The organism is Roseovarius litorisediminis (genome assembly GCF_900172295.1).
Taxonomy (GTDB): domain Bacteria; phylum Pseudomonadota; class Alphaproteobacteria; order Rhodobacterales; family Rhodobacteraceae; genus Roseovarius; species Roseovarius litorisediminis.
Genome location: NZ_FWFL01000007.1, coordinates 170,097 through 215,354 on the forward strand (window position 1 = coordinate 170,097; position 45,258 = coordinate 215,354).

General features: G+C 56.5%; 49 protein-coding genes, 3 tRNA genes and 1 pseudogene (1 of these 53 cut by a window edge). 21 read left to right on the forward strand and 32 right to left on the reverse strand.

The genetic code is table 11. The annotated features are described in order from the left end of the window. From PEL8287_RS14350 to PEL8287_RS14385, 8 genes are all read right to left on the reverse strand, one after another. On the reverse strand, positions 1–1,540 hold the 5' portion of the coding sequence (locus PEL8287_RS14350; RefSeq protein ID WP_085893117.1) for a sodium:solute symporter family protein. Its footprint begins 245 nt before the window's first position; only the first 1,540 of its 1,785 coding nucleotides appear in the window; its start codon is at positions 1,538–1,540; the stop codon falls past the left edge of the window. A gap of 15 nt (positions 1,541–1,555) precedes the next feature. Beyond that, complete coding sequence (locus PEL8287_RS14355; protein WP_085893118.1) at positions 1,556–1,816, reverse strand: DUF4212 domain-containing protein; 261 nt, start codon at positions 1,814–1,816, stop codon at positions 1,556–1,558. A gap of 64 nt (positions 1,817–1,880) precedes the next feature. Beyond that, positions 1,881–2,567 carry an adenylate kinase gene (locus PEL8287_RS14360; RefSeq protein WP_085893119.1) on the reverse strand — a complete coding sequence of 229 codons (687 nt, stop codon included), beginning with the start codon at positions 2,565–2,567 and terminating at the stop codon, positions 1,881–1,883. Positions 2,568–2,589: 22 nt separating this feature from the next. After that, entirely contained in the window at positions 2,590–4,560 is a 1,971-nt protein-coding gene (acs, locus tag PEL8287_RS14365) for an acetate--CoA ligase (protein WP_085893120.1), read from the reverse strand. Positions 4,561–5,122: 562 nt separating this feature from the next. Next, positions 5,123–5,902 (reverse strand): IclR family transcriptional regulator, encoded by a 780-nt coding sequence (locus tag PEL8287_RS14370; RefSeq protein ID WP_085893121.1) that lies wholly within the window; start codon positions 5,900–5,902, stop codon positions 5,123–5,125. A gap of 14 nt (positions 5,903–5,916) precedes the next feature. Next, positions 5,917–7,275, reverse strand: coding sequence for a TRAP transporter large permease (locus PEL8287_RS14375; RefSeq protein ID WP_085893122.1), 1,359 nt, complete (start codon positions 7,273–7,275; stop codon positions 5,917–5,919). Next, positions 7,275–7,943: a TRAP transporter small permease gene (locus PEL8287_RS14380; protein ID WP_085893123.1), complete on the reverse strand. Its 669-nt coding sequence runs from the start codon at positions 7,941–7,943 to the stop codon at positions 7,275–7,277. Before PEL8287_RS14380 ends, PEL8287_RS14375 begins: the two co-directional genes overlap by 1 nt. Before the next feature lie 104 nt (positions 7,944–8,047). Then, positions 8,048–9,280, reverse strand: coding sequence for a TRAP transporter substrate-binding protein (locus PEL8287_RS14385; RefSeq protein WP_085893124.1), 1,233 nt, complete (start codon positions 9,278–9,280; stop codon positions 8,048–8,050). A gap of 109 nt (positions 9,281–9,389) precedes the next feature. On the opposite strand from PEL8287_RS14385, the gene PEL8287_RS14390 reads away from it, so the two are divergent. After that, positions 9,390–10,982, forward strand: a complete 1,593-nt coding sequence (locus tag PEL8287_RS14390) for a GMC family oxidoreductase (protein ID WP_085893125.1) — start codon at positions 9,390–9,392, stop codon at positions 10,980–10,982. A 355-nt stretch (positions 10,983–11,337) separates the two neighbouring features. Here PEL8287_RS14390 and PEL8287_RS14395 read toward each other — a convergent pair. The 9 genes from PEL8287_RS14395 to PEL8287_RS14435 form a co-directional block, all read right to left on the reverse strand. Then, positions 11,338–11,412, reverse strand: a tRNA-Phe gene (locus PEL8287_RS14395). A gap of 78 nt (positions 11,413–11,490) precedes the next feature. After that, positions 11,491–11,673, reverse strand: coding sequence for a DNA gyrase inhibitor YacG (locus PEL8287_RS14400; RefSeq protein ID WP_085893126.1), 183 nt, complete (start codon positions 11,671–11,673; stop codon positions 11,491–11,493). Further along, a complete protein-coding gene (locus tag PEL8287_RS14405) occupies positions 11,670–12,695 on the reverse strand; it encodes a ribonuclease E/G (RefSeq protein WP_085893127.1) in 1,026 nt (341 codons plus the stop codon). Before PEL8287_RS14405 ends, PEL8287_RS14400 begins: the two co-directional genes overlap by 4 nt. After that, the gene (locus PEL8287_RS14410; protein WP_085893128.1) at positions 12,692–13,270 is read right to left on the reverse strand and encodes a Maf family protein; all 579 of its coding nucleotides are present in this window, start codon (positions 13,268–13,270) and stop codon (positions 12,692–12,694) included. The genes PEL8287_RS14405 and PEL8287_RS14410 overlap by 4 nt, the downstream gene beginning before the upstream one ends. Positions 13,271–13,284: 14 nt before the next feature. After that, on the reverse strand, positions 13,285–13,503 hold the full coding sequence (gene infA, locus PEL8287_RS14415; RefSeq protein WP_007205486.1) for a translation initiation factor IF-1: 219 nt from the start codon (positions 13,501–13,503) through the stop codon (positions 13,285–13,287). Positions 13,504–13,586: 83 nt separating this feature from the next. Then, positions 13,587–14,471 carry a carbon-nitrogen hydrolase family protein gene (locus PEL8287_RS14420; RefSeq protein WP_085893129.1) on the reverse strand — a complete coding sequence of 295 codons (885 nt, stop codon included), beginning with the start codon at positions 14,469–14,471 and terminating at the stop codon, positions 13,587–13,589. A gap of 445 nt (positions 14,472–14,916) precedes the next feature. After that, complete coding sequence (gene lysM / locus PEL8287_RS14425) at positions 14,917–15,333, reverse strand: peptidoglycan-binding protein LysM (RefSeq protein WP_085893130.1); 417 nt, start codon at positions 15,331–15,333, stop codon at positions 14,917–14,919. A gap of 72 nt (positions 15,334–15,405) precedes the next feature. Then, the gene (locus PEL8287_RS14430) at positions 15,406–17,202 is read right to left on the reverse strand and encodes an ABC transporter transmembrane domain-containing protein (RefSeq protein WP_085893131.1); all 1,797 of its coding nucleotides are present in this window, start codon (positions 17,200–17,202) and stop codon (positions 15,406–15,408) included. A 337-nt stretch (positions 17,203–17,539) separates the two neighbouring features. Next, positions 17,540–17,613 (reverse strand) — tRNA-Gly (locus PEL8287_RS14435). A 324-nt stretch (positions 17,614–17,937) separates the two neighbouring features. Here PEL8287_RS14435 and PEL8287_RS14440 point away from each other — a divergent pair. The 6 genes from PEL8287_RS14440 to PEL8287_RS14465 are packed head-to-tail and all read left to right on the forward strand — an operon-like array spanning position 17,938 to position 23,879. Continuing rightward, entirely contained in the window at positions 17,938–20,817 is a 2,880-nt protein-coding gene (locus PEL8287_RS14440; protein ID WP_085893132.1) for a monovalent cation/H+ antiporter subunit A, read from the forward strand. 1 nt (position 20,818) lies between these two features. Continuing rightward, positions 20,819–21,175 carry a Na+/H+ antiporter subunit C gene (locus PEL8287_RS14445; protein ID WP_085893133.1) on the forward strand — a complete coding sequence of 119 codons (357 nt, stop codon included), beginning with the start codon at positions 20,819–20,821 and terminating at the stop codon, positions 21,173–21,175. After that, the gene (locus PEL8287_RS14450) at positions 21,172–22,713 is read left to right on the forward strand and encodes a monovalent cation/H+ antiporter subunit D (protein WP_085893134.1); all 1,542 of its coding nucleotides are present in this window, start codon (positions 21,172–21,174) and stop codon (positions 22,711–22,713) included. Before PEL8287_RS14445 ends, PEL8287_RS14450 begins: the two co-directional genes overlap by 4 nt. 1 nt (position 22,714) lies before the next feature. Then, positions 22,715–23,215 (forward strand): Na+/H+ antiporter subunit E, encoded by a 501-nt coding sequence (locus PEL8287_RS14455; RefSeq protein WP_085893135.1) that lies wholly within the window; start codon positions 22,715–22,717, stop codon positions 23,213–23,215. Continuing rightward, positions 23,212–23,499 carry a K+/H+ antiporter subunit F gene (locus PEL8287_RS14460; RefSeq protein ID WP_085893136.1) on the forward strand — a complete coding sequence of 96 codons (288 nt, stop codon included), beginning with the start codon at positions 23,212–23,214 and terminating at the stop codon, positions 23,497–23,499. Before PEL8287_RS14455 ends, PEL8287_RS14460 begins: the two co-directional genes overlap by 4 nt. Next, the gene (locus PEL8287_RS14465; protein ID WP_085893137.1) at positions 23,496–23,879 is read left to right on the forward strand and encodes a Na+/H+ antiporter subunit G; all 384 of its coding nucleotides are present in this window, start codon (positions 23,496–23,498) and stop codon (positions 23,877–23,879) included. Before PEL8287_RS14460 ends, PEL8287_RS14465 begins: the two co-directional genes overlap by 4 nt. A 285-nt stretch (positions 23,880–24,164) precedes the next feature. Here the strand turns inward: PEL8287_RS14465 and PEL8287_RS14470 are convergent, their stop codons facing one another. Beyond that, complete coding sequence (locus tag PEL8287_RS14470; RefSeq protein ID WP_085893138.1) at positions 24,165–24,722, reverse strand: TetR/AcrR family transcriptional regulator; 558 nt, start codon at positions 24,720–24,722, stop codon at positions 24,165–24,167. Between the two features lie 172 nt (positions 24,723–24,894). Here PEL8287_RS14470 and PEL8287_RS14475 point away from each other — a divergent pair, with 172 nt between their 5' ends. From PEL8287_RS14475 to PEL8287_RS14495, 5 genes are all read left to right on the forward strand, one after another. After that, on the forward strand, positions 24,895–25,503 hold the full coding sequence (locus PEL8287_RS14475) for an SDR family NAD(P)-dependent oxidoreductase (protein ID WP_085893139.1): 609 nt from the start codon (positions 24,895–24,897) through the stop codon (positions 25,501–25,503). Positions 25,504–25,539: 36 nt separating this feature from the next. Continuing rightward, positions 25,540–26,433, forward strand: coding sequence for an alpha/beta fold hydrolase (locus PEL8287_RS14480; protein ID WP_085893140.1), 894 nt, complete (start codon positions 25,540–25,542; stop codon positions 26,431–26,433). 124 nt (positions 26,434–26,557) lie between these two features. After that, positions 26,558–27,145 carry an imidazoleglycerol-phosphate dehydratase HisB gene (gene hisB, locus PEL8287_RS14485; RefSeq protein WP_085893141.1) on the forward strand — a complete coding sequence of 196 codons (588 nt, stop codon included), beginning with the start codon at positions 26,558–26,560 and terminating at the stop codon, positions 27,143–27,145. A 5-nt stretch (positions 27,146–27,150) separates the two neighbouring features. Continuing rightward, the gene (gene hisH, locus PEL8287_RS14490) at positions 27,151–27,789 is read left to right on the forward strand and encodes an imidazole glycerol phosphate synthase subunit HisH (RefSeq protein WP_085893142.1); all 639 of its coding nucleotides are present in this window, start codon (positions 27,151–27,153) and stop codon (positions 27,787–27,789) included. Continuing rightward, the gene (locus PEL8287_RS14495; protein WP_085893143.1) at positions 27,790–28,734 is read left to right on the forward strand and encodes a glutaminase; all 945 of its coding nucleotides are present in this window, start codon (positions 27,790–27,792) and stop codon (positions 28,732–28,734) included. Between the two features lie 43 nt (positions 28,735–28,777). Here PEL8287_RS14495 and PEL8287_RS14500 read toward each other — a convergent pair whose 3' ends face one another. Both PEL8287_RS14500 and PEL8287_RS14505 read right to left on the reverse strand, forming a co-directional pair. Beyond that, complete coding sequence (locus tag PEL8287_RS14500; RefSeq protein WP_235862309.1) at positions 28,778–29,170, reverse strand: DUF2147 domain-containing protein; 393 nt, start codon at positions 29,168–29,170, stop codon at positions 28,778–28,780. 191 nt (positions 29,171–29,361) lie between these two features. Continuing rightward, entirely contained in the window at positions 29,362–29,751 is a 390-nt protein-coding gene (locus tag PEL8287_RS14505) for a DUF2147 domain-containing protein (protein WP_085893144.1), read from the reverse strand. A 143-nt stretch (positions 29,752–29,894) separates the two neighbouring features. On the opposite strand from PEL8287_RS14505, the gene hisA reads away from it, so the two are divergent. Continuing rightward, complete coding sequence (gene hisA, locus PEL8287_RS14510; RefSeq protein WP_085893145.1) at positions 29,895–30,623, forward strand: 1-(5-phosphoribosyl)-5-[(5-phosphoribosylamino)methylideneamino]imidazole-4-carboxamide isomerase; 729 nt, start codon at positions 29,895–29,897, stop codon at positions 30,621–30,623. Positions 30,624–30,674: 51 nt separating this feature from the next. Here hisA and PEL8287_RS14515 read toward each other — a convergent pair whose 3' ends face one another. Continuing rightward, complete coding sequence (locus PEL8287_RS14515; protein ID WP_085893146.1) at positions 30,675–31,130, reverse strand: DUF302 domain-containing protein; 456 nt, start codon at positions 31,128–31,130, stop codon at positions 30,675–30,677. 101 nt (positions 31,131–31,231) lie between these two features. Between PEL8287_RS14515 and hisF the strand changes: the two genes are divergently transcribed. From hisF to PEL8287_RS14535, 4 genes are read left to right on the forward strand one after another with little or no spacing between them, the layout of a single operon-like run. Continuing rightward, positions 31,232–31,996, forward strand: coding sequence for an imidazole glycerol phosphate synthase subunit HisF (gene hisF / locus PEL8287_RS14520; RefSeq protein ID WP_085893147.1), 765 nt, complete (start codon positions 31,232–31,234; stop codon positions 31,994–31,996). Continuing rightward, a complete protein-coding gene (locus PEL8287_RS14525; RefSeq protein WP_085893148.1) occupies positions 31,993–32,307 on the forward strand; it encodes a phosphoribosyl-ATP diphosphatase in 315 nt (104 codons plus the stop codon). The genes hisF and PEL8287_RS14525 overlap by 4 nt, the downstream gene beginning before the upstream one ends. A 2-nt stretch (positions 32,308–32,309) precedes the next feature. Further along, entirely contained in the window at positions 32,310–32,609 is a 300-nt protein-coding gene (locus PEL8287_RS14530) for a Dabb family protein (protein WP_085893149.1), read from the forward strand. A 52-nt stretch (positions 32,610–32,661) separates the two neighbouring features. Beyond that, positions 32,662–33,231 (forward strand): hypothetical protein, encoded by a 570-nt coding sequence (locus tag PEL8287_RS14535; RefSeq protein ID WP_085893150.1) that lies wholly within the window; start codon positions 32,662–32,664, stop codon positions 33,229–33,231. Positions 33,232–33,334: 103 nt separating this feature from the next. On the opposite strand, the gene PEL8287_RS14540 is transcribed toward PEL8287_RS14535, so the two are convergent. Beyond that, positions 33,335–33,808 (reverse strand): CoA-binding protein, encoded by a 474-nt coding sequence (locus PEL8287_RS14540; protein WP_085893151.1) that lies wholly within the window; start codon positions 33,806–33,808, stop codon positions 33,335–33,337. Positions 33,809–33,942: 134 nt separating this feature from the next. On the opposite strand from PEL8287_RS14540, the gene PEL8287_RS14545 reads away from it, so the two are divergent. Continuing rightward, entirely contained in the window at positions 33,943–34,383 is a 441-nt protein-coding gene (locus tag PEL8287_RS14545; RefSeq protein WP_217807685.1) for a YqfO family protein, read from the forward strand. Between the two features lie 195 nt (positions 34,384–34,578). Here the strand turns inward: PEL8287_RS14545 and PEL8287_RS14550 are convergent, their stop codons facing one another. Next, a complete protein-coding gene (locus PEL8287_RS14550) occupies positions 34,579–34,908 on the reverse strand; it encodes a hypothetical protein (protein WP_085893152.1) in 330 nt (109 codons plus the stop codon). Positions 34,909–35,078: 170 nt separating this feature from the next. On the opposite strand from PEL8287_RS14550, the gene PEL8287_RS14555 reads away from it, so the two are divergent. Beyond that, on the forward strand, positions 35,079–35,966 hold the full coding sequence (locus tag PEL8287_RS14555) for a hypothetical protein (RefSeq protein WP_085893153.1): 888 nt from the start codon (positions 35,079–35,081) through the stop codon (positions 35,964–35,966). A gap of 36 nt (positions 35,967–36,002) precedes the next feature. On the opposite strand, the gene rlmB is transcribed toward PEL8287_RS14555, so the two are convergent. Continuing rightward, entirely contained in the window at positions 36,003–36,779 is a 777-nt protein-coding gene (gene rlmB, locus PEL8287_RS14560) for a 23S rRNA (guanosine(2251)-2'-O)-methyltransferase RlmB (RefSeq protein ID WP_085893154.1), read from the reverse strand. A gap of 135 nt (positions 36,780–36,914) precedes the next feature. Between rlmB and PEL8287_RS20065 the strand changes: the two genes are divergently transcribed. Continuing rightward, positions 36,915–36,998 (forward strand) — tRNA-Tyr (locus tag PEL8287_RS20065). Positions 36,999–37,184: 186 nt separating this feature from the next. On the opposite strand, the gene PEL8287_RS20355 is transcribed toward PEL8287_RS20065, so the two are convergent. The 5 genes and pseudogenes from PEL8287_RS20355 to PEL8287_RS14585 all read right to left on the reverse strand — a co-directional run bounded on the left by PEL8287_RS20355 (position 37,185) and on the right by PEL8287_RS14585 (position 40,426). Then, the gene (locus PEL8287_RS20355) at positions 37,185–38,252 is read right to left on the reverse strand and encodes a recombinase family protein (RefSeq protein ID WP_176228657.1); all 1,068 of its coding nucleotides are present in this window, start codon (positions 38,250–38,252) and stop codon (positions 37,185–37,187) included. Between the two features lie 205 nt (positions 38,253–38,457). Next, a pseudogene (locus tag PEL8287_RS20360) lies at positions 38,458–38,874 on the reverse strand (recombinase family protein); the annotation flags it as partial. Beyond that, a complete protein-coding gene (locus tag PEL8287_RS14575; RefSeq protein ID WP_085893157.1) occupies positions 38,871–39,326 on the reverse strand; it encodes a DUF2924 domain-containing protein in 456 nt (151 codons plus the stop codon). The gene PEL8287_RS14575 and the pseudogene PEL8287_RS20360, both read right to left, overlap by 4 nt. Next, positions 39,323–39,607: a DUF3489 domain-containing protein gene (locus PEL8287_RS14580; RefSeq protein ID WP_217807686.1), complete on the reverse strand. Its 285-nt coding sequence runs from the start codon at positions 39,605–39,607 to the stop codon at positions 39,323–39,325. Before PEL8287_RS14580 ends, PEL8287_RS14575 begins: the two co-directional genes overlap by 4 nt. A 186-nt stretch (positions 39,608–39,793) precedes the next feature. Beyond that, positions 39,794–40,426: a tyrosine-type recombinase/integrase gene (locus tag PEL8287_RS14585; protein WP_085893176.1), complete on the reverse strand. Its 633-nt coding sequence runs from the start codon at positions 40,424–40,426 to the stop codon at positions 39,794–39,796. Positions 40,427–40,469: 43 nt separating this feature from the next. On the opposite strand from PEL8287_RS14585, the gene PEL8287_RS20070 reads away from it, so the two are divergent. Next, positions 40,470–40,640, forward strand: a complete 171-nt coding sequence (locus PEL8287_RS20070) for a hypothetical protein (protein ID WP_176228658.1) — start codon at positions 40,470–40,472, stop codon at positions 40,638–40,640. A gap of 166 nt (positions 40,641–40,806) precedes the next feature. On the opposite strand, the gene gtdA is transcribed toward PEL8287_RS20070, so the two are convergent. From gtdA to PEL8287_RS14600, 3 genes are all read right to left on the reverse strand, one after another. Then, positions 40,807–41,856, reverse strand: coding sequence for a gentisate 1,2-dioxygenase (gene gtdA, locus PEL8287_RS14590; RefSeq protein WP_085893159.1), 1,050 nt, complete (start codon positions 41,854–41,856; stop codon positions 40,807–40,809). A gap of 354 nt (positions 41,857–42,210) precedes the next feature. Next, a complete protein-coding gene (locus tag PEL8287_RS14595; protein WP_176228659.1) occupies positions 42,211–43,278 on the reverse strand; it encodes a BamA/TamA family outer membrane protein in 1,068 nt (355 codons plus the stop codon). 356 nt (positions 43,279–43,634) lie between these two features. Then, positions 43,635–44,816, reverse strand: a complete 1,182-nt coding sequence (locus PEL8287_RS14600; protein WP_085893161.1) for a hypothetical protein — start codon at positions 44,814–44,816, stop codon at positions 43,635–43,637. Between the last annotated feature and the right edge of the window lie 442 nt (positions 44,817–45,258).

Genomic DNA, 45,258 nt, shown 5'->3' on the forward strand with positions numbered 1-45,258 from the left:
CGGTCAGACCGGCCAGCATGCCTGCCACGGCTCCGTGATTGTTGATCTTCTTCGAGAAGATCCCCATCATCAGCGCCGGGAAAATCGACGCCGCCGCCAGACCAAAGGCCAAGGCCACAGTTTGCGCCGCAAAGCCCGGAGGGTTGAGGCCCAGATAGGTGGCCACGACAATCGCGATACCCATGGCAACACGGGCCGACAACAGCTCGCCTTTTTCGCTGATGTTGGGGTTGAATTGCCCCTTGATCAGGTCATGGCTGACCGCCGACGAAATCGCAAGCAGCAGGCCGGCAGCGGTTGAAAGCGCCGCCGCAAGACCACCCGCCGCAACCAGACCGATGACCCAGCTTGGAAGGTTGGCAATCTCGGGGTTGGCGAGTACCAGGATATCGCGGTTAAAGTTGGTCAGCTCATTGCCGGTCCAGCCGTTTTCAGCCGCTTTTGCCTGCATCGCTTCGGATTTATCATTGTAGTATTGAATATATCCGTCGCCGTTCTTGTCTTCCCAGCCCAACAAGCCCGTTTTCTGCCAGGTGGCCATCCAGTCATATCTGGCTTCGTTTTCGATCTGTTCAACCGATACGGCCTGTGCGTCTGTACCATTTGGCCACATGAGTTCAGTGATGTTCAGACGCGCCATGGCACCAACTGCCGGTGCTGTCAGATAGAGCAATGCAATGAACACCAGTGCCCAACCGGCAGACCAACGTGCATCGGCCACTTTAGGAACGGTGAAAAAGCGCATGATGACATGGGGCAGACCAGCCGTACCAATCATCAGGCTAAGCGTGAACAGAACCATGTTCAGCGTATCAGCGTGATGCGCGGTGTATTCGGCAAAACCCAGTTCAGCAACAATCGCATCCAGCTTGGCCAACAGGGGCTGGCCGCTGGCGACGTGATCCCCAAACAGGCCAAGGGCCGGGATAGGATTACCCGTCAGTTGCAACGAAATAAAGATCGCCGGAATGGTGTAGGCCATGATCAGCACGCAGTATTGTGCCACCTGCGTATAAGTCACGCCTTTCATCCCGCCCAGAACAGCATAGGCAAACACCACACACGCGCCGATCAACAGGCCAGACGTGTTTGAGATTTCCAGGAACCGGCCAAAGGCCACGCCGACGCCAGTCATCTGGCCGATCACATATGTGGTCGAGGCCACGATCAGACAGATCACCGCCACCAGACGCGCAGTGGGGCTATAGAAACGATCACCAATAAACTCGGATACGGTAAACTTACCGAACTTGCGCAGGTAAGGGGCCAGCAATAGAGCCAGCAGAACATAACCGCCGGTCCAGCCCATCAGGAAGGACGAGTTGTCATAGCCGGTAAAGGCAATCAGGCCCGCCATCGAGATGAACGAAGCCGCCGACATCCAGTCAGCCGCCGTTGCCATACCGTTGGTGACGGGGTGAACGCCACGGCCCGCCGCGTAAAATTCTGATGTTGAACCCGCACGGGCCCAAATCGCGATGCCGATGTAAAGCGCAAAAGACGCGCCCACAAACAGCAGGTTAATTGTAAACTGATCCATTTGGTCAGGCCCCCGTTATTCTTCGCCGACGCCGTGTTCGGCATCAAGTTTGTTCATGCGCCAGGCGTAAAAGAAGATCAGGCCAAGAAAGACCAGGATCGACCCCTGTTGCGCAAACCAAAAGCCAAGGTCAGTTCCGCCTACCGCGATACCCGAAAGCATTGGGCGCAGCAGAATGCCAAAGCCAAAAGAAACCAGAGCCCAGATTACCAGGCTCCAGAGGATTAGCCGCACATTGGCCTTCCAATATGCATTGTTTTCAGAGTTGTCGGACACGTCCCGTCCTCCCTTTTCAGGTTTCCTCACCCCGATGCAGGACCATCCTGCACCGGCCTTTTCCTTATGCGCTTGCCTTGGCGACAATCGCATTCAGCTGGGTACCGATGGCGCCAATGTCGTCCATCGCATCAACGCGCCGAAGAACACGTTTGAAATCGTAGTAAGCAATCAGCGGCGCGGTTTGGGCGTGATAGGCTTTCAGCCGCTCTGCCACGGTTTCTGCATTGTCATCGGCGCGGCGCTTCATCTCGGTACCTCCGCACTGGTCACAGGCGCCTGCCTTGGCAGGGGTCTTGTAGGTGTCGTGATAGCCTTCACCGCAGCCCGCACATGTATACCGGCCCGAGATCCTTTCGATCATTGCGTCATCTTGCACCTCAAGCGAAACAACTGCATCCAGAGACAGCCCCTTGTCAGCCAGCAGGCCATCCAGCGCCTCGGCCTGAGCAACCGTGCGTGGAAACCCGTCAAAGATAACTCCTGCCGCCGCATCGGGCTGATCCAGGCGGTCATTGACGATGGCAATGACAATGTCATCGCTGACCAGACCGCCAGCCTTCATAACCTCGTCCGCCGCCTTGCCCGCTGATGTGCCACGGGCCACGGCTTCGCGCAGCAAATCACCGGTCGATAGCTGCACCAGCCCGTGACCATCAGTCAGCATGCGGGCCTGAGTACCCTTACCCGCCCCCGGAGGACCAAGCAGAATTAGGTTTGGCGCTTTTTGCGCTGAATTCAATCCACTCATATCCTGATCTCCTTTTCTGGTGTCACTTTGCGTGAACACTGTTGGCAATCAGGTCGTCCACGACAGCCGGTTCAGCCAGCGTCGATGTATCACCAAGGCTACCGGTGTCGTTTTCGGCAATCTTGCGCAGGATACGGCGCATGATCTTACCCGAGCGGGTTTTCGGGAGGCCCGGCGCCCATTGGATCACGTCCGGCTTGGCAATCGGGCCAATCTCGGTACGGACCCATGTTTCAAGCTCTTTGCGCAGCTCTTCCGTGGCCTCGACCCCTTCCATCAGAGTGACGTAGGCATAGATGCCCTGCCCCTTGATATCGTGCGGATACCCCACCACGGCGGCCTCGCTGACAGCGGCATGGGCGACCAGTGCGCTTTCGACCTCGGCCGTGCCCATCCGGTGACCGGATACGTTGATCACGTCATCAACGCGGCCGGTGATCCAGTAATAGCCATCCTCGTCACGGCGGCAGCCGTCACCGGTGAAATAATAACCTTTGAACATCTCGAAATAGGTCTGCACAAACCGCTCGTGATCGCCCCAGACGGTGCGCATCTGACCCGGCCAGCTATCCTTGATCGCCAGCACGCCTTCGGTTGCGCCAACCAGTTCATTTCCCTTGTCGTCCAGAATGATCGGCTGCACGCCAAAAAACGGCTTGGTGGCCGAACCGGGTTTTGTTGGGATGGCACCGGGTAGTGGCGCAATCAGAATGCCGCCGGTTTCAGTCTGCCACCAGGTGTCAACGATCGGGCATTTTCCTTTGCCGACATTCTCGTTGTACCAGGTCCACGCCTCGGGGTTGATCGGCTCGCCGACCGAGCCCAGAATGCGCAGACTGCTCAGGTCACTGCCTTCAACCGGCGCGGTGCCCTTGCCCATCAGCGCGCGAATGGCAGTGGGCGCTGTGTAAAACTGGGTAACTTTGTGCTTTTCGCAAACCTGCCAGAACCGTCCCGCATCGGGGTAGGTTGGCACGCCCTCGAACATCACGGTGGTGGCGCCATTGGCCAGCGGGCCATAGACGATATAGCTGTGGCCGGTGACCCAGCCGACATCGGCGGTGCACCAGTAAATATCACCCTCTTGATAGTCGAAAACATATTGATGCGTCATCGCGGCATAGGTCAGATAGCCACCGCTGGTATGTACAACACCTTTGGGCTGCCCCGTGGAGCCCGAGGTATAAAGAATGAACAGCGGATCTTCGGCGCTCATTTCTTCAGCCGGGCAATCGGCGGTTACAGTTTTGCGGATATCTTCGAAATGTACATCGCGCTTGTCGTCCCAGGTTGTCTGCTCGCCTGTGCGCTTGACTACCAGCAGCTTCACATGATCATCGCAACGGCGCAGCGCCTGATCACAGTTGGTTTTCAGATGGGTCACGCGGCCGCCGCGTGGCGCCCCGTCAGCCGTGATGACAACCTTGGCGTCAGATCCGTTGATCCGGTCTGCCAATGCATCCGCCGAAAACCCCGCGAATACGATCGAATGAATGGCGCCGATCCGCGCACAGGCCAGCATCGCATATGCAGCCGCCGGGATCATCGGCAGATAGATCACGACCCGGTCGCCTTTACCTATACCCAGTTCTTTCAGCACATTGGCAAACACCGACACTTCTTCATGCAACTGCTTGTAGGTAATATGCTGTGCTGCGTCCTCGGGCGAATCCGGCTCCCAGATGATCGCGGTCTGGTCACCACGGGTTGCCAGATGCCGGTCGATACAATTGGCCGCAACGTTCAGCGTACCCTCTTCGAACCACTTGATCGAAACATTGCCATAAGCAAACGAAGTATTCTTGACGGTATTGAATGGCTTGATCCAATCCAGACGCAGGGCTTGCTCACCCCAAAAACCATCGGGGTCTTCAACAGATTTACTGTATAGCGCCTCGTATCCGTCCGCATCGACATGCGCACTTGCAGCAATTAGATCAGATGGAGGGTAAATTGTTTTTGCTACTGCAGCATCCGCTGAATGATCAGCCATATCGGTTCTCCTCATACATTACGAAAAAATTCGATGCGCGCCCTTGAAAAGCGCCTCCTGTATCCCTTCGTATACAATAGGGAAATTTTTGTAAAAAAATACTATCCATCTTTTATCAATAACTTTTTTTGTGAATACAGTTACGGTAATGCAGGGCATTTTTGTAATATAATTTACAAATCGGAATTATCTCTTGAAATTCAAAGGCCCGCATCACTCATGAAAACCTCTGGCGCTCATCAATGCCGCAACGCAGCGCCTGAAACTGAATTCCAATTAACAAATATCTGATGAGAGCCCGCCACCTGCCTGTTCGGGTCGACAAAAAGAAGATCCAAGCGACTCGGCATTTTACCTAGGGTAGATTTTCAATTCGACCGGATCCTCAGGCTTGGCGCGGATCTCAAGACGCCAGCAGCGACCCGTCATGCATTTCAGAACCCATTGACGGAAATCGGCTGGTTCAGCCGTGACAATGCCAGATGGCCTTTTGCGCCCCAGTGTCGAGATGCCAAATTTCAGGAAGAGCGATAGATATTTTCAAAAGACCTTATGGCAAAGATCAGTTTTGGTTCATCTGCGACAGGCTCTCCGCCGCTTTTTTCAGAACAGGCAGAAAGCCCAAAAGACCAGTAATGCTCTGGCGCTGCAGCGGCGCGTGCGCCGCCAGCGTGGCGATCAGACGTTGCTGAATGTCAACGATGGGCACGGCGACCGCCACCATTCCCTCCATGAATTCCTGGTCGTCCGTGGAATATCCCCGCTCACGGATTTCCTGTAAATCCCGGCGCAACTGCTCAGGCTGGGTTTTCGTCTGACCGGTGTGTTTTTCCAGCTCACGCGCTGACAGGAAGGCCTCTAGCGTAGCGGGCCTTAAGGTTGACAGATACATTTTGCCGCTGGCCGTGCAGTGAAACGGAACCTGTGTACCAATCGGCAACTGGATCCGTAGGGGCCACTTGGTTTCAACACGGTCAAGATAGGTCATGCCTTCGCGATCCGGGGTGGCGATGTTGCAGGTTTCACCGATCTCCTCGGCAACCCCTTTCAGGATCGCGAGCCGGGCTGTTCTTAAATGCACCGACGACATTGTATTCACCGCCATTTCGCGCATGCGCGGCCCCGGCCCGTAGGATCTCCCATCCAGATCGCGCTGCAGAAAACCTTCAGCCTCGGCCGTTTGCAACAGTCGATGGATCGTAGGTTTTGGTAAACCCAGCTTTTCACCCAGAACCGAGGGTTTCACGGCAACCCCCAGACGGGCCACCTCTTCCATGATCAGCAGTAACCTCAGGTTTGTAGGCAGCTGCTGGCCTTTATGGGCTGGTCCGTCTGCGGGCATTATTACTTCGTCGTCTATCTGTTAGGAAGCAAGATCAAAGCAAGGTCCGGCACAAGAGCCACTAAAACCCAGACGCTGATCAGCGCTGCAAGGTATGGCACCGTATAGCGAAGCAGGCGGAAATAGGGAACTCCCGTTACCCCCGATGCGACATATAAGTTCAGGCCATAGGGCGGTGTGATAAACCCAATCGAGGCCCCCACCAGGAAAATCACTGAAAAGTGGATCGCATCAATCCCGACCGAGGCCGCAATTGGCGCCAGGATAGGTGCAAGGATAATCGTAACCGGCAGACTTTCCAAAATCATGCCCGCGAAGAAAACGATGACCATCGACGTAAATAGAACTGCATAGTAGCCCCCCATTCCCGTTACGAAATCACCAATGATCTGTTGCGCCCCCAGGGCCGAAAGCACTTGCTGCATGGCAATGGACACCGCAATCAGCGGCGCCAGAATCCCCGTGATCTGGGCAGACCGCACTACGATGCCGGGGATTTGGGCTATGGTAAAGCCACCGACCACGAACATCTCGGTAAAGCCCTTTTCGGTGACCGGCGTGTCGTCGTCAGACTTTAGTATCTTGTTAATCGGATAGCAGATCAGCCCGACGATGATACAAAACCCAACAGTCACGCCTGCCGCCTCGGTGGGTGAGAATTTTCCGGTGTAGATGCCCCAAAGCACCAGACCAATGGCAAAGAAACCCAGCCAGGCCCCAAAAGCCGTTTTAAGCACCCGGTTCAGTTGCAGCGGAATCAGGTGGCCCCAGCCATTCAGGCGACAGATGATCCAGCAGGCAAATTGCATGCCAACCACCATCAGGGTGCCTGGCAGAATGCCTGCCACAAACAGATCCGAAATTGGCAGGTTCATCAGGAAACCGTAAACGATAAAAATGATCGACGGCGGAATGATGATACCGACGGTACCGCCCGCGGCAGCAGTGGCCGCCGAGAACCGCTCGTCATAGCCACCTTTGACCATCTCAGGGTGTAGCATAGAACCGATAGTGGCCGTCGTGGCCGAGTTCGAGCCCGAGATGGCAGCGAAAAGCCCGCAAGCCCCAAGGGCCGCCATGGCGAGACCGCCACGTAGCCAGCCCAGACAGGCATAGGCGAAATCCGACAGCCGCTTGGCAATGCCGGACATGTTGATCAGGTCGCCGGTAAGGATGAACAACGGCATAGCCAGCAGCGCAAATCCTTTGTTGAAAGTGTTCATCAACTCGGACCCGGTGTTATCAAAGGTCAGTCCCAGAACCGCGCTGCACCCGATGGTCCAGTAGAAAATGACCAAAAGCACCGGTGTGCCCAGCATGAACAAAAAGGTCACCCCGATTGAGATGAGCGTGATCAGGTTGCCATCGGTCATTATACATCCCCCCCGATAACAGATTGCTGGATCAACGGAGCCCCGGTGCGGAAATTGCGAATATCCTCAAGATAGTTCTCAAGTACGCGGGCTGCCATCAGGACAAACGAGATCGGCACGGTGATGATAAACCACCACTGCAGCACGTCGTCGGTACCCAGAACAATCTGAAAGTTTGCCGCCGAATTGGCGGTGACACGCGCCGTCGTGGTTACCGCGATAACGCAGAAGCCGAACCAAAGAAACGCATCCAGTGTAAGGGTGGCCATCTGCATGACACGCGGCATGTTCGAACGGAATTCGTTGAAACTCAGGTGAGTGCGCAGTTTGACGTTATAGGAACAGCCAAACCAGACCATAACCATAAACAAGAGGGGCGGAATGGTCGATGACCAGGGTGGTTGCCCGTTCAGCACAAACCGCTGGACAACGCCGGAAAAAATGATCCAGGCGATGATAAGGTAGGAATAGACGATAATGAACCGCTCAAGGTGGCGGTCCAGAAAAGGGAGGGCGCGAAAGAGTGCCAGTATGCCCAAAGCACTAATCAGTATCAGCACCCCAAAGAACAGATAGCCCCCGTCGGTATTAAAGGCCAATTTCATCTCGAATGAATCGTTGGTCAGTATGGAAGCAGCGGCATCGCCTGCTTCGGTCCAGATCGACATTCTGGCTCCCCCTTTTGATGGATGGCCTCTGCCACGTTATCGGGCAGATGGTACCATCGGGCCGACCTGTTCAAACAGACCGGCCCGAACTGCTTGGCTTGGGTTTATGCTTTCCACCAGCGGCGGGGTTCGACATTTTCCGGCTTCATGTCAGCAGGAACCTGACGCGCGATGTCATAGATTTCCTGATAAGTGTCGATACCACCGGCCCATTTGTTCAGGCGTTCGCGCCAGTCGGTCCAGAGATCCGGCTGGAATTCCGGCGAACACATTTCTTCGGCCATCTTGATCTGGTCATCAGCAAGGAAGGCGTTGCGCACGTTGTTCTCGGCAAAAATCGTGCCCGGCAACTGCGGGTCCGAATGGCCGACGGTTTTGACAAGCGCTGCCTCGTTGGCGGCCTGCACATGCGTCTGCGCCCAATACGACGATTCCAGAACGGCATCCTGCAACTCGCCTGACAGGCTATCAAAGACGCCAGCGTTCATCGAGGTATGTTCGGTCCCGCAGAAGAACTTCAGATCAACCGATTGGCTGACCACCGGCGACATGTTGGCATAAGCCACGGCCGAGGCCCATGTCTCAGCACCGTCAATCAGGCCCTGCTTCAGACCATCAAGAGTTTCCTCCCAGGCCACTGGCACCGGGTTAAGGTTGAGAGCCTGCATCGCGATACGCCCAAGCTGTGTGCCGGTGACGCGGTTTTTGGTGCCAAACAACTCTTCAATCTTGGTTACGGTAGGCTTGTCTTCCCAGCCGAGACCCAGTTGGATACCGCGCAATTCGCAGTGACTGAAAAGGAATTTCAGCCCGTGACGTTTTTCCAGCGGATCGCGCAGAATGCGCTGCGATTCCGGGCTGTAGAGGAAGTGGTATTGCGATGCCCGGCCTGGGAACATGTATGCGTAATCCAGCACGTTGAGATAAGGCGCGCCCCCGGCAGAGTTCTGGGTCGATGCGGCGTAGATATCGACGATACCCTGCTGGGCTTTTTCAACGCAGGACGTTTGACCACAGATCTGGTTGTCACCGACAAACTCGATTCGAATCTCGCCATCCGTGCGCGATTCAAGATCACGGGCAAATTCCAGAGCGCCCGCGCGTTCAATCAAAAGGTTGCGCGCGTTAAAGCCGGCTGCACCAAATTTCAGCGTGTGCTTGGCCTCTTTGGCAAATCGTTTTTCATAAGTCGATTCTGCCGCATTTGCCAGGTTTGCAAGGCTCATCGCCCCCCCGAAAGTGCCGGCCGCCATGAGCGTCGAGCTCATACCATACTGGCCCGCAAGCCTGAAAAGATCCCGCCGTGAAATGCGGCCCAGATTATTCTCGATACCCATGTTATTCCTCCCTAGGGTCAATTATTGAGACTTTTTGTTTCAAAAAATGCTAGTATAGTTCTTTCATTCTGGCTAGACTTTTTTTCATCAACACACGGAGGGATGTATTTTGGAGGCTGATTTTGTCGTAATCGGTGCGGGCTCGTCCGGCTGTGTGATTGCCAACCGGCTAAGTGCCAAGCCCGGCAATCGGGTCATCCTGCTTGAGGCGGGTGGCAAAGATACAAACCCATGGATTCACATCCCGGTCGGGTATTTTAAAACCATCCACAATCCCAAAGTCGATTGGTGTTATAAGACCGAGCCTGACCCCGGCCTGAACGGACGCTCCATTGAATGGCCCCGCGGCAAGGTTCTGGGTGGCTCTTCATCCCTGAACGGGCTGCTTTACGTTCGTGGACAGTCGCAGGATTATGACCGCTGGCGTCAGATGGGCAATGTTGGCTGGGGGTGGGACGATGTCCTGCCTCTATTCAAGCGCGCAGAAAACAACGAACGCGGCGCTGACGAATTTCACGGCGATCAAGGGCCTTTGTCGGTGTCGAACATGCGCATTCAAAGACCGATCACCGATGCCTGGGTCGCCGCTGCCCAGGCTGCAGGGTATCCGTTCAACCCCGACTACAATGGCGCGACACAGGAAGGCGTCGGTTTCTTTCAGCTTACATCCCGCAAAGGCCGACGGTGCAGTGCGGCAGTGGCCTATCTCAATCCAGTCAAAAACCGAACAAACCTGCAGATTATAACTCATGCTCAGGTCGACAAGATTGATATCCAAGACAAGCGCGCCACAGGTGTGTCCTACAGAGACCGCGCCGGAAACGTTCAGACAATTACCGCCCGTCGCGAGATCATTTTGTGCGGCGGTGCCATCAACTCGCCCCAGCTGCTGATGTTGTCGGGGATTGGTGAGGCCGAACAACTACAGCATCACGGTATCAAGGTGGAACACGACCTGCCCGGCGTTGGCAAGGCAATGCAGGATCACCTGCAGGCGCGACTTGTCTACAAATGCAACGAACCCACCCTGAACGATGAAGTCAGCACGCTGATGGGACAGGCGAAAATCGGTCTGAAGTACGTGTTGTTCCGCTCAGGGCCAATGACCATGGCCGCCAGTTTGGCCACGGGCTTTCTCAAGACGCGTAGTGATCTGGAAACACCGGATATTCAGTTTCATGTCCAGCCTCTGTCTGCGGAAAACCCTGGCAAGGGCGCCGATAAATTTTCGGCATTCACCATGTCAGTATGTCAATTGCGGCCCGAAAGCCGTGGAGAAATACGGCTGGCCAGTGGTGATCCCAGGGCCTACCCCAAGATCATACCGAATTACCTGTCGACCGAAACCGACTGCCGCACGCTTGTTGCCGGGGTCAACATCGCGCGTAAAATTGCCCGGCATGCACCGCTGACTTCAAAAATTTCGCAAGAGTATCGCCCACATGCCGATCTGGATATGAATGATTACGATGCCACACTGAACTGGACACGCGGCAATACAGCGTCGATTTACCATCCGACCGGCACCTGCAAGATGGGAAAAGGGGCCGATGCCGTGGTGGACGACAAGTTATGCGTCCACGGCATCCAGGGCCTGCGCGTTGCTGATTGCTCTATCATGCCCGAAATTGTGTCCGGAAATACCAACGCCCCGGCCATCATGATCGGGGAAAAGGCCAGCGACCTTTGCCTTGGCGCCTGAACTGTTTGCGGAAACATCTGCCTGCTGACAGTCCGGTCTTGCAGATATTTTAAGGGATCAAATCACCCTGCCCGCCTTCGGCAAGGCGTCCCCTTCAAGCCTGCGTACCTTCGAAGAAGGTTCCGTTGCAACTCGAAATGCTTCGATATCCGCTGTTTGCCGCCACAACATTCAAAATGGTTTGTCCAACGTGATTCCGCAAAACCCTATTTTTCGGTGATCTTGGTTTCGGACGTGTTGGATTGCACAGGCGACTTGTTCGGCCGGGTGACACCCAAGTGACACCCGTCAAAAACCGCCGTACACCGACAGCGAAAGCACGACGCAACTAACTTATTGATATTTGTTATTTAAGTGGTGCCCGGGGGCGGAATCGAACCACCGACACGAGGATTTTCAATCCACTGCTCTACCCCTGAGCTACCCGGGCACGGGGAACGCTGACGCGTTCGGGTTCCGGCGTTCTAGGCGAGGGCGAAGGGGGTGTCCAGAGGGTTTGGTAAAATTTTCAATGTGGTTTCACCGACGCCTGCTCGACCGCTTCGATCGCGGCCTCGATATCCTCGGGGTCACGGGAGGGAACGGCATAGGTACCATCCAGCCATTTGCCCAAATCAATGTCGGCGCAGCGTTTGGAACAAAAGGGCCGAAACCTTGTATCAGCATCTCTTTCACAGATTGGACAGGTCACGTTGGCACCTCACTCAGAGCAATTCGGTCGCGTTTACGTTGCAATTCAAAATGCCCCAGAGGGGTCCAGCCGACAAGGGCGGTTTCCACCTGGTCGGTGCGAAAAGCAGCCCGCAAGGTCGTTTCAAACTGACGGCGATCTTTTTTTCCCATGGGGGCCAGATCCAGCGTGATCTGCCCGCCAATACCCCGCAGGCGCAGCTGGCGGGGTAGTTCCCGCGCTGCAGCAAGGTTCGCTTTGAGGCCAGCTGCGGCTGAGGCATCCCCGCCAGTGTTGACGTCAACCGCCGTAAGCGCTCGTGTTGGTTCGATATAAACAGAGGCACCACCGGACAGTTCAACACGTGCACCGCGCAAGTCGTCGATTTGATCCAGGATACCAAGCTCGGAAAAAGACCCGGGATCAGTGATCACCTCGGCAGGTGCTACCCATTCGCGCCAGGCCAGCGCATGCGGACTGTCACCTTCGGTCAGTGTTTCGGCGCCAGCACCGGTAGCATCTGCCATGATTGCCTGAGCAAGACCATGCATTGCACGAATATCTTCCGTGATCTCAACGGCATCCGCGGTCTCGCACGAGGATCGCAGAATCAGTCCCATCTCAGTGCCACCCATTTCGGCATGCGCAATCTCAAGAAGCGAGTCGCGCAATTTTTCATCCTTGATGGTGCGCGAAATATTAAGCCCCGGCGCGGAAGGGGTAACAATGGCATATCGGCTTTTGAAAAGAAGTTTTGACGTAACCGGCAGCGCTTTACCCGGTTCGGCGTATCCGGTTACTTGCACCAAAATAGGTTGGCCGGGCGACAAACCTTTGATTTGCCTTAAGAACGCGGATCCATCAGGGGTCTGCAAAAACATCCCCCCCTGCCCTTTGACGGGGCGATCTGCAATAGCGCGATAGATAGCGCCGGGACGGGGTTGATCGGTATCAAGCAAAAGATCTTGCAGACGGCCGTCAGCCAGCAGGGCTGCGGCTTCGAATCCATTAACGTGATCCAGAACGATGGTGCGGCCTTTCATCGATGCTCCTTGTAAATCGGGTAACCTGCGGCCCTGAGCAAACCGGCTGTCTCGGCGAGTGGCAAACCGACGACCGCTGTAAAAGACCCTTGTATCCAAGGGATTAGCGCGCCCGCGGGACCTTGAATACCGTATCCGCCAGCTTTTCCCTGCCAGTCGCCGGTAGCCAGATAAGCGTTCAGGTCTTCGTCGGACAGGCGCTTCATCTTAACGTTTGTCACAACGTCCTGCTCCCACAGGTTCGCTCCACGGCGTATGGCAACAGCAGTGATCACACGGTGGCGCCGCCCCGATAGTGACAAAAGAAATTCAGCCGCGTCACCGGCATTGTCGGGCTTACCCAAAATTCGGCGACCAAGGGCCACAGTGGTATCGGCCGACAGTACGATGTCATTGGCATCAGCTTGTACCGCCCACGCTTTTTCCCGCGCCATCCGGACGCAATAGGGGCGGGGCAATTCGGCCTTCAGGGGGGTCTCATCTATATCGGGCGGGCGGATGTCATCCGCCACAACCCCGATCTGCGCCAGCAGTTCCCGCCGACGCGGACTGCCCGATCCGAGGATCAAACGCATTTGATATCAATCGCTTACTTAAAGCGATAGTTGATCCGACCCTTGGTCAGATCATAAGGTGTCATCTCAACCTGCACCTTGTCGCCAGCCAGAACACGGATGCGATTCTTGCGCATCTTGCCTGCCGTATGTGCGATGATCTCATGGCCGTTTTCCAGCTCGACCCTGAATGTCGCGTTCGGCAGGAGTTCCTTCACGACACCGGGAAATTCGAGCAATTCTTCCTTGGCCATGGTCTCTCCTTTGTTAGTTTTTCCGCCCTTTCGCGGAACGAGGCCTTAAATGGGCCTATTCCGCGTTTTTTTCAAGGGGATAATCACCCAAGCCGCTGAGGTGTGACATGCGCGTCGCGGCCCGGTTGCTCGTCCCAGTGGGTGCGGCCTAGAACCCGACCGTCCACGCGCACATGGGCAACGGCAGAAAGATCAACAGTGGCGTAGGTCCAGCCGGGGACGTTAAGCGCGCCTTGAGATATCACTCCGGTATCGGGAAAGCCGGTATCGGGTGGGCCGAAGATGCCGCCCATGCCGGTGTTGGCCTCAACCACATCGTTCCATGGCGCAGGCCCGACGAGCGAGGCCATAACAGCCACGCACTGATTTTCCAACGCCCGTGCCATCGCCCCGATACGGACCCGCCAATAGCCAGAAAGCGTCTCGGTACACGAAGGGGAAAGGATCAGGTCGGCATCGGTCAAGGCCCTGCCCAGCAAGGGAAATTCGGAATCGTAGCATATCAAAGTGGCGATATTTCCAAGGCTGGTCTCAAAGACGCGCAAGGGCCCGCCCGGGGCCATGTTCATCGGCTCGCGTTCGTAGCGGGTCATGATCTGTTTGTCCTGAATGCCGCGCCCGCCGGTGGGGGAAAACAGGGTTGATCGGTTGACCGGACGGTCGCTTATGGTGGCGTCAAATACAGGGGCCGAGGCCGACAGGATATGCACGCCGAATTTGGCCGCCAGATCGGCGTGCAGGTCGTCGGCGTCGGGCATTTGGTCGGACACCGCCTGCAGTGACTGCTCAAGATCCCCGGCCACGTCGGCCCCGGACAGCATTGCCAGCTCCATCGCCCCATACTCAGGAAAGACCAGCAGCTCGGCACCCTGCCCTGCCGCATCGGCCACCCATGTCGTAATTTTTGTCGCATAATCAGCCCAGTTTGTTAACGGATCGAGCGGATAGGCAGCAGTGGCGATTTTCATCAGAACCTCCCGGCAGGTTGGCGTGTAAAGGCGTTTCGAAATAAACTTGAGGCACAAGTTTTTTCGAAGCGCCTGTAACATCAATAGGTTACATGCGCTTCGAGACAACCCATGATTCAGGTTCATCGTGAAACGCTTTATTTCTCCAGGATTTGTACACAGTTTTCATAAGGTCACCAGTTCCCGCGAGTGCTTTGGGTGAAAATTATTAATGCCCCACGCCACAGACTGGTGCGGTCTGCGCAAAGTCCGCTGGCTGAAAGTAGCACGATGCGCGATCGGTTTACGCAAACAATCAGCCACCACAAACGCCCGCAGCGTTGCTGGCTATGCACGCAGCCCCTGCCCCAAGGCACCGGCCAGGGGCCGATAACGAGACAAAAAGCGCGCGCCCAAAGGCGCGCACCGTTCTTGGACACCCCGCTTACCAAAGGGCAATCCAACCTTATTGCGGGATGCGCAACACCTGACCGGGATAGATTTTATCGGGGTGGCTAAGCATCGGCTTGTTGGCCTCGAAAATCTCTTCGTAACGTGCGCCATTGCCCAGAGTTTTCTTAGCGATGGCCCAAAGCGTGTCGCCCTTCTGTACCTCGTGGAACACCGGATCGCTGCCACCCGCACTATCCTCGACTGCCGCGACACCTTCAATGTTGCCCACCGCCAGAATCACCTTTTCCTTGGCTTCCTGACTGGCCGCTGTGCCCGTCACCTTGACGACATCGCCGTCGACTTCGATCTCAAGCCCTTCAGCATCCAGACCCAGACCCGCGACCTCTTTTTTCAAGGCGTCGGCATCAGGGGTGTCGTCGATCCCGAAAAGCGATTTCCCCGACGTCTTCATGAAATTCCACAGTCCCATATCATGCCTCCATAGCAATTTGATGGGCACATTCTTTACCTGGTGCGCGGACCCGGCAAAGGGGAAACAATTTCAGGCGGCCTCACCATCGGTGAATTGCAGCCGGGCAAGGCGGGCATAAAGGCCATCCTCGACCACCAGACTGTCATGGGTCCCCTGCGCCACGACACGCCCCTGATCCATCACCACGATCCGGTCGGCCTTTTTCACCGTCGCAAGACGGTGCGCCACGATGATGGTGGTGCGGTTGCGGGCCATGGCATCGACAGCACGCTGCACGGCGCGTTCGCTTTCGGCGTCCAAGGCCGATGTCGCCTCGTCCAGCAGCAGAACGGGCGCGTTGCGCAGGATGGCGCGGGCAATGGCGATACGTTGCTTTTGTCCGCCCGACAGCATCACGCCGCGCTCGCCCACATAAGAGTTATAGCCCTCGGGCAGAGCGGTGATGAAATCATGCGCGGCAGCGGCGCGTGCAGCCTCTTCAACCTCGGCGTCCGAGGCATCCAGTCGGCCAAAGCGGATGTTGTCGCGCGCCGAGGCGGCAAAGATTACCGGATCCTGCGGCACCAGCGCCAGATGTTGACGGAACTCGACGCGGGCCATGTCCGCCAGCGAGACACCATCCAATGTGACCTGCCCCACGTCGGGGTCATAAAACCGCTGAATCATCTGGATGATACTGGTTTTGCCCGCGCCCGAGGGGCCGACAAGCGCCACGGTTTCACCCGGTTTGATGTCAAGACTGACATCGTCCAGCGCCGGCGTGCCGGGACGCGAGGGATAGGCAAAGCTGACGCCATGAAACCCAATCGCACCCTTGACCGGTGTGGGCACCGGCTTTGGGCGCACCGGGTCAGTTACCGTGTCGTTTGCCTGTAGCAACTCGATCAACCGTTCGGTCGCACCCGCGGCACGTTGCAATTCCCCCCAGATTTCCGACAGGGCTGCAACGGCGCCTGCGACCATGACCGAGTAGATCACAAACTGCACAAGGCTGCCCGCAGACATGCCCCCGGCGCGCACGTCGCGCGCGCCGATCCACAGCACGCAGACCACACCGGTGAAAACAAGGAAAATCACGATGACAGTCATCGCCGCACGAACGGTAATACGGCGACGCGCCGCGTCATAACTGTGATCAGTCACATCCGCGAATTTGGCGCGTGTAGCGCCTTCGTGGGTAAAGGCCTGAACGGTCTGAACTGACAAAAGCGCCTCGGACGCGCTGCCGGAACTGTTGGCTATCCAGTCCTGATTTTCCCGGCTCAGCACCCGCAGGCGGCGGCCAAGTGTCAGGATCGGCACAATAATAAGCGGCACAATCAGAAGCACCATGGCGGCAAGTTTGGGTGAGGTGACCAGCATCAGCCCAAGACCGCCCAGAAAGATCAGAAAATTGCGCAATGCGATCGAGATTGACGAGCCGATAACCGACAGGATCAGCGTGGTATCGGTGGTAATCCGGCTGAGGACTTCGCCTGTCATAAGGCGTTCGAAAAACGCTGGGCTCATGCCGATCACGCGGTCGAACACGGCCTTGCGAATATCGGCCACCACCCGTTCACCCAAACGCGTGACCAGCGCGTAGCGCAGCCCGGTTCCGATGGCCAACAGCGCAGCGATCCCAAGGGCCGCAGTGAAATAACGATCCAGCAGCGCACCATCCTGGGTACTGAAATTGTCGATCACGCGGCGCACCGCCATCGGCAGGATCAGCGAAACACTGGCCGTCAGCACCAACGCCAACAGCGCACCAAATGCCAGAATTTTGTAGGGCTTCAGGAATGGCCACAGTTCGGCGAGCGCACCCACACGTTTCGATTTTTCGCGATCTAGCATATCAGCGCCATTCTCGGCTCTGCGCACCATGGGGATGTTCCTTTTTCACTCGGAAACCGTTCTTGGCTCTGCCGCCCCCAAGGGTCAAGGGGCCAGATAGCCACAGAGGGTGATAATTTGCACTTCGGCAGACAATCCGGCAGGTTCGCGGTCTGGGTGCAACGCGGGCTTGCCCCCTGAAACCGAATGGCTTGCAGTCTTCTATTGAGGTGGGTTTCACAGAAAGTGATTTGAAGCGGCCGGCAGAAATTGAAACGACATCGCCAGCTTTAAAGACAAACGTACCAACCCAAATTATTGCATATATCTTAATGCAAGACCGTAATCTTAACTGAAATTCTTCGGTGACTTGTCAGAGAATATTTTCTGGAGCGGGCGGCGGGAATCGAACCCGCGTCATTAGCTTGGAAGGCTAAGGTCTTACCACTACACAACGCCCGCTCAACAGATTCACCACCTATTTCATAGCAATTCGCACGTCAAGTCCACGATCAAATTTGATTAGGCCGGCTTGCTCCTTTCACGGTCGCAAACGGCCGAAGCTGATGAATTTCATGCAGAAACATCCTGAACTTGACAGAGGGTTATTGTATCATTTGCGCAGTCTGCCTTGGGCAACCGAGCCCTTGGTTTTCAGTATCAGATTGGCGCCGGCATTGGCGATATTGGATTTATTCGTGATAGAGAGTCTGTTCGTGCTTCAATTTTGGCTTCAAAGAACTATCATCGATGCGATAAGACCTTATTTCTTTATCAGGAGTTCGCGTGTCCCTTTTTATAATCGTCGCCCTGCCTTTTTTAGGTGCGCTTTTGCCAGGTTTGATGAATTCTGCAGGGCGGCAGGCCTGTGCGGGCATCACCTTTATCGTATCACTCGCTGCCTTTATTGGCCTGCTGACCAACCTGCCCGCGGTGATTGCGGGCGATCTGGTGACCGCTCGGGTTGATTGGCTGCCGTCGTTGGGTCTGAACTTTACGCTGATGCTGGACGGGTTGGGCTTTTTCTTTGCCAGTCTGATCCTGGGCATTGGCCTTTTGATCATCACCTACGCGCGATTTTATCTGTCGCGTGACGATAATATGGGTGAGTTCTTTACATATCTGCTGCTGTTTCAGGGCGCGATGGTTGGCATTGTCCTAAGCGACAACATACTGCTTTTATTGATTTTCTGGGAATTGACATCGCTCTCGTCCTTTTTGCTGATCGGGTATTGGAAGCATCTGCCCGAAGGGCGCCAGGGCGCGCGAATGGCGCTGGCGGTGACCGGCATGGGCGGGCTTGCCATGGTCGGTGGCATGCTGATTCTTGGCCAGATCGTGGGCAGCTATGACTTGAGTGAAATCCTAAAAAACCGCGAGCTTATTCAGGCATCCCCGCTTTACGTGCCCGCCCTGCTGTTGATTTTGCTGGGTTGTTTTACCAAGTCCGCACAATTCCCGTTTCATTTCTGGCTGCCTCATGCCATGGCCGCGCCGACACCGGTATCGGCCTATCTGCACTCGGCCACGATGGTGAAGGCCGGGATATTCCTGATGGCGCGCATGTGGCCCGTACTGTCGGGTTCACCGGAATGGTTCATGATCGTCACCGGCGCGGGCCTGATCACGATGGTGCTGGGTGCGGTTATCGCGCTGTTCAAGCACGATCTTAAGGCGCTTCTGGCCTTTTCCACGGTCAGCCACCTGGGTCTTATTACCATGCTGTTGGGCACAGGTACCGCCTTTGGCGCGATGGCAGCGGTGTTCCACATCCTGAACCACGCCACCTTCAAATGCGCCCTGTTCATGTCCGCGGGCATCATCGACCACGAGACACATACCCGCGATATCCGGCGCCTGGGCGGCTTGCGGCATCTGATGCCGGTCACCTTTGTCATTGCGACCCTGGCGGCGTTGTCGATGGCAGGCATCCCGCTGCTGAACGGCTTTTTGTCGAAAGAGATGATGCTGGAAGAGACATATCACACGGTTCTTTTCGGGTCGCACTGGCTGGTGCCGGGGCTGGCGGTATTCGGCTCACTTTTTTCGGCGGCCTATTGCTTTCGTCTGATCGGACATGTGTTTCTTGGCTCGGTGCGCGACGATTACCCGTCGAAGCCGCATGATCCGGGTTCGGGCATGTGGCTGCCCCCGGCGCTTTTGGTTGTGCTGGTGGTGGTGATCGGCGCGGCCCCCTTTCTGGCCGAACCCTATGTCCGCCTGGTCACCGAGGCCGTACTGGGCGAGGCTGCAGTGATGCCCGAGGCGCATCTTAAAATCTGGCACGGGCTGGTGCCCGCCCTTTACATGTCAATCGTGGCCGTTGCCGGCGGTCTTGTGTTGCTGGCGGCATATCGCCCCGCTCTGAAGCTGTGGGATGCCACACCACGCCCCGAGGCCAAAACGATCTTCGAAGCCGTCATTGCTGGTGCTGTTTCCATCGCACGCCGCCTGATCCTTCCCCTGCATGATGGCGCATTTACCCGTTACGGTGCCATCATGGCGGTTACGGTCATTGCCGCCGGTGTCCATGCCTGGGGAACCGGCACAATCGGAGAAATCACGCGCGCCATCCAACCTGTCAATGCAATCTCGGTTGCGGGGTGGTTAATGCTGGTGGCGGCAACCTGTGGGCTGACTTTCCTGCATCGCAATCGGCTTTTGTCGTTGATCCTGATCGGGATCGTCGGGTTGATGGTTTCAATTGGCTTTGTGTTCTTCAGCGCCCCGGACCTTGCGATGACGCAGATCACCGTTGAGGTGGTGACAATTATCCTGCTGCTTCTGGCGCTCAACTTTCTGCCCAACCGGACACCGGTTGAAAGCAGCGTACTGCGCCGGACGCGCGACACGGCAATTGCCGTGGCAGGTGGTCTGGCCACAGCGGTGCTTTCGTTTCATTACCTGCTGCGCGACAGCGTGACTTCACCCATCTCGGAGTTTCACCTGGCAAATTCCTACAAGGGCGGGGGCGGTACCAACGTTGTGAACGTTATCCTGGTCGATTTCCGGGGCTTTGACACCTATGGCGAGATCATCGTGCTGGGGATCGCGGCGCTGTTGATATACGCGCTGACTGAAACGCTGTTATCCGGCCCGGTGCGGTCGCGTCTATTGAACCGCAAACCTGATCAACCGCGCGCGGGCGACATGCATCCGATGATGATGGTGGTGCTGACGCGGGTGATGATGCCGGTGGTGCTGATGGTGGGCTTTTACATCTTCCTGCGCGGCCACAACGAACCCGGCGGCGGATTTATCGCCGGGCTGATCGTGTCGATCGGGGTGGTGATGCAATATATGGCCAGCGGCTTTAGCTGGACTTCGGCGCGGCTGCGCTATCCCTATCACGGAATCATCGGGGCCGGGGTTCTGGTGGCCGGGCTGACAGGTATCGGATCTTGGTTTGTCGGCAAGCCCTTCCTGACCTCGGATTTCACCTATGTGCGTATTCCGCCTTTTGAAAAATTTGAGCTGGCCACCGCTGCCCTGTTTGACCTTGGCGTGTTTCTGGCAGTTGTGGGTGCGGTGATGTTGTCGCTTGAAAGCTTCTCGCGACTGGCGCGACGTGCGCATGTAAAAGAAAGCGAGCACGCAATGGACATTGATCCGTCGCGAGACGAGCCAATTGACCCTATTTCACCCGTAGCCAAGGGGGATGTGTAGCATGGAGTTGCTTGTTTCATCCGCGATTGGAATCCTGACCACGGCAGGGCTTTATCTGGTTCTGCGTTTGCGGACATTCCCGGTGATTATGGGGATGTCGCTGCTGACCTATGCGGTAAATGTTTTCCTTTTTGCCTCCGGGCGGCTGACCATTGGTGCGCCTCCGATCCTTGTCAAAGGGGTCGAGACATATACCGACCCGTTACCGCAGGCGCTGGTGCTGACCGCGATTGTGATTTCCTTCGGGATGACGGCGGTGGTTGTGATGATCGCGCTAGGGTCTTATCTGGGCTCGGACGATGACCATGTTGATGACCCTGCTGAAGACCTGACAAAAGCGCCGGAGGATATCGTATGACCCACTGGATCATCCTCCCGGTTGTTCTCCCTGCGATCCTGGCCCCCTTCATCGTTTTGGCGGCGCGCTATCACATTGGTATCCAGCGGGTATTCTCGATAGTAGGTGTCGGGGCGTTGATTGCCATTGCTGCGGGCCTTGCCTGGCAGGCCTCGGACGGGACGGTAACCGTTTATCGGCTGAGCGATTGGGCCGCGCCTTTCGGGATTGTGCTGGTCGGCGACAGGTTATCTACAATGATGGTATTGCTGACGGCTGTGCTGGCGCTTTTAGTGCTGCTTTATGCGATAGGTTCAGGCTGGGATGACCGGGGGCGGCATTTCCATGCGTTGTTTCAATTCCAGTTGATGGGCATCATGGGGGCGTTTCTGACCGGCGACCTTTTTAACCTGTTTGTATTTTTCGAGGTTCTTTTGATCGCCTCATACGGGCTGATGATCCATGCAGGGGGTAACGCGCGACTGCGCGCTGGTGTTCAGTATGTTCTGTTCAACTTGCTGGGCTCGACGCTGTTTCTGTTTGCCTTGGGGTCGATTTACGCCGAAACGGGAACACTGAACATGGCCGATCTGGCACAGCGCGTTGCCCTTATAGATCCGGCGGCCAGCGTCGGGATTCGTGTGGCTTCGGTGCTGCTGCTGTTGGTTTTTGCGATAAAGGCGGCTGTGGTGCCGCTGCATTTCTGGCTACCCTCCAGCTATGCTGAAGCGCCCGCACCGGTTGCGGCCCTTTTTGCGATCATGACCAAGGTCGGGGCTTATGCAATCATCCGCGTCTACACGTTGATTTTTCCGCCTGACCTTGAAGTCACCGTTGGGCTGCACGGAATGTGGTTGCTGCCAGCGGCCCTAATTTCGCTGGCAATCGGCATGGTTGGCGTTTTGGCGGCGCGAAAACTTGACCGCTTGGTGGCCTTTGCCGTCATCGGTTCGATGGGCATGGTGATGGTGGCCATCTCGATCTTCACGCCCACAAGCGTCGCCGCTGCACTTTACTATATCATTCATTCAACTTTTGCGGCGGCGGCGTTGTTCCTGATTGTAGATCTGGTGCGTTCGGGTCGGGATAACCTGGAACTCAAAGCTGTGGCGCCAATATCCGGGGCAGCCTTGACGGCGGCGCTGTATTTTACAGCCGCAATTGCGATGACAGGTCTGCCGCCGTTATCAGGCTTTGTTGGAAAACTTTTGATATTGGATGCATCCTTTTCCTCGCCGCTGGTGGTCTGGACCTGGGCAATCATCCTCAGCGCAAGTCTGATCAGCATTGTCGGCTTTGCCCGGGCTGGCAGCACAGTATTCTGGAAGGCCGAAAGCATCGCGCACCCTGTGGAGGCCACATTGCCAATGCGCCCTGCCGCCCTGTCTTATGTTGCGGTTGGCGGCCTTTTGGGGCTGCTGATAGCGCACACCATCTTTGCAGGACCGGTACACGCCTACATGAACGCGATGTCAGAGCAACTTTTCGCACCCGAGCCCTATATATCCACGGTTCTGGATACACCTGGTAAGCTCAGCACGCCAAAGGAGGCACACTAGCATGGTCAAAGCATTCCGCTGGCTGCTGCCGCACCCTTTTCTTACGATATTGCTAACTGCGGTCTGGGTTTTACTGCAAAATAACGTCTCGACCGGGATGGTGGTTTTTGGCCTGATCCTTGGGGTGATCATACCGCGGATCACAGCTGTCTGGTGGCCCGACAGGCCGCGTGGCTTTCGATTTGGCCGGATGATTCCATATGTTCTGCTGGTAATCTGGGACATCCTTGTTGCCAATGTGCAGGTCGCTTGGATCGTTCTGACGCGGCCCAATGATAAGCTGCGCCCGGCCTGGGTGGTGATCCCTCTTGAACTGCGCCAACCCGAGGCCATTTCGATCCTTGCGGGCACTATCACCCTGACGCCGGGTACGGTGTCGGCTGATCTGTCTGACGAGGGCCACAGCCTGCTGGTTCACGCACTTGACGCAGATGATCCCGACGCGGTGCGCGATCAGATCAAAGAACGTTACGAACGCCGACTGATAGGGATATTCGCATGACCTTTGCCACTGACCTTATGAACTACGCACTTGTCATCGCTTTTGCTGCGGTGGCACTGTCACAAATCCTGTCAATGATCCGGCTGTTCGTCGGACCCGATACTGGCGACCGGATATTAGCGCTCGATACGATGGTCGTTAACGCCATTGGCCTGATTGTCCTGTTGGGGATTGCCCAGGGCACGCGGATTTATTTCGAGGCGTCGATGATTATCGCCATGCTGGGTTTCGTGTCGACGGTGGCCTATGCACGGTTTGTTCTGCGGGGGGATATCATCGAATGACCCTGGAAATTCTCGCCACTGTCGCCATCGCATTCTGTTTGCTGATTGGAGCGATCTTTTCACTTGTCGGATCAATTGGCCTGCTCAAGTTCAACGATTCCATGACCCGTCTGCATGCGCCAACCAAGGTTGGCACCGTTGGGGTGGGTGCATTGTTGCTGGCCTCGTTGATACATGCCTACACCTTTGGTGAAGGGTCGATGCATGAGGTTCTGATCATGGCCTTCCTGTTTGTGACCGCCCCGATTTCAGCAAACTTCATCGCCAAGGTTAATATCCACCGGCGGTCGTGCGTTTCCCCGCCGTCACCTCCGCGCGACGATACATGGTCAACTCTAAACGTTCCCCAAGCTGACCTTGAAATTGTGGAATCGAAATAACGGCAAGCGTCCTCTGACCCGCGCATCCGCTGATATGTATTGATCAGCAATTCTGGGTCCTGAGAAGGCACCAACATTGTACATCCGCTTGGGATCAGGGGAGACGCCCACAAAGCGGCGTCATGCCGCCATGAAGAGCGGGCGACCGGGAAAACTTGTTAAGCTACGCGCTCCCCTGATATGAATTCACCATAACTTGCCGACTGCAATTCATAGTTACATAATTCATCAGCCGCTCCAGTTTTCCTGAAAAAGAAATCCGGACAAGCCGCTGCGGCGCAAGGTTTACTGTGGCCTGGGCAGCGTTATATCGTCGAAGATCGACACGTCTTTCATTGTGCGAGCCAAAATCAAGGCGCCTTCTGAAGCTGCCAGGGTACTTAACGCCAGTTTGCGCATTTCTTCAGGGCCAGCCCCCTGCCCCCAGGCGGTATTAGCAAAAGCACCGCTCAGCCATTCAGTGCTGCGTTCAAAGAAATGTCGTGCCTCGGCGGCCACGCCTTCGGGCAAATCCGCCACCTCGGCCCCCAGCATGCCGCACAGACACATCAAATCTTCTTCGACCAGAGACAACCGTGCCAGCGCATGCAACTTATCCTGCACTCCGGCAGCACTTTCCGGCGCGTCCTCGACTGGGCCCAATGCCTCAAGAAAACCGTCAGTGTAGCGCTTTGCCACGGCAACCCCAAGCGCTGCTTTGGTGGGGAAATGATAATGCACACTGGCACTTTTCACACCTACTACGTCGGCGATTTCGCGAAAGCTGAACCCGTTGTACCCCCGTCCCCGGATCATCGTCTCGGCTGCATCGAGGATCTTTTCCTTCATGTCTGGTTCAGTCATGGCTGCTCCTTTCCCTACCGATAGATAGAGGGCGGCGCGCTCAGAATCAAGCGCAGTCCACAAAACCAGTCCGCTTAAAGCTACCTAGTGATAGATAGTCATTGACATAGCGCCCGCCAAGATCTATCCGCTTTACCTATCGACCAGTAGATAGTTTAAATCGGAGACCTAAATGAAACCCACCCCACCCCTCGCCCTGATCATTGGAGGCTCTTCCGGCATGGGCTATGCCACTGCAGAGCGGCTTCTTGAACGCGGGGCCGAGGTTGGCCTGATGGCCCGCCCCGGCGAAAAGCTTAAAAATGCAATGAAATCCCTCAGCACCAAAGGCGCTGTTCACAGCTTTGGCGTTGACCTTACGCAACCGGGTAGTGTCAAAAATGCTGTGAATGCCATCGCGGGCGGCGGCTCGATCGTCAATATTGGCTCAATGTGGGCGCATCAGGCAATTAAAGCCACGCCTTCCTCGGCCTATTCCATGGCCAAGGCAGGTCTGCACGCACTGACGCAACATCTGGCAATGGAACTGGGCGAGCATGGCATCCGCGTGAACGCCGTGGCCCCCGCTGTTGTCGAGACCCCCATCTTTGGAGCGTTCATTCCGCCCGCCGAGATCAGCAAAACCCTGCACGACAGTTTTGACGCCTTTCACCCAATTGGCCGCATCGGAACGCCTGGCGATATCGCCTCCACAATAGACTTTCTTTTGTCGGACGCAGCCCAGTGGGTCACCGGCGCGATCTGGAACGTCGATGGCGGTGTAATGGCTGGCCGCAACTGACCCAAACCCACCACTCATGAAACAAAAGGACAAAAAATGACCGGCTTACACCCGCTCCTGAACGGCCTGCGCCGTCTTGCCTTCTTTTTTACCACCGTAATCGGAACAATCCTGATGTCCCAAATTGCCCACGCCAAGGATACCATCCTCAACCACCACAGCTTTGGCTCCGGCCCCGAAAATGTGCTGGTCTTGCATTCCTGGATCGACAACGCTGGCAGCTTTGACAATGTGAAACCCTACCTTGATCCTGACGTCTATACTTACGTCTTTGCCGACCTGCGCGGTTATGGCGGATCGAGCACAATAAAAGGCGAATATACCTCGTCCGAGGCCGCAAGCGATGCCCTGAACCTTGCCGACCATCTGGGCTGGAACAGGTTCCATGTCATCGGTCACTCGCAATCTGGCATGATCGTGCAACGCATGGCATTGAATGACTGGAGATCCGGATCAAAACGCCTGAAGTCCATGATCGCGGTTACCCCTGTGGCAGCCGATGGCTACCCGGCAGATGACGATACCAAGGGCTTTCTCACCGCTTCCATCCATAACCCCGAAATCGCGCAACAACTGGCCGCAGGCCTGACCGGCGGCCGCCTGACCGCTCGCTTTGCCAAGGCTGTGGCGAGTGGCAACATCGCCACCTCCAACCCGGATGCGATGTTGGGCTACTACCACATTTGGGTAGACGAAGATTTCTCAGACGAACTGGCTACCGCCCACATCGAAACCCCAACCCTTGTCATCGCAGGACGCCAGGATCTGCCAGGTTTTCAGGCTGATCATTACAATGACACGATCATGAAATGGCTGCCCAATGCCGATCTTGCCGTGATCGAAGAGGCAGGCCACCTGCCGATGTACGAAACCCCCGCCTTGCTGGCCGCCTTGATCGAAGGTCACCTGAGCGCAAATTCTGGTCCGTAACCACCTGACCCTGGAAGGTTTTTGGGCAACGCCCACCCCCTTCCTGGCGCGCCATCGCCGCTTGGGCCTTGGCGCGCCGTGCGGGGCAGATTATACACCGCCTCAGCAACCCAGCGGAGGCACCATGCGCAGCGCTAAAGTAACGCGAAAAACAGCCGAAACCGACATCAGCGTCGAGATCAATCTGGACGGCACCGGCACCTATGACAACCAGACCGGCGTGGGCTTTTTTGATCACATGCTGGACCAACTGGCACGCCATTCCCTGACCGACATGAAAATCCGCTGTTCTGGCGATCTGCACATCGACGATCACCACACGGTCGAGGATGTGGGCATTGCCCTAGGTCAGGCTTTGGCTCAGGCGCTTAACGACAAAAAAGGTATCCGCCGCTATGGCGCCTGTCTTTTGCCTATGGATGATGCGCTGGTACGTGCTGCCCTTGACCTCTCTGGCCGCCCCTATCTGGTGTGGAATATGGAACTGCCGACCTCCAAAATCGGTAGTTTTGATACCGAACTTGTTCGCGAATTCTTTCAGGCGCTCAGCACCCATGGCGGCATAACCCTGCACGTTGACGCCCTGCACGGGATCAACAGCCACCACATGGCCGAGGCCGCATTCAAGGCCGTCGCCCGCGCCCTGCGCGAAGCGGTAGAAACTGACCCGCGCAAATCGGATGCGATTCCGTCAACCAAAGGGGCGCTTTGAAACTGATGCAAACGGTCATCGTCGATTACGAAAGTGGCAATCTGCACTCGGCCGAAAAGGCGTTCCAGCGTATGGCGTCCGAGACAGGCGCAGGAACTGTCATTGTCACTTCAGACCCCAATATCATCCGCAAGGCTGATCGCGTGGTTTTGCCCGGTGATGGCGCTTTCCCGGCCTGCCGGAAGGAACTGTTTGACCATCGCGGTGTGTACGAAGCCATAGAAGAGGCTGTTATTGCCGGCGGCCGTCCCTTTATGGGGATTTGCATCGGCATGCAGATGATGGCCACGCGCGGGTTGGAATATACCGAAACACCGGGCTTTGACTGGATCGGCGGCACGGTTGAGCATATCGCGCCCTCTGATCCGGCACTGAAAGTGCCCCATATGGGGTGGAACGATCTGGTGATTGATCATGATCACCCCGTCTTCGACGGCATAAGCACTGGGAAACATGCGTATTTTGTGCATTCCTACTATTTTCGCGTGGCTGACCCCGCGCATCTGCTGGCGCATGTTGATTATGGTGGGGCCATTACCGCCGTGGTGGGCCGGGACAACCTGATTGGCACCCAGTTTCACCCTGAAAAAAGCCAGGCCACAGGATTGCGGATGATCGCGAATTTCCTGGGCTGGACTCCCTGAATGGCCCAAGGCAAGGACAGCCTGCAACAGATCCTTGACGACGTCGCGTCGGCAGCCTTTGCAACTCCAGACAGGGGTCGCGTGGCCGATTACATCCCCGAACTGGCCAGGGTGAATCCCGACCAATTTGCCGTTGCAGTTGCACGTCCTGGCAAAAAGACGATGTTCGCCGGCGACGCCCACACGCCATTTTCGATTCAATCGGTTTCAAAGGTTTTCACCCTGGCGCTGGCCCTTGGCAAGGTCGGTGACCGGCTTTGGGCGCGGGTTGGACGAGAGCCATCAGGCCAGGCCTTTGACTCGATGATCTTGCTGGAACAGGAAAAGGGCCGCCCACGAAATCCGTTCATCAATGCAGGGGCGATTGTCACGACAGACACCGTTCTTGCTGGGTCCTCCCCCAGGGAAACCCTGGGTTCACTTCTGCGTTTTGTGCGCGCCGCCGCGGGCGATGACAACATCCACATCAACGAAAGCGTTGCCCAGTCCGAGATCACCACCGGGCATCGGAATTTTGCGCTGGCCCATTTCCTGTTGTCACATGGAAATCTGGCAAACGCGCCCGATCTGGTTCTGGGGACCTATTTTCACCAGTGCGCCATTGAAATGACCTGTACGCAACTGGCCAATGCCGGGCTTTTTCTGGTTGGGGACAAGGCCGCGCCGCGGTTGGTCTCGCCTGACCGCATCCGCCGCATAAACGCGCTGATGATGACCTGTGGCCACTATGACGGTTCAGGTGACTATGCGTATCGCGTTGGCTTGCCGGGTAAAAGCGGCGTGGGCGGCGGCATTCTGACCATCGTGCCGGGCATAGCCTCGGTCGCGGTCTGGTCGCCGGGCCTGAACAATTATGGCAATTCGAAACTGGGCACCGAAGCAATGCAGAGATTTGCGGACATGACCGGCTGGTCGGTGTTCGGATCGCGCGAAGGCCGACCATAGGCCTGAGCATCTGTTTGCAAAAACCGCCTGCCTCGCCCGGCACCTATCGGACGCGGGTCCAGACCTGCCCCTGACAGACAGGGCCAACGCACCCCTTGACCGAAAGTTTCTGGCCCTGCAGTTTCATGGCCGCATCGTATTCGCGATTATGAGCAGGCACAAAAACACGTCCCCCCCCATAAGCGCCGGCACCTTCGACCTTCATGTTCCAGAAAAGCCGCTTGCCGACATTTGGCGTTACAACCTCTTTCCCGCTTGGGTCATAGGCTTGGATGATGGTGCCACACAGCATTGAACCGCAGGGGGAAATCTGAATATGGCCAATCTGGCCCTTTCGATCGGGCGGTGCCTGCCAGACCCCCAGGACCGGGTCGCGCGCCAGCGCTTGTGTCGTCATGAAAATCAAAAACAAGCTTGTCAGATACAACTTTTTCACCGGCACATCCCCCACCAGCAAAACCCCCAACCCGGAGGGCACGTGCCCCGCACCCAGCCAACGGGACGAGACTAAATTACTCTATCGTCAATATTGCGTCTATTGCCCGACGAAAAGAAATTTGGGACAGGCCAGTTTTGGCCTATCCGAAAGCTTGCAGATCAGGGTGGTTGCCCCGGGTCAGGACGGCGTCAGTTCACGCGCTTCCAGGTACCGCCATTCCGACAGATACCAAATACGCAGCCGCTGACATCCAGCGTATCACCCGAAAGACGCAGCTTCGAGCTATAGGTTTTGTCACGGTCGGGCGCATAGACCTTGCCTTTGTAGATTCCGCCGCCCTTGTGCTGGGTTTCGGAAATGATGTTACGGCCGATCATGGTACTAGCTTTTTCTTTGCCGGAAGAATCGAACGACTTGATGAGCTTTCCGCAAAGCTGGTTGCCGCAGGGCGCCACCTTGATCAGACCAGAATCGCCATGATCATCCTTTGCCGTGCGCCAGAGACCTTCCAGCGGATCAGCCATAGCTGCACCAGCACCGATCACGAGGGCCGCGGCCGCTACCAAAAGTTTCTTCATTCCTTAATCCTCCGGGTTATCTCGGTTGGAGGCAAGTGCCCCATATAGCTTACAGATGCCTTACCGGCCTTTGCCCTGTCTACATTGCAATTCGCTTTCAGGCTGTGCAAAAGGCCGTGACGTTGCGACAAAAGGCCGTGAACATGATTCTTTATCCTGCAATTGACCTCAAAGACGGGCAAGCCGTGCGGCTTTTCAAGGGCGAGATGGAAAAAGCCACAGTGTTCAACGACGACCCTGCCGCGCAGGCGATGGAGTTTGTCGCCGCGGGGTGTGAATGGCTGCATCTGGTGGATCTGAACGGCGCCTTCGCAGGCGAGCCGATCAATGCCGCCCCGGTCGAGGCCATCCTGGAACGGTGTCAGGTACCGGCCCAGCTGGGCGGAGGCATTCGCGACATGGCCACAATCGAACGTTGGATGTCCAAGGGGCTCGCACGCGTAATTCTGGGCACGGTGGCTGTCGAAAATCCCGCTTTGGTACGCGAGGCCGCCCACGAGTTTCCCGGCAAAGTCGCCGTCGGTATCGACGCACGTAATGGCCGTGTGGCAACCAAGGGCTGGGCGACAGAAACCGATGTGATGGTCACTGATCTGGCCCGATCCTTTGAAGACGCAGGCGTGGCGGCGATCATCTACACCGACATCAACCGCGACGGCGCCATGCAGGGCCCGAATGTCGAGGCCACGGCAGCGCTGGCCAATGCCGTCAGCATCCCGGTGATTGCCTCGGGTGGTGTATCATCCCTCGACGACCTCATCGCGTTGCGCGATTGCGGTGCATCGCTTAACGGCGCAATCTCGGGACGCGCGCTTTATGATGGCGCGATTGATCTGGCTCAGGCGCTCAACGTATTAAAGGCCAGCGAATAGTCCAGGTATCAGATGAACAGGTCGCTGGCCCTGAGTAACCCCGGGGGGATGTTACATCCCCGAAGCCTTACCTGTCAGCTTGCCCAACGCGCCGGTCATTTTCTTGATGTATTCGGCATCATCCGAAATGCCACCCAGATCGTCCAGCATCTCTTTGGGGTCTTCATAGGCCAGCCACGTCTGCCCTGCTCCGTCTTGGTAAACCAGCACTTTCAAGGGCAGGAATAATCCTGCCAACGGGTTATCCTGTATTGCGGGTGTGCCCAGTTTGGGGTTGCCGAAGATCAGCACCTGTTCAGGCGCCAGCTCCATCCCCACCTTTTTAGCCCCCGCTGCATGGTCAACCCGGGCAAAAACCGTGGCCCCTGCCCCGGTCACGGCCGCCTCAAGTGCGTCCATCGTGGTGGCCACGTCTCCAGCCGCCTTGACCTTGATAATATCGTCATTGCTGGCCAGTGCGGGCAAGGCTGAAAGGCCAAGGGCGACGGCGGCGATCAGATTTTTCATGGTAATCTCCTACGAATCCAAATGTATCAGGGTGTACCCTCTGGCATGTAACCTGATTTGCACATAAACAATCGCGTGAATCTATGCCGGGAAGCAAGAACATGCTCAAGACCCGTATCATCCCCTGCCTTGACGTGGCTGATGGCCGCGTGGTCAAGGGTGTGAACTTTGTTGACCTTCGCGATGCGGGTGATCCGGTTGATGCTGCTCGCGCCTATGACGCGGCGGGCGCGGATGAACTGTGTTTTCTTGACATCCAGGCGACCCACGAAAACCGGGGCACCATGTTTGATGTGGTGCGCCGCACGGCCGAGCAGTGTTATATCCCACTAACCGTCGGCGGTGGCGTGCGTACAGTTGAAGATGTCCGCGCCTTGCTGCTGGCCGGGGCCGACAAGGTCAGCTTTAATTCCGCCGCGGTCGCCAACCCCGATGTGGTGGCCGAGGCTGCACAGCAGTTTGGCAGCCAGTGCATCGTCGTGGCCATCGACGCCAAAACCGTCAGCCCCGGCAAATGGGAAATTTTCACCCACGGCGGGCGCAAACCTACCGGCATTGACGCTGTGGAATTCGCCAAACTGGTTGAGCAAAAGGGCGCCGGTGAAATTCTGCTGACCTCAATGGACCGCGACGGAACCAAGCAAGGCTTTAACCTGCCCCTGACCCGCGCGATTAGTGACGCGGTTGATATTCCTGTTATCGCCTCGGGGGGTGTTGGCACCCTTGACCACCTGGTCGAAGGTGTCACAAAGGGCGGTGCAAGCGCTGTGCTGGCGGCCTCGATCTTTCACTTTGGCGAATTCACCATTCAACAAGCCAAAGAGCATATGGCCGCCGCAGGTATTCCCACACGGATGAACGCATGACACTCGACGACCTTGCCCAGATTATCGCAGACCGAACCCTGGCTGACCCTGATAGCAGCTGGACAGCAAAATTGTTAGCCAAGGGCCCTGAAAAGTGCGCCGAGAAGTTTGGCGAAGAAGCCATTGAAGCCATCATCGAAGCCACCAAAGGTGACCGCACGGCCCTGACATCTGAGGCCGCGGACGTGCTGTTCCATCTGCTGGTCATGCTGCAATCACGAGGCGTTCCACTTTCAGACGTCATGGCGGAACTAGGCCGCCGTCAGGGCACCAGCGGCCTTGCCGAAAAAGCCTCACGCAACAAGAGTTAACCATGATCCGCCACATTGTTTTTTTCAGCGCTAGTAAGCCCGAAGATGTCCAGACCATTCAGGACGGCCTGATGATGCTGCGCGACATTCCCCATTCGCAACATTTTGAAGTGGGGCGCAATCTGCAAAGCGACGGCATCGCCGGGGCGCAGGTTGATCTGGTGGTCTATGCCGAGTTTGCCGACGAGGCCGCACTGGCCGCCTATAAGGCCGATCCGATCTACACCGCCTGCATCGCCCGGGTCCGCCCCCTGCGCGAACTGCGTATCGCGGCTGATTTCAAGGCAACCGTTGATAATTAAGCCCTGTTGCGGGGAATTGTCAGCGGCCGCTTGATGGGCGAGGCCGAGATTTATGGCGACCGCCTTTTCAGGCCCCGCCGTCGTGCAATCCTTTGATTTCGATCAAAAAGTAGCCCCGTTTATTTCATATAAACAGCACGTAGAGCAGGGATTTGAGGAGGAAAAGGTGTCAGTTAAACGTGCAAGCAGTGATGTCCTTCGTGAATTATTCAGGCTATTCGGAGTCGCACTAAGGTGCCTGTTCATCGCCGCTTTCTCGATCACTTTAACGGGTCCCATCGCGGCCCAGTCTCTCAAAGAGCAACTTGATAAAATCCAAGAGGTTCTGCCAGGAAACTCGTACACAAAATATTCTCCAGCTCTGGCAGTCCAGTCCTGGGAGATGGCTGCAACCGTAGCGCATATTCAGAAACCCATGTCCTGCAAAACTGCCAAAATTATCGACACGAAAGTTACAGCTGTAAAAGAGAAAGTGATTTTCACATCGAAAAGGAAGCTGAAGCAGGGCCACTGGTTAGAGATTTGGACGTTTGACAAATGCGGGAAAAGGGTGCGCGTGCAGGCGGAGTTCAGGGCCGACGGAAAAGGCACTGCTGACGGAGATTTTTCTGTTGCTAAATAACACGAAGGCGACGACAGCTCGCCCATACCTTATAACATATGCGGGTATCAGTTGTTTTAGAGGAGCTCTGGTTTGAGTTCATAGCCGCCAGAGCTTCCCAAACTCAGAGCTTTGACGAAATCACCCCTGTATTAAACCCGCCCATCCGCAGTTCGCCAAACAGGCGCTGGTATTCGATTTTGGGGCAGCGGTTCATGATCACCTCAACGCCGCGCGCGCGGGCCACTTCGGCGGCTTCCTCATTGACCACGCCAATCTGCATCCAAACCGTCTGAAGGTTCGGAAACGCCGACAGGGCCTCGTCGACGATGGGGGGCACGTGTTCGGACCGGCGGAAAATGTCCACCATATCGACGTGCCCTTCGATATCCGACAAGCGCCCCACAACTTTTTGGCCAAAAAGCATTTCGCCAACATGGCCCGGATTGACCGGCACAACCTTGAACCCCTTCAGGGCCAAATACCGCGCCACGTAATAACTGGGCCGCACCGGGTTCATCGACACACCCACCACCGCCACACGTTTGGTGCGGGTCAGGATATCTCGCAGATAGTCGTCAGAATAACTCTCATTCATGCCAGCACCCTACCTGCATTTTAACCGGCTGCAAGTCATTGGGAAAACATTTCCAGAGATAAGTATGCTGCTGACAGGATGCTGTCAGGAACGGTCTGTCAAAACCGCACGGAAACCCGGACAAGGAGACCAGAATGAGCATCATTGCCACAGGATTTGATACAGCGCCAATCGAGATGCAGCCGGTGTGGTTGCTCATGTTTCAAGCGCCTTCCGAGGACGTCGACCGCATCTTCGACGCGATTATCAGGATTGCACCGCTGAAGCACGGCAAAACCGACCACAATGCGTACCGCGCCACCGGCGGGATTGAATATTACCGACCACAAAACGGAGCCCCCACCGGCGCTGAAGACGACACGCGCCACCGGCCTGACGTTGATGAAATGCGGCTCTTCCTGCCCCGCGACCCCATCACTTTACGCGCGGTGATCGAAGCAATTTATGCGGTGCATAGCTATTATGAACCTGTCATCACCGTGACCGAGGTGCTGCGCAGCCAGTGCAAGGGGCTGGATGATAGCAACAACCCGCACAGGTGGTGGAACAAGGCTGGTGACTGGAAAACCTCGTGAGGCATGAAAGCAGTCGCTGCAAAGAAAAAAGCGCCCAGGGTAAAACCTGGGCGCCAGTCGCGGAACGAGGGACAGTGAAAAGAAACATTGATGTTCCGTATCAACGCTTCTGGACTTTAAATAGGTCCGAATCCGACAATAAAAAGAGTTTGTAATATAGCTGTGAACAGAATTTTTAATTCGCACAGCTGACCCTTAATCAAAAATATCTTCGACCACATCCCATAGCTCGTCCAGCACACGCCGGGCCAGGGGCTTGCGACGTTTCGACCGCTTGTGCCGGGGGCGTTGATTTTGCCTGTTGCCCGAAACTTCCTGAAACCATCGCGGTTGCTGAATCACTGCGGGCCGCCTGGACACAATTGATTTTCGCTTTTTACCCTCAGTTTCAGAATGTTGCGGCATCATCTTGATATCGTGCAACGGGGCCCCGCAAGACGCGCAAGCCAATTCATGCCTGGCCTTGTCCCAAAGCAGCGCTGCGCGCATACCGCAATAGCTGCAGGTTGCAATCTTGGGTGTCATGCGTTCACCGCCCTTAGCCTGACAATTTGAGCCTGAATTATTAAAGCAGACTTAGGAGAGATTGCAGATTTTCCAACCCGCAGATTTTCCAACCCGTTGTGCGGCAAAGTACCAAGATCGCCAAATACGTGCTATAACGCAACCTGCTGCATTCAAGAGAATTTAGTCTGATGACCCAGATTCCAGACCCCTCGATTGCCCCTGATGACCTGCCTTTTGCCCTCAGCCTAAAGCGGGTAAACCGCGGCGTTGGATATGTCGCCCTGTTCCTGCCAGTCTGGCTGATCTTGCTGACTGTTTTTACGAATACATGTTTCAATGCCTCGATCAGCCACTACTATTTCAGCCGCATCGGGGGCGATCTTTTTGTCGGATCCCTAACCTTCATCGGCCTCTTGTTGACCTTTTTCTACAGCTTCCGACCACATCAGGTTGACGGTTATCGTGCGCACGAATGGTACGATATCTGGCTGATCAAGCTGGCGGGCATCAGCGCTTTTCTGATTGCGTTTTCACCGACAACCGGCTCGGGCTGCACCTACAACGGGGCCGAGGTCGCACGGGCCTTTTTAAACCACGCAAGCGGATCTCAGGCGTTTCATCCACCCGGCGGGACAATCACCGGTACGATCTCATACGATATGTGGGCCACTTTCCCCGTTTTTGGGGATGCGGCACATGTTCCGGGCATTCTGAAAGCCCTGCATTTCGGTGGCGCAGCGGTGATGTTCAGCGTGTTGGGTTATTTTTCATACTTTGTGTTCACGCGAGTGAATTCCCTGGCATCACTGGCGGCGGGCAGTCGCAAAGACCGCCGCAACGGATGGTACAAAATCCTTGGCATGGCCATTTTCGCCGCTGTCGGCATCATGGGGGGCGCCGCCATCATCGCAAAAATGGTCCTGTCGCCTGAAGCGTCCGAGGCATTTGTCACCTGGTGGGACGGTTGGCGGCTGACCTTTGTTCTGGAAACCATCGCTTTGGTCAGCTTCGGCCTCAGCTGGATGATCAAAGGCCGGTTTATAGGCGCATTCGAAGATCAGGCCGCCCTGCGCTGAACCGGCCATCTGTCAAAGATTTTTCGCAGAAAAATCTCAGGCCCGAGCGGCATAAAGCGCAACTGCGGCGGCGTTCGAGACGTTGAGAGAACCAAAGGAACCGGCAAAATCAATTCTAACCAGCTGATCGCAGGTTTCACGGGTTTTCTGCCGCAATCCGGGGCCCTCGGCCCCCAGCACCAGAGCTACCGGCCTGTCGCGCTGCCCTTCAATGGCCTGCTCGATTGTTACCTCGGCCTCGCCATCCAGTCCCAGCACTATATACCCCATCGACTGCAACGCGGTAATCCCATCCGCCAGATTGCGAATCCTCAGATAGGGTTGACGTTCCAATGCACCGCTGGCCGTTTTGGCCAGTGCACCGGTTTCAGGCGCAGAATGATGACGCGGGGCGACAACCGCGCAGGCACCAAAAACCTCGGCCGAGCGCAGGATTGCACCCACATTATGCGGGTCCGTCACCCGGTCCAGTAAGATGACCCGCGGCGGGCGTTCACCATCACCCAGACAGCAGTCTTCCAGCCCCCCCCAGTCAAGCGGCTTTACCTCCAGTGCGGCGCCCTGATGTACCGACTGCGGATCAAGAGGCGCTGTGAATTTGCGTGGGTCTGCCATTTCCGGCTCAATCCCCGATGCCGCTATTGCGTCTGCCAGCTTGTCGCCAGCGTTCCGGGTCACAATCAGCCGCAGTTTTTCGCGTTTGGGATTCTCCAGCGCGTCGCGCACCGCGTGCAGCCCGAACAGCCACACGGTTTCACTGGCGGCCGCGCGCTTGGCCTGCTCTTTGTCTATCACCCAGCGGGGTTTTTTCATTTGTTCTTCCGCCCCTTATCTCAGGCGCGTGACAATGCGACGCTACAGGCCGGCTTGCAAGGCATTTTCCTGTTGACGCAGTCAGACCGCACTAGTAATCAGCCCCCCACGTCAGACAGTGTTGCTGCTGACAGTGGGCGACAGGCCGCAAGGTGTGGCAGGGGACTGTAACTCCCTCGCGGAGACGCACGCCTGGTTCGATTCCAGGGTCGCCCACCACTCAGTCTCCGCGAAACCGTGTCGGTCACACCCAGTCTGGGTAGTGTTTATTTTTCCGTGAGTTACGAGAGGTCGTGACGGTAGAGACCTCACAAACCGTCTCAGATCCGGGCCAGTTTAACGCGATATCGGCAGAAGTCTCAGCGGGGCAATTGCGGGTGAGGTCTTGGGCCGGGCTTGGATGCTCTAGTGATGCGGGACGCCCAGAATCTCTCGCTGCTCGTTCCAGTCCACCGGCAATTCCGGAAGGTTGCGCAGTCTCATTGCCGTGAGATGCGCTGGCTGACGGCCTTCTAGAATGGCTGCCGAGATGTCCGGCGCCAGCCAGGCCAGCGGCAGGATGCGGCTGACCGATCCACTCCGAAGTCCTTCGCGATCTTCAATCTGACGGATGGTGCTGGACCTGCCGTCTAGAAGTTCAGCGGACCACCGCCTCGCATCAGCAACAAGGTTGATGAGGTCCTTGTCAGGCTGCGTCGCATCCGGCGGCGCAATGACGATTGGTTTCGCCCGGCCGCTTTGACGCTTCTGGAAAGGAACCTCCAAGGTGGTAGGGATCGGTTGTTGGGCAGCCTCAGATGAGAGCAACGCACCTAGATTGATCTTTACACCTAACTGTCCCTTTTTTACATCAATGCGATCGACCAACCCGTTAAGATGCTGAGGTTCTGCGTCGTCATTGGTTGCCGCGGCTTGGTCACACCAGGCATCAGCTGCTCGAAGGATTTCTGCTAAAACGGATGGATTCGGATCGACCGCAGATCCAATCTGTCTGGCCAGCCAGGCTTTGTCTCCCAAGTGAGATTTGAGGCTGTTCAGAACCAGTCGCTCGACTTCTTCGGCGGGCAGCCGTTCGATGCCGTCCTTGTCCTCTTTGCTTGATGGCTTTGACGTGTAGTACCAATACCGCCGCGATTGGTCTGTTCCGCCCTCGCGTTTCGACTTGATGGCGTAGGTCGTGCGCATGGGACGACCGGTTGAATCGAAGAGCAGCCTGTCCAGCGTGCGCTTCGCCGACCGTCGCGATGCGAAGATCTTCTTGCCACCGTGCTCTGCGAGCAGCCCCTGCACCTGCTGCCAGGTAGCATCGTCGATGATGGCCTCATGTAGCCCATCATAGAACTCATCCTTGTGGCGGGTTTTGCCGATATAGATGGGGTTGCGCAGGATGTTGTAGAGCGCACCACGAGAGAAGGACGCACCCCCCCATCGTGCGTCCGTGCCGGTCGGTCCGGCGCTTGCTGACAGTGCCAAGTACGTCGAGCTTATTGGACAGTTCCCGCACCGAGCCGGCGGCGAGGTATTCGGCGAAGATTGTTCGGGTTGCTTCGGCCTCAACCGGGTTGACAATGAGAGCCTTGTCTTTGACGTCGTACCCCAAGGGGACGGCACCACCCATCCACATGCCTTTGCGTTTGGAGGCCGCCACCTTGTCGCGGATGCGCTCGGCCGTCACTTCGCGTTCGAACTGAGCGAAGGAAAGGAGAACGTTGAGCGTCAGGCGACCCATGGACGAGGTTGTATTGAAGGCCTGGGTGACCGATACGAACGACACCCCTGCCCCGTCAAAGAGATCGACCATCTTCGCGAAGTCGGACAAAGATCTGGTCAGACGGTCGACTTTGTAAACAACGATGATGTCGATGCGGCCCGCCTCGACGTCCTTGAGCAACTGCTTGAGGCCCGGGCGATCCATTGAGCCACCAGAGAACCCTCCGTCGTCATAGCGATCAGAAAGTTCCGCCCAGCCCTCATGCCTCTGGCTCAGGATATAGGCCGCACAGGCCTCGCGCTGCGCATCCAGCGAGTTGAAGTCCTGATCCAACCCTTCTTCGGTCGACTTGCGGGTGTAGATGGCGCAGCGTTGCCGGATCATGGTTTTGCGCCCTCGCGCAACCCGAAGAACTTCGGACCGTTGCGGTTGGTCCCGGTCATTGCCCGCGCCACTGCCGACAGCGAGGAATAGCTCTGACCGTTCCAGGTGGCGCCACCGTCTCCGGTGATCAGCACTTCATGCGTGGTCGCACCCCAGGCCTTCAGGATGCGGGTGCCTTCACTTACGGCGGTCCTGGGGACACCCGGTCCGCCGGCCTGCCTGACGGGGACCGATCGCGCCCTCATGATCCGTTGCCAACTCTTCCGGTCCCTTGCGCTCTCTACACCCTCCGAGACAGCCTGTACCTCCCACGCCAGCGACAGCCGCATTAGACGCGCGGTAAGGGTCTTGGGCGGCGCGGTGCCCCTAGTCTCGCGCCAGATCTGCCGAAGTGCAGCCGCATCCGCCTCCTCCAGTCGGTGGATGTCCGGCTTCGTCGCCGTCGTGATCATTGATCCTTCTCGGATACTACGCGGTAGCGCGCTACCTTGCCGGACCGGTCCAGATCGATAGTAAGCCCTGAAGATCTCAGTCGCGAGATCGCGGCGCGTATCGTATGCGGCTGCCAGCCGAGTTGTTTTTGGAGCTGGGCCACAGTTGCGCCGTTCTGGCGCAATAGCAGTTTGGACAATTTGTCCGATTTGGACTTGCCCGTCGTGTTTCCCGGCCTGGGCTTCGCAGATCCGGGTGCGGCGGCCTCAGTCTCGTGTTCTATCATCTGGTGTTCGGTCATTGCCTTTTCCTCCAGGTCGCGGGGCTTCGTTGCCCCGTACCGAGGAAAGCCCGGCATTCCGGGCGAGAGATCTGAGTGTGTCGTTGTCTCCAGTGACGCTCGGCTTGGCTCGGAAGTCCAGTGGAAGATCGCGGTCCCCGGCAAATAGCAAGGAAAGGCAGGCGACCAACGCCGCCTACCTCTTCTTCAAATATCGATACGTTCCGCGATACTCAGCGCATCCTCAAGCTCAACACCGAGGTATCGCACCGTGCTGTCCACCTTGGTATGGCCAAGCAGGAGCTGAACAGCGCGCAGATTGCCCGTCTTGCGGTAGATCAGGGCCGCCTTGGTGCGCCTCAGCGAGTGCGTGCCGTAGCCACTTGGATCCAGACCAATCGCGGCGACCCAGTCGCGGACCAGCCGCGCGTACTGCCGGGTCGAGATGTGCGGGCTTTCATGAAAGCGGCTTGGGAAAAGAAAAATGCGGCCGAGCATCTCCGGTCGACACACCCAGTTCCAGATAGACTCGCGCGTGTACTCTGACACCTCGAATTGAACCGGCCTTTTTGTCTTGCTTTGGACCACCGTTACCCGGTCGCGAACGCGGTCGCCAATGACAAGGTCGGTGAGCTTGAGACGAACGAGGTCACAACCTCGCAGCTTGCTGTCGATTGCAAGGTTAAAGAGCGCGAGGTCCCTGAGATTACCCGCGAGTTTCAGCCGGGCGCGGATGGCCCAGACCTGTTTCGCAAGAAGCGGACGTTTCTGACCGATCAGGCGATCTTTGTTCCAGGCTTTGCGCCTCGGTTTTATGGCAGGAAGTTGAACTTTAGACATCGTTAGTCCTCCGGCCATCCCTCCCTCTCCAGACGTCGACACCATGTCAACCGACACATGCTATCAACAGATCAAATGGCTGGTTGCTTCGGTGACCCAGACCTTCGGGCAACGCGCAGCGATTGGCCGGGATGAGCCCTTTCTGCACGATGCTGCGCCGCGTTCAAACGGAAGGATTGTGGGGCAATCTGGACGTTCGGTGAGTGCGCGCTAGGCGTAGCCCTTACCCTACCCGGACATTTGGAGAAAGGCCCGAAGGGAAGCCAGACAGATGAATTTTGTGCCCATCGGCGGCCAAAGCATATCATCTGACGCCAACGAGCTTGTCATAGATCAGGGCCCTAATGACGGGTCTGGTCCAGTCTCCCACATCTTCCACTTCAATGGTTGCCGCGGTCCTGCCGGAACAGACCCAGCTTCTCCTGCGCCACACGGTCGGAATAGCTGAACAGCACCGACTCGCCCTCCGCCTCATGGGTGACCCAGGCCCAACTCGGCGCGACGAAGATATCCTTCGGCCCCCACTCGAACTTCTCGCCGCCGATGGTGGTCCGCCCCCCGCCCTCGACGCAGACATAGATCGTCGCGTCCGTGGACCGGTAGGCGGCCGATTTGAACCCCTTCGGCAGCAATTGCAGGAAGGCCGCGATGGTCGGCATCGCGTGTCCGCCGTCGACCGGGTTCACATAGCGCATCTTCAGCCCGTGGCAGGGGTCCCATTCATCCTGCGCCTTCATCCGCTCCAGTGCCTCGCGCGACCGCGCATAGGGATAGTTGAAGATCGGCGAGGCCAGCTTCTCCTGTTTGTAATCCACCGGCAGCATGTTGGCGCCATAGCGCGCCAGACTGTCCCCGGTTTCCCGGCTCACCGGCTGCTCGTCGTCGCCGTAGCCCTCGGCGAACGATGCGTCGAAATGGCTGACGATGGGGATGTCGAGGCCGTCAAGCCAGATCATCGGCGCCTCGGTCTGGTTGCCGTGATCATGCCAGGCGGTCGGCGGGGTGATGACGAAATCGCCATACTTCATCATCGTCCGCTCGCCGTTCACCGCGGTGTGGGCGCCCGATCCGTCCAGCACGAAGCGCAACGCCGACTGGCTGTGCCGATGGGCCGGCGCGACCTCGCCCGGCATTACTAGTTGCAACCCTGCATAGAGCGAGGTGGTGATCTTCGACAACCCACGCAACCCCGGATTCTCCAGGATCAGCACCCGCCGCTCCGCCTCCTTGGCGGTGATCAGCCCGCCCGCCTCCATCAGGTGTGCCCTTGCGGCGTCGAACTTCCACAGATGCGCGCGGCAGCCGCTCTTCGGCTCCGGCGTGATGATGTCGGACATCACCGCCCAAAGCGGGGTGAAGGCCTGCTTGTCGATCTTGGCGTAGAACGCCAGCCGCTCCGGCGTCTCCTCGGGCTTGCTTGTCAGGGACATGGAGCTTCCTCCTCAGTTGCTCAGGCCGTTGCCACCATAGATCCACGAAAGCTGGTTGTACCAGTCCTCGGGCGACATGCTGGACGTCACGCGGTTGCGGACCGCCGCCTTGGCATCGTCCGGGTGATAGATCCGACATTCCCCATTTGACGTTCCTTCCGCGAGGTTACAGCCGCCAAAGGTGACTTTCCAAGCAATTTCTGTCTACAGGCAACCAAATGGCTCTGAACTTACAAAGACAAGCACCCCAACAAGAGTATCGGCGGCATGATCCCCGCGATGAAACCGAAAACAGCCGTGTGAATTTTATGGCTGAACCCCATCAAAAATAGGGGGATTGCCGACTGTCCGCCGTTAGAATCTCTGCCCCACAGAGATATAAAGCACGCTGTCTTGCTCATCGTTGATTGAGCCATCCACGGCGAAGTCGACAGGAAATTTCTTAGATACCCTGTATCTCAACCCCAAGCCGAATGCCGATGCAACATTATTTAGCGCGTCAAACCCACCGCCAACGCCGCCTATCCCGCCAAAGGCAACGACACCGAGCCGCTTTCCCAGCCGTTTGCGATACTCGACCTGCGAGGATACGAGGGCATTATCGAGAAACTGTGTGATGTTGAAACCGCGAAACGCGTCTGTGCCGCCGATTGAACAGAGATCGTAGAAAGGGACGCGTCCCGGGGCCGAGCACCCAGTCAACCTTATCGCAACAACGTCATTCTCGCCTAAGCTGAAGTATTTATCGTAGGTCAAGATGGATTTTATGTACTCATCACCAAATCTGCCAGAGGGCTTATTGTAGGTACTGGAAAAAGAAAGATTAAATCCAGACGTCGGATAAATCTTGTTGTCGAGGCGGTCATAGTCTGCGAGCAGGCCAAAGCCAACGGTTCTAAACTGGTTGGGCAACCGGATATGCGTTGGCAAATTTGGAAAAATTGGGTTCGACGAGCCTATAGTGGATTCGAGATAGCGTGCGCTTACGCCGAGATGGAAATCCGATGTAATGCCGTACGTGAGCTTGGACTTAATCAACTTACCTTGCTGACTGACCGGGATTGTTCCGAGCGCAGTTATTAAATCGTAATTAATGTCCGCGTCGATGAAGGTCATTCCGATGGACCAACGATTGTCCTGGAGGGCCAGATTAAACGTGAGGCCGTAGGCCGAAGATCCGTTTTGCGAGCGCAGGTATCCTAAACCTACCATAGATGGGTCTGACCCTTCATCAATTTTGAATAGATACCCTGCTCCAAGTGCGATGCCGGTGTCGATCATCGGATCGCTGAATGGTATCGGTGCGATGATCAAGGATCCGTTGCGAACCCCGAATTCCGGTTTGGCAGAAGCGTCGTTCAGTGGAGAAAGTTTGTGATCCAGATTGCTCTCTGCAGCAATCACCTCCGCCGTTTGTCCCATCGAGACGCTCAGGCAGACCAGGCAAAATATCAAAGATCGGATAGATATTGGAACCTGTCGGTTCTGGCCTTTAGAAGGCCTGTACGCATGTCGGAGTCTGCGAAATTCCGTGGCAACTGAAGAGGTGAGCCCGCGCCACCAGGGACTGAATGATTCATGGAAACCACCCGCTCCGCTTTTGATCTGAATGGTTTTGGTTCTTTTGCAGATAAAGTGGAAAATGGACATTCAACAGGCCTCAATTTTGAAAACTTTTGAGCTGGCATAGAAAAATGGGAAGGGTGATGTGAATATCTCTGCGAAGTTTCAGGCTGCTGCAAATCCCTGTCGAGCTCAATCGCCCAGCAACACCGCCCTTAGAACAAAAGAAGTTTCCGCAGGATTTGAAACAGGTCCTTCAGGGGCAACTGCGTTGCTCCTGCCGCAAACACGGGCAGAACTGCCGCAGCTGAAATGGGCAGAAGTGAAGAGCGCTGGACCAGCACTGTTGAAAGATTTCGTGCAGCCTTAAAGATGGCGCCGGGATCTGAAACCGAAGAGGCCAATTTGATCTCCTTCTCTGTTGCGCCACAGATGCTTTGTTCAATCAGGCCATGTTCCTGAACAAGTTGATGACGCGTTGCCTGGGCTTGGGCAACATCCAGTGATTTTTGTTTCAAATCTCCGAGAGGCTTGGAGAAAAACAGCGCGGGCAAGGCAAGCAGACCGTTCGTCACCACGAGCCAGATGATCATCACCGCAGTAAAGCTTGTAGTACTGATTGTCTCTGCACTTATATGTTCCGCAATTGCAGCCCCCAGATTACAGCTCAAGACCAGTACAAAAAGGGTATAAGCATTGGGGAATCCAGCCATAAAGCCAATACCGCCGGCATCGTCCGGATGCGTGACTGTCAGTCGCAATTCAAGATCTGCGATCGACTTCAGGAGTAGCGCTACGATGACGACACGCCAAACCCATCGTGTCACCAGGAAAAAATAGATCGGACTGCTGATCCAAAGGCACCATAAAGCGGCGTAAGAAAAGCTTTGCCCCCCACTGTCGGCGACGAAGGCCCATGAGTTTTCATCGAAGGCACTGAGACCAAAACCAGCACCGACCGACAGACCACAGGCGACTCCGAAACAAACAATCTCTGCTAAACGCGAATTGCGACGTCGCACAGCTAGGGTTGCTGAGGATACAGCAGCCGCGTGCGAGCCGGGCGCGAGCAATGGCGGGCTTAGAAGAGGGCGCAGAACAGTGGAAAGTTGGTGTTCCACGACGGGTTCCATTGCAATGAGCAGGCCCACCCCGATAAAAAACCGGGACAGCACTGGTAAGTGAAGCAGGTAGGGCATGTCGGTAAAACTTCCGAACGCCTTTCCTTCAAAAATGCTGATGATAAGAGGCACGGCCCATGCAATCAGAACAAAGAAAAGCGCTCTGAAAGCCGGGCGCAGTTGATCGTCTTTCACCAGCCCAAGACGCGCCTGCATCTCATGGTAGAGGCCGCCTCGCGAAATTCTAGCCGCTTCTATGATTGGGTCTTCGCTCATTACCTACAGAACCCTGTCTCAAAAGGTGTCGTGCCCGCAGCGCGGGCGCTATCAGCGTTTTGGCGGCAGCGGTGATGGGGCAAGACCCCTGATGTTGGTTTGTACATTTTCACGCCTCGTGAATAACGTTGTGCCCGTGATCCGGATTTAGCCCGACCGCGAGGGGATGATCGGGAAACGCATTCATTCCCTTTTGAAGCTTGAGGCAGAGGCGCAACCATTTGGTCTTCGCAGCCGCGCATTACTTTCATCCTTGCCCCACGCTCAGTTGGCGACCTTGGTTAAAACCGATAGGTGACGCCGAAAATTGGCCCCTGTCCGTCGTCAGGGTTTTTGGCACCAAAGGCGGCTTAAACTAAGAGAGTTTTCGGCTCATCTGGTTGATTGCATTATGCGGCACGTTGTCTGTGATGCAAGCGTCGCGCGTCGATGGTCTTTCGTT

Bases quoted from the DNA above. Each gene is read 5' to 3' on its own strand.
- PEL8287_RS14600 (WP_085893161.1), bottom strand. From the start codon at position 44,816: ATGAGCGAAGACCCAATCATAGAAGCGGCTAGAATTTCGCGAGGCGGC.
- PEL8287_RS14580 (WP_217807686.1), bottom strand. From the start codon at position 39,607: ATGACCGAACACCAGATGATAGAACACGAGACTGAGGCCGCCGCACCC.
- hisF (WP_085893147.1), top strand. From the start codon at position 31,232: ATGCTCAAGACCCGTATCATCCCCTGCCTTGACGTGGCTGATGGCCGC.
- acs (WP_085893120.1), bottom strand. From the start codon at position 4,560: ATGGCTGATCATTCAGCGGATGCTGCAGTAGCAAAAACAATTTACCCT.
- PEL8287_RS14595 (WP_176228659.1), bottom strand. From the start codon at position 43,278: ATGGGACAAACGGCGGAGGTGATTGCTGCAGAGAGCAATCTGGATCAC.
- hisH (WP_085893142.1), top strand. From the start codon at position 27,151: ATGCAAACGGTCATCGTCGATTACGAAAGTGGCAATCTGCACTCGGCC.
- PEL8287_RS14465 (WP_085893137.1), top strand. From the start codon at position 23,496: ATGACCCTGGAAATTCTCGCCACTGTCGCCATCGCATTCTGTTTGCTG.
- PEL8287_RS14535 (WP_085893150.1), top strand. From the start codon at position 32,662: ATGGCGACCGCCTTTTCAGGCCCCGCCGTCGTGCAATCCTTTGATTTC.
- PEL8287_RS14525 (WP_085893148.1), top strand. From the start codon at position 31,993: ATGACACTCGACGACCTTGCCCAGATTATCGCAGACCGAACCCTGGCT.
- PEL8287_RS14460 (WP_085893136.1), top strand. From the start codon at position 23,212: ATGACCTTTGCCACTGACCTTATGAACTACGCACTTGTCATCGCTTTT.
- PEL8287_RS14470 (WP_085893138.1), bottom strand. From the start codon at position 24,722: ATGACTGAACCAGACATGAAGGAAAAGATCCTCGATGCAGCCGAGACG.
- PEL8287_RS14380 (WP_085893123.1), bottom strand. From the start codon at position 7,943: ATGTCGATCTGGACCGAAGCAGGCGATGCCGCTGCTTCCATACTGACC.
- PEL8287_RS14420 (WP_085893129.1), bottom strand. From the start codon at position 14,471: ATGAAAATCGCCACTGCTGCCTATCCGCTCGATCCGTTAACAAACTGG.
- PEL8287_RS14455 (WP_085893135.1), top strand. From the start codon at position 22,715: ATGGTCAAAGCATTCCGCTGGCTGCTGCCGCACCCTTTTCTTACGATA.
- PEL8287_RS14480 (WP_085893140.1), top strand. From the start codon at position 25,540: ATGACCGGCTTACACCCGCTCCTGAACGGCCTGCGCCGTCTTGCCTTC.
- PEL8287_RS14550 (WP_085893152.1), bottom strand. From the start codon at position 34,908: ATGACACCCAAGATTGCAACCTGCAGCTATTGCGGTATGCGCGCAGCG.
- infA (WP_007205486.1), bottom strand. From the start codon at position 13,503: ATGGCCAAGGAAGAATTGCTCGAATTTCCCGGTGTCGTGAAGGAACTC.
- PEL8287_RS20070 (WP_176228658.1), top strand. From the start codon at position 40,470: ATGTCAACCGACACATGCTATCAACAGATCAAATGGCTGGTTGCTTCG.
- rlmB (WP_085893154.1), bottom strand. From the start codon at position 36,779: ATGAAAAAACCCCGCTGGGTGATAGACAAAGAGCAGGCCAAGCGCGCG.
- PEL8287_RS14515 (WP_085893146.1), bottom strand. From the start codon at position 31,130: ATGAAAAATCTGATCGCCGCCGTCGCCCTTGGCCTTTCAGCCTTGCCC.
- PEL8287_RS14430 (WP_085893131.1), bottom strand. From the start codon at position 17,202: ATGGTGCGCAGAGCCGAGAATGGCGCTGATATGCTAGATCGCGAAAAA.
- PEL8287_RS14385 (WP_085893124.1), bottom strand. From the start codon at position 9,280: ATGGGTATCGAGAATAATCTGGGCCGCATTTCACGGCGGGATCTTTTC.
- PEL8287_RS14585 (WP_085893176.1), bottom strand. From the start codon at position 40,426: ATGTCTAAAGTTCAACTTCCTGCCATAAAACCGAGGCGCAAAGCCTGG.
- PEL8287_RS14370 (WP_085893121.1), bottom strand. From the start codon at position 5,902: ATGCCCGCAGACGGACCAGCCCATAAAGGCCAGCAGCTGCCTACAAAC.
- lysM (WP_085893130.1), bottom strand. From the start codon at position 15,333: ATGGGACTGTGGAATTTCATGAAGACGTCGGGGAAATCGCTTTTCGGG.
- PEL8287_RS14450 (WP_085893134.1), top strand. From the start codon at position 21,172: ATGACCCACTGGATCATCCTCCCGGTTGTTCTCCCTGCGATCCTGGCC.
- PEL8287_RS14530 (WP_085893149.1), top strand. From the start codon at position 32,310: ATGATCCGCCACATTGTTTTTTTCAGCGCTAGTAAGCCCGAAGATGTC.
- PEL8287_RS14540 (WP_085893151.1), bottom strand. From the start codon at position 33,808: ATGAATGAGAGTTATTCTGACGACTATCTGCGAGATATCCTGACCCGC.
- PEL8287_RS14375 (WP_085893122.1), bottom strand. From the start codon at position 7,275: ATGACCGATGGCAACCTGATCACGCTCATCTCAATCGGGGTGACCTTT.
- PEL8287_RS14445 (WP_085893133.1), top strand. From the start codon at position 20,819: ATGGAGTTGCTTGTTTCATCCGCGATTGGAATCCTGACCACGGCAGGG.
- hisA (WP_085893145.1), top strand. From the start codon at position 29,895: ATGATTCTTTATCCTGCAATTGACCTCAAAGACGGGCAAGCCGTGCGG.
- PEL8287_RS14360 (WP_085893119.1), bottom strand. From the start codon at position 2,567: ATGAGTGGATTGAATTCAGCGCAAAAAGCGCCAAACCTAATTCTGCTT.
- hisB (WP_085893141.1), top strand. From the start codon at position 26,558: ATGCGCAGCGCTAAAGTAACGCGAAAAACAGCCGAAACCGACATCAGC.
- PEL8287_RS14475 (WP_085893139.1), top strand. From the start codon at position 24,895: ATGAAACCCACCCCACCCCTCGCCCTGATCATTGGAGGCTCTTCCGGC.
- PEL8287_RS14555 (WP_085893153.1), top strand. From the start codon at position 35,079: ATGACCCAGATTCCAGACCCCTCGATTGCCCCTGATGACCTGCCTTTT.
- PEL8287_RS14545 (WP_217807685.1), top strand. From the start codon at position 33,943: ATGAGCATCATTGCCACAGGATTTGATACAGCGCCAATCGAGATGCAG.
- PEL8287_RS14495 (WP_085893143.1), top strand. From the start codon at position 27,790: ATGGCCCAAGGCAAGGACAGCCTGCAACAGATCCTTGACGACGTCGCG.
- PEL8287_RS14405 (WP_085893127.1), bottom strand. From the start codon at position 12,695: ATGAAAGGCCGCACCATCGTTCTGGATCACGTTAATGGATTCGAAGCC.
- gtdA (WP_085893159.1), bottom strand. From the start codon at position 41,856: ATGTCCCTGACAAGCAAGCCCGAGGAGACGCCGGAGCGGCTGGCGTTC.
- PEL8287_RS14410 (WP_085893128.1), bottom strand. From the start codon at position 13,270: ATGCGTTTGATCCTCGGATCGGGCAGTCCGCGTCGGCGGGAACTGCTG.
- PEL8287_RS14575 (WP_085893157.1), bottom strand. From the start codon at position 39,326: ATGATCACGACGGCGACGAAGCCGGACATCCACCGACTGGAGGAGGCG.
- PEL8287_RS14505 (WP_085893144.1), bottom strand. From the start codon at position 29,751: ATGAAGAAACTTTTGGTAGCGGCCGCGGCCCTCGTGATCGGTGCTGGT.